This window comes from Pseudoduganella sp. R-31 (assembly GCF_049913235.1).
GTDB lineage: Bacteria > Pseudomonadota > Gammaproteobacteria > Burkholderiales > Burkholderiaceae_D > Rugamonas.
The window spans coordinates 5,158,629-5,216,299 of the sequence record NZ_CP183986.1; the positions used below are offsets into that span (position 1 = coordinate 5,158,629).

The 57,671-nt window shown below is 61.5% G+C and carries 48 protein-coding genes and 1 tRNA gene (2 of these 49 cut by a window edge); 20 read left to right on the forward strand and 29 right to left on the reverse strand.

Going from position 1 to position 57,671, the window contains the following annotated elements:
* Positions 1–282: the 3' portion of a VOC family protein gene (locus ACN9MY_RS23480; RefSeq protein ID WP_426163220.1), read on the forward strand. Its footprint begins 72 nt before the window's first position; the window shows 282 of its 354 coding nt (coding positions 73–354); the start codon falls outside the window, past its left edge; it ends in the stop codon at positions 280–282.
* On the opposite strand, the gene ACN9MY_RS23485 is transcribed toward ACN9MY_RS23480, so the two are convergent.
* The 4 genes from ACN9MY_RS23485 to ACN9MY_RS23500 all read right to left on the reverse strand — a co-directional run bounded on the left by ACN9MY_RS23485 (position 279) and on the right by ACN9MY_RS23500 (position 4,107).
* Complete coding sequence (locus tag ACN9MY_RS23485) at positions 279–1,019, reverse strand: metallophosphoesterase family protein (protein WP_426336203.1); 741 nt, start codon at positions 1,017–1,019, stop codon at positions 279–281. The two genes, ACN9MY_RS23480 and ACN9MY_RS23485, sit on opposite strands and share 4 nt — an antisense overlap.
* An 11-nt stretch (positions 1,020–1,030) precedes the next feature.
* Positions 1,031–3,274 carry a LamG-like jellyroll fold domain-containing protein gene (locus ACN9MY_RS23490; protein WP_426163224.1) on the reverse strand — a complete coding sequence of 748 codons (2,244 nt, stop codon included), beginning with the start codon at positions 3,272–3,274 and terminating at the stop codon, positions 1,031–1,033.
* A 129-nt stretch (positions 3,275–3,403) separates the two neighbouring features.
* Positions 3,404–3,559: a hypothetical protein gene (locus ACN9MY_RS23495; RefSeq protein WP_426163226.1), complete on the reverse strand. Its 156-nt coding sequence runs from the start codon at positions 3,557–3,559 to the stop codon at positions 3,404–3,406.
* 143 nt (positions 3,560–3,702) lie between these two features.
* On the reverse strand, positions 3,703–4,107 hold the full coding sequence (locus ACN9MY_RS23500) for a VOC family protein (RefSeq protein ID WP_426163229.1): 405 nt from the start codon (positions 4,105–4,107) through the stop codon (positions 3,703–3,705).
* A gap of 281 nt (positions 4,108–4,388) precedes the next feature.
* Here ACN9MY_RS23500 and ACN9MY_RS23505 point away from each other — a divergent pair, with 281 nt between their 5' ends.
* A complete protein-coding gene (locus tag ACN9MY_RS23505) occupies positions 4,389–4,622 on the forward strand; it encodes a hypothetical protein (RefSeq protein ID WP_426163230.1) in 234 nt (77 codons plus the stop codon).
* 58 nt (positions 4,623–4,680) lie between these two features.
* On the opposite strand, the gene ACN9MY_RS23510 is transcribed toward ACN9MY_RS23505, so the two are convergent.
* The 3 genes from ACN9MY_RS23510 to ACN9MY_RS23520 are packed head-to-tail and all read right to left on the reverse strand — an operon-like array spanning position 4,681 to position 15,778.
* Positions 4,681–5,883 (reverse strand): hypothetical protein, encoded by a 1,203-nt coding sequence (locus ACN9MY_RS23510; protein ID WP_426336204.1) that lies wholly within the window; start codon positions 5,881–5,883, stop codon positions 4,681–4,683.
* A gap of 2 nt (positions 5,884–5,885) precedes the next feature.
* Positions 5,886–14,096 carry a filamentous hemagglutinin N-terminal domain-containing protein gene (locus ACN9MY_RS23515; protein WP_426336205.1) on the reverse strand — a complete coding sequence of 2,737 codons (8,211 nt, stop codon included), beginning with the start codon at positions 14,094–14,096 and terminating at the stop codon, positions 5,886–5,888.
* Positions 14,093–15,778: a ShlB/FhaC/HecB family hemolysin secretion/activation protein gene (locus ACN9MY_RS23520; protein ID WP_426336206.1), complete on the reverse strand. Its 1,686-nt coding sequence runs from the start codon at positions 15,776–15,778 to the stop codon at positions 14,093–14,095. Before ACN9MY_RS23520 ends, ACN9MY_RS23515 begins: the two co-directional genes overlap by 4 nt.
* 127 nt (positions 15,779–15,905) lie before the next feature.
* On the opposite strand from ACN9MY_RS23520, the gene ACN9MY_RS23525 reads away from it, so the two are divergent.
* The gene (locus ACN9MY_RS23525) at positions 15,906–16,580 is read left to right on the forward strand and encodes a response regulator transcription factor (RefSeq protein WP_426163239.1); all 675 of its coding nucleotides are present in this window, start codon (positions 15,906–15,908) and stop codon (positions 16,578–16,580) included.
* Positions 16,580–18,505, forward strand: a complete 1,926-nt coding sequence (locus ACN9MY_RS23530; RefSeq protein WP_426336207.1) for an ATP-binding protein — start codon at positions 16,580–16,582, stop codon at positions 18,503–18,505. The genes ACN9MY_RS23525 and ACN9MY_RS23530 overlap by 1 nt, the downstream gene beginning before the upstream one ends.
* Positions 18,506–18,556: 51 nt before the next feature.
* On the opposite strand, the gene ACN9MY_RS23535 is transcribed toward ACN9MY_RS23530, so the two are convergent.
* Both ACN9MY_RS23535 and ACN9MY_RS23540 read right to left on the reverse strand, forming a co-directional pair.
* A complete protein-coding gene (locus ACN9MY_RS23535) occupies positions 18,557–18,853 on the reverse strand; it encodes a Txe/YoeB family addiction module toxin (protein WP_426336208.1) in 297 nt (98 codons plus the stop codon).
* The gene (locus tag ACN9MY_RS23540; protein WP_426336209.1) at positions 18,831–19,103 is read right to left on the reverse strand and encodes a type II toxin-antitoxin system Phd/YefM family antitoxin; all 273 of its coding nucleotides are present in this window, start codon (positions 19,101–19,103) and stop codon (positions 18,831–18,833) included. The genes ACN9MY_RS23535 and ACN9MY_RS23540 overlap by 23 nt, the downstream gene beginning before the upstream one ends.
* 133 nt (positions 19,104–19,236) lie before the next feature.
* Between ACN9MY_RS23540 and ACN9MY_RS23545 the strand changes: the two genes are divergently transcribed.
* Positions 19,237–20,598, forward strand: a complete 1,362-nt coding sequence (locus tag ACN9MY_RS23545) for a PAAR domain-containing protein (RefSeq protein ID WP_426336210.1) — start codon at positions 19,237–19,239, stop codon at positions 20,596–20,598.
* On the forward strand, positions 20,595–20,819 hold the full coding sequence (locus tag ACN9MY_RS23550) for a hypothetical protein (RefSeq protein ID WP_426336211.1): 225 nt from the start codon (positions 20,595–20,597) through the stop codon (positions 20,817–20,819). Before ACN9MY_RS23545 ends, ACN9MY_RS23550 begins: the two co-directional genes overlap by 4 nt.
* A gap of 77 nt (positions 20,820–20,896) precedes the next feature.
* Here ACN9MY_RS23550 and ACN9MY_RS23555 read toward each other — a convergent pair whose 3' ends face one another.
* Together ACN9MY_RS23555 and ACN9MY_RS23560 are read right to left on the reverse strand one after the other, a co-directional pair.
* Entirely contained in the window at positions 20,897–21,358 is a 462-nt protein-coding gene (locus ACN9MY_RS23555; protein WP_426163252.1) for a RidA family protein, read from the reverse strand.
* Between the two features lie 245 nt (positions 21,359–21,603).
* Positions 21,604–21,680 (reverse strand) — tRNA-Pro (locus tag ACN9MY_RS23560).
* A gap of 64 nt (positions 21,681–21,744) precedes the next feature.
* Here ACN9MY_RS23560 and ACN9MY_RS23565 point away from each other — a divergent pair.
* Entirely contained in the window at positions 21,745–22,581 is an 837-nt protein-coding gene (locus ACN9MY_RS23565; protein WP_426336212.1) for an SIR2 family NAD-dependent protein deacylase, read from the forward strand.
* Positions 22,582–22,644: 63 nt separating this feature from the next.
* Here ACN9MY_RS23565 and ACN9MY_RS23570 read toward each other — a convergent pair whose 3' ends face one another.
* Positions 22,645–23,352, reverse strand: coding sequence for a fumarylacetoacetate hydrolase family protein (locus ACN9MY_RS23570; RefSeq protein ID WP_426163256.1), 708 nt, complete (start codon positions 23,350–23,352; stop codon positions 22,645–22,647).
* Positions 23,353–23,363: 11 nt separating this feature from the next.
* On the reverse strand, positions 23,364–23,969 hold the full coding sequence (locus tag ACN9MY_RS23575) for a TetR/AcrR family transcriptional regulator (RefSeq protein WP_426163258.1): 606 nt from the start codon (positions 23,967–23,969) through the stop codon (positions 23,364–23,366).
* Between the two features lie 93 nt (positions 23,970–24,062).
* Here ACN9MY_RS23575 and ACN9MY_RS23580 point away from each other — a divergent pair, with 93 nt between their 5' ends.
* A complete protein-coding gene (locus tag ACN9MY_RS23580) occupies positions 24,063–24,560 on the forward strand; it encodes a GNAT family N-acetyltransferase (protein ID WP_426163260.1) in 498 nt (165 codons plus the stop codon).
* Positions 24,561–24,567: 7 nt separating this feature from the next.
* Here ACN9MY_RS23580 and ACN9MY_RS23585 read toward each other — a convergent pair whose 3' ends face one another.
* Positions 24,568–25,953 carry an efflux transporter outer membrane subunit gene (locus ACN9MY_RS23585; RefSeq protein WP_426336213.1) on the reverse strand — a complete coding sequence of 462 codons (1,386 nt, stop codon included), beginning with the start codon at positions 25,951–25,953 and terminating at the stop codon, positions 24,568–24,570.
* Between the two features lie 107 nt (positions 25,954–26,060).
* Between ACN9MY_RS23585 and ACN9MY_RS23590 the strand changes: the two genes are divergently transcribed.
* The gene (locus tag ACN9MY_RS23590) at positions 26,061–27,146 is read left to right on the forward strand and encodes an RNA-guided endonuclease InsQ/TnpB family protein (protein WP_426336214.1); all 1,086 of its coding nucleotides are present in this window, start codon (positions 26,061–26,063) and stop codon (positions 27,144–27,146) included.
* Positions 27,147–27,164: 18 nt separating this feature from the next.
* On the opposite strand, the gene ACN9MY_RS23595 is transcribed toward ACN9MY_RS23590, so the two are convergent.
* On the reverse strand, positions 27,165–30,296 hold the full coding sequence (locus ACN9MY_RS23595; protein WP_426336215.1) for an efflux RND transporter permease subunit: 3,132 nt from the start codon (positions 30,294–30,296) through the stop codon (positions 27,165–27,167).
* Positions 30,297–30,311: 15 nt separating this feature from the next.
* Positions 30,312–31,514, reverse strand: a complete 1,203-nt coding sequence (locus ACN9MY_RS23600) for an efflux RND transporter periplasmic adaptor subunit (RefSeq protein WP_426337657.1) — start codon at positions 31,512–31,514, stop codon at positions 30,312–30,314.
* 167 nt (positions 31,515–31,681) lie between these two features.
* Here ACN9MY_RS23600 and ACN9MY_RS23605 point away from each other — a divergent pair, with 167 nt between their 5' ends.
* From ACN9MY_RS23605 to ACN9MY_RS23620, 4 genes are read left to right on the forward strand one after another with little or no spacing between them, the layout of a single operon-like run.
* A complete protein-coding gene (locus tag ACN9MY_RS23605) occupies positions 31,682–34,414 on the forward strand; it encodes a type VI secretion system Vgr family protein (RefSeq protein ID WP_426336216.1) in 2,733 nt (910 codons plus the stop codon).
* A gap of 7 nt (positions 34,415–34,421) precedes the next feature.
* Positions 34,422–36,101 (forward strand): esterase/lipase family protein, encoded by a 1,680-nt coding sequence (locus ACN9MY_RS23610; protein WP_426318782.1) that lies wholly within the window; start codon positions 34,422–34,424, stop codon positions 36,099–36,101.
* The gene (locus ACN9MY_RS23615) at positions 36,091–37,191 is read left to right on the forward strand and encodes a T6SS immunity protein Tli4 family protein (RefSeq protein WP_426163270.1); all 1,101 of its coding nucleotides are present in this window, start codon (positions 36,091–36,093) and stop codon (positions 37,189–37,191) included. Before ACN9MY_RS23610 ends, ACN9MY_RS23615 begins: the two co-directional genes overlap by 11 nt.
* Complete coding sequence (locus ACN9MY_RS23620; RefSeq protein WP_426318783.1) at positions 37,188–37,454, forward strand: PAAR domain-containing protein; 267 nt, start codon at positions 37,188–37,190, stop codon at positions 37,452–37,454. Before ACN9MY_RS23615 ends, ACN9MY_RS23620 begins: the two co-directional genes overlap by 4 nt.
* Positions 37,455–37,736: 282 nt before the next feature.
* On the opposite strand, the gene ACN9MY_RS23625 is transcribed toward ACN9MY_RS23620, so the two are convergent.
* On the reverse strand, positions 37,737–38,618 hold the full coding sequence (locus ACN9MY_RS23625; protein ID WP_426318784.1) for a hypothetical protein: 882 nt from the start codon (positions 38,616–38,618) through the stop codon (positions 37,737–37,739).
* Between ACN9MY_RS23625 and ACN9MY_RS23630 the strand changes: the two genes are divergently transcribed.
* The 3 genes from ACN9MY_RS23630 to ACN9MY_RS23640 all read left to right on the forward strand — a co-directional run bounded on the left by ACN9MY_RS23630 (position 38,599) and on the right by ACN9MY_RS23640 (position 40,503).
* A complete protein-coding gene (locus tag ACN9MY_RS23630) occupies positions 38,599–39,660 on the forward strand; it encodes an SPFH domain-containing protein (RefSeq protein ID WP_426318785.1) in 1,062 nt (353 codons plus the stop codon). The genes ACN9MY_RS23625 and ACN9MY_RS23630 overlap by 20 nt on opposite strands.
* A gap of 24 nt (positions 39,661–39,684) precedes the next feature.
* A complete protein-coding gene (locus ACN9MY_RS23635) occupies positions 39,685–40,125 on the forward strand; it encodes a hypothetical protein (RefSeq protein WP_426336217.1) in 441 nt (146 codons plus the stop codon).
* Between the two features lie 108 nt (positions 40,126–40,233).
* A complete protein-coding gene (locus ACN9MY_RS23640) occupies positions 40,234–40,503 on the forward strand; it encodes a hypothetical protein (RefSeq protein WP_426318787.1) in 270 nt (89 codons plus the stop codon).
* Between the two features lie 45 nt (positions 40,504–40,548).
* Here the strand turns inward: ACN9MY_RS23640 and ACN9MY_RS23645 are convergent, their stop codons facing one another.
* From ACN9MY_RS23645 to ACN9MY_RS23690, 10 genes are all read right to left on the reverse strand, one after another.
* A complete protein-coding gene (locus tag ACN9MY_RS23645) occupies positions 40,549–41,010 on the reverse strand; it encodes a YaiI/YqxD family protein (protein ID WP_426318788.1) in 462 nt (153 codons plus the stop codon).
* Positions 41,011–41,050: 40 nt separating this feature from the next.
* Entirely contained in the window at positions 41,051–42,493 is a 1,443-nt protein-coding gene (locus ACN9MY_RS23650) for a reverse transcriptase family protein (RefSeq protein ID WP_426336218.1), read from the reverse strand.
* 142 nt (positions 42,494–42,635) lie between these two features.
* Positions 42,636–43,355 (reverse strand): hypothetical protein, encoded by a 720-nt coding sequence (locus tag ACN9MY_RS23655; protein WP_426336219.1) that lies wholly within the window; start codon positions 43,353–43,355, stop codon positions 42,636–42,638.
* A gap of 117 nt (positions 43,356–43,472) precedes the next feature.
* The gene (locus ACN9MY_RS23660; RefSeq protein WP_426318791.1) at positions 43,473–45,359 is read right to left on the reverse strand and encodes an MFS transporter; all 1,887 of its coding nucleotides are present in this window, start codon (positions 45,357–45,359) and stop codon (positions 43,473–43,475) included.
* Positions 45,360–45,465: 106 nt separating this feature from the next.
* The gene (locus tag ACN9MY_RS23665) at positions 45,466–46,542 is read right to left on the reverse strand and encodes an AbrB family transcriptional regulator (protein WP_426336220.1); all 1,077 of its coding nucleotides are present in this window, start codon (positions 46,540–46,542) and stop codon (positions 45,466–45,468) included.
* Entirely contained in the window at positions 46,530–47,591 is a 1,062-nt protein-coding gene (locus ACN9MY_RS23670; protein WP_426337658.1) for an ABC transporter ATP-binding protein, read from the reverse strand. Before ACN9MY_RS23670 ends, ACN9MY_RS23665 begins: the two co-directional genes overlap by 13 nt.
* Before the next feature lie 28 nt (positions 47,592–47,619).
* Positions 47,620–49,395: an ABC transporter permease gene (locus ACN9MY_RS23675; protein ID WP_426318793.1), complete on the reverse strand. Its 1,776-nt coding sequence runs from the start codon at positions 49,393–49,395 to the stop codon at positions 47,620–47,622.
* 10 nt (positions 49,396–49,405) lie between these two features.
* Positions 49,406–50,488, reverse strand: a complete 1,083-nt coding sequence (locus tag ACN9MY_RS23680; RefSeq protein ID WP_426318794.1) for an ABC transporter substrate-binding protein — start codon at positions 50,486–50,488, stop codon at positions 49,406–49,408.
* Positions 50,489–50,517: 29 nt separating this feature from the next.
* Positions 50,518–51,462, reverse strand: coding sequence for a Bug family tripartite tricarboxylate transporter substrate binding protein (locus ACN9MY_RS23685; protein ID WP_426318795.1), 945 nt, complete (start codon positions 51,460–51,462; stop codon positions 50,518–50,520).
* Between the two features lie 13 nt (positions 51,463–51,475).
* Positions 51,476–52,549 carry a porin gene (locus ACN9MY_RS23690; protein WP_426318796.1) on the reverse strand — a complete coding sequence of 358 codons (1,074 nt, stop codon included), beginning with the start codon at positions 52,547–52,549 and terminating at the stop codon, positions 51,476–51,478.
* Positions 52,550–52,649: 100 nt separating this feature from the next.
* Between ACN9MY_RS23690 and ACN9MY_RS23695 the strand changes: the two genes are divergently transcribed.
* Both ACN9MY_RS23695 and ACN9MY_RS23700 read left to right on the forward strand, forming a co-directional pair.
* Positions 52,650–53,336 (forward strand): response regulator, encoded by a 687-nt coding sequence (locus ACN9MY_RS23695; RefSeq protein ID WP_426318797.1) that lies wholly within the window; start codon positions 52,650–52,652, stop codon positions 53,334–53,336.
* A complete protein-coding gene (locus ACN9MY_RS23700; RefSeq protein ID WP_426336221.1) occupies positions 53,336–54,775 on the forward strand; it encodes a sensor histidine kinase in 1,440 nt (479 codons plus the stop codon). The genes ACN9MY_RS23695 and ACN9MY_RS23700 overlap by 1 nt, the downstream gene beginning before the upstream one ends.
* Here the strand turns inward: ACN9MY_RS23700 and ACN9MY_RS23705 are convergent.
* Complete coding sequence (locus ACN9MY_RS23705) at positions 54,738–55,997, reverse strand: sensor histidine kinase (RefSeq protein WP_426336222.1); 1,260 nt, start codon at positions 55,995–55,997, stop codon at positions 54,738–54,740. The genes ACN9MY_RS23700 and ACN9MY_RS23705 overlap by 38 nt on opposite strands.
* Entirely contained in the window at positions 55,997–56,635 is a 639-nt protein-coding gene (locus ACN9MY_RS23710) for a response regulator (protein WP_426336223.1), read from the reverse strand. The genes ACN9MY_RS23705 and ACN9MY_RS23710 overlap by 1 nt, the downstream gene beginning before the upstream one ends.
* A 142-nt stretch (positions 56,636–56,777) precedes the next feature.
* Between ACN9MY_RS23710 and ACN9MY_RS23715 the strand changes: the two genes are divergently transcribed.
* On the forward strand, positions 56,778–57,425 hold the full coding sequence (locus tag ACN9MY_RS23715; protein ID WP_426318800.1) for an energy transducer TonB: 648 nt from the start codon (positions 56,778–56,780) through the stop codon (positions 57,423–57,425).
* A 74-nt stretch (positions 57,426–57,499) separates the two neighbouring features.
* A protein-coding gene (locus ACN9MY_RS23720) for a HAMP domain-containing sensor histidine kinase (RefSeq protein WP_426163310.1) crosses the window boundary here: on the forward strand, positions 57,500–57,671 show its start. It continues 1,250 nt past the right edge of the window; the window shows 172 of its 1,422 coding nt (coding positions 1–172); the start codon lies at positions 57,500–57,502; the stop codon falls past the right edge of the window.

The following is a 57,671-nucleotide window of genomic DNA, read 5'->3' on the forward strand; positions in this document are numbered from 1 at the left end:
GGCTTTGAACGTTTGCCAGCGCCGGCCGAAGGCATGGCGATCCTGCGCGGCGAAGGCGGCTTCGCCCTCATCCTGCAACAGGCCGGGAGTGCCGTCTATCCGGCCGGGTTTCATATCGGCTTCCTGCAGTCATCCGACGAGGCAGTGCACGCCGCCTACCGGCGACTGGCCGACGCTGGACTGCCCTTGCCACCTGCCCCGGCGGAGAGTTACGGCTGCCTCTCTTTCTGGTGCCAGGCTCCCGGCGGCATCCTGGTTGAAGTCAGCCACCGCCCAGGCTAAGCAGGCATGCGCCCCGTGCGCAGGGCAAACGCCCAATCGGGCCGCCCGTGGCGCGCGGCAACGTCCGCCGCGGCATGCCAGTCGTAAGCAACGGCGTACTGTTCGACCGACCATGCGCCGCCAGTACGTTCGACAATGGCATAACGCGCATGCGGCGTGCCGTTTTCGGCCTTGTGCGGATAAGGCAGGTCATCGTCGTAAGCCTGCAAGCCGACGCTGCCCGGATTGAGCACCAGGCGCCCGTCTTCGAGCAGCATCGAGCGCGGCACGTGGGTGTGGCCGCACAGGATCAGGGAAGCTTGCGCATCCCCTGCCCGGTCCAGGACCTCGCCATAGCTTGCCGCGCGCTGCCCGGCAGGATCGACGGTTTCCATCCAGTACACCAGGTCCGAAGCGGGCGTGCCATGCACCATCAGGACATCGTCCTGCAAGCGCATGGAGGCCGGCAGCGATGCGATCCACGCACGATGCGAGGGCCCGATGTGATCGTGGGCCCAGCGGTCGGATGCACCCATGCGTGCCGGGTCGCGCTCCAGCACCTGGCGTTCGTGGTTGCCGCGAATGGTGGGCAAGCCCAGCGCCATCAGGCGCTCTGCAGTTTCAGCCGGCAGCAAGGGGCCGGACAGGATATCGCCCAGGTTGACCGTCAGCTCGACATTGCGCCGTGCGATGTCGGCCAATACGGCATCGAGAGCCCACAAGTTCCCATGGATGTCCGACATCACTGCGACTCGCATTGCATATGCTCCTAACTGGCAAGCGCCGCGACCTCCGCTGCGCTGAGAGCGCCATTATAGATCCGGAAATCGTCAATCTTGCCGTTGAAATAAGGATCAGCGGAATACTGCGAGCGGCCCAGCCAGTTCTGCGTTCCCGACCGCATCCGGAATGGCGCATGGGTCATCTGGTTATTCGTCGCGACCGCGCTGCCATTCACGTACAAGGTGCCGGTAGTACCCGATAAAGTCACCGCAACGTGCACCCATTGCCCGGCCGGCAGCGTTGCGGCCGACAGCGACTGGTCGCCCCATCCGTTGGTCAGGTTGATGGTGAATCGCAGGCCGCCGCCGCCAGCCTGTGGCGTCAGGAACATGCATTGCGTCGTGCCGGAGCCGAAATCGAAAATGCGCGTCCAGTTACGCCCGCCATCCCAGTAGACCCAGGCTGCGATGGAGAAGTCGGCCAGGCCATCCATGAGTCCAGCCGGCAGGCTGACGTAGTCATCGACGCCATCGAGTGCCACGGAGTTGGCCTTCTTCCCTGCCGCCCACTGCGCACCGTTCAGCAAGGTGGCATGGCGGCCATTGCCGCTGGTGTCCTGCGCGGTCGTGCCTTGCGCCTCGTTGAAGGCCAACAGGACATGCGGCACCACGGCGGTGATCACTTTCGCTTCGTTCGATACCGCGCTGGCGCCCGCCGGCGACTGCGCAGTGATTACGTAGTAGTAGCTGTTTGGCGCCATCCCGCTGTCGGTATAGGTAAGCAGGCCGGTAATGCCGCTGGCGACAGTGGCATACGGCCCGCCCGGAGCGGTCGCGCGCAACACGGTATAACTGGTGGCGCCAGCTGCGCCCCACCAGGACAGCTCGACCTTGCCGCCGACCAGGCGCGCCGTCAGGCCGCTTGGCGCTCCGCCCGCTGCCTTGGCATCGCGGCTGAACGTAAGGGTGCCGACGCCAAGCTGGTCGCCGTTGTTGCCATCGCCCTCGGCGCGCACCCTGGCCGCCATCTGCGCGGTGAACGGCGCTGCCAAGCCGCGGCGGTTCACGTAGTGGTTGTAGATCATTTCCCAGACCGGACGGATGCTTGGCAGCCCGGCCGGCGAAATGCCCGTGCCGGTGCCCTGCCGGTTGATGTAGGTATCGAACGGCATCGAGGTGTAATAGGGAGTGCCGCTCGCATCGGACAGGTTGGTCTTGGCCACGTATTCAGCCCCCGCCAGGAAGCGGTTGTTGTCGTAGCCGTAGAAATCGTCGCCCTGGTTCCACGCCATTTCGCAGAAGACCCCGGCCAGCCCGATGCCCAGCGTGCAGTGGCCCTGGTCGCGCGAGCTTTCCTGCCATTGGCCAAGGTAGCCCGGGTGGATAAAGGGTACGGCCTGGCTCGATGCGCCATTGCCGCGGCCAGTCCGGTAATACGTAACCGCTTCGTTGTACAGGTCTTCGCGGTCGCACATTACGCCGATGGCCAGGATGGCCGCCAGGTTGCACTGGTCCCAGTTGGCCCAGTAGTTGGTGATTTCCGAGCCATTGTGCCCCGTCAGGAACTGGTGGCTGAGCGGATAGAACACGTTCAGCATCATGTCCTGGAAGCGCTTCAGGTCGGCCGCAGCCCAGCCAGGGTAAGTCCGCATGATTTCAGCGGCATTGGCGAACTGGAAGCCGTAAATGCCGGCAGCCAGGAAGCGGTCGGCATTGCCGGTAATGGTGGTCAGCGTGGACGACCAGGCGTTCAGAAATTCGACAGCCTTGTTGGCGTATGCAACGTCGCCCGACACTTTCCAGCGCACCGCCAGCTGGTAGGTGCGGGCGATGTCGATATACATTTGGGAGAAATTGCTGTCGGTGCCGCCGCGGATGACGGTTTGCAGCGGACGCGGACTGTTGTTCAAGTGGGAGCGACCGGTATTCAACAACGCATTCCAGCCATCCAGCCAGGGTTGGGCTCCCGCCGCCACTTTGGCGCGCATGCGGGCAAAGTCCTCCTCAGTATGCAGCAAGCCGGGGTGAACGAAAGCCCGGCCTGGCGCAGGCTGCGCCGGTGGGGCCGTGTCGGCCGGTTGCGTTGGCTGGGTCGATTGCGCTGGCGGAGCGGGCTGGACAGCCGGTGACGACTGCGCAGGCAGCGCGCCTTCCGCGCCTTGCGAATTGTGCGGCGAAGACCCGCCGGCGTTGCAAGCGCTGAGCGCGAGTGGACCGAGCGCCGCCAGGCTAAGCGAACCGGTGCAAAAAGTCCTGCGAGGAAGGGAAATACCTTTGGTTTGCCTGGTCATAGTTACTTTCGAACGTTTGCGGGCAGGATGCCGCGAGCGGTCGTATGATAACTTACCGTAAGGCAACATTTTTGTTAGCACTTGATGAATTTTGCTTATGCCGACACTGAAAGTTTGATATTTTTGGAATCAGTTGCCGGCCAGGGCGTCTGCTACCTTGTCCATCTGGGAGGCCTTGGCAATGGCGTTGGCCGGCTTCTTCTCATCTTTTTGAGATTCCTTGGCCTGGGCCGGGGGCGGCACCGGCAACGTGGAGGCCACGCGCACCGTATCCATGGCATACATTGATATCCCAAGCCCCACCGTTCCGATCAATAACCAGCGTACCCATGAGGACAACACGATAGCCTCCGGCAAATTTTTCTACTAATGAGTTTAGTGTCGAAATTTGCCGGGATTCTATTCTATTGTCACAAGGGCTGAAGATTTTACTGCTGAGGTTGCTGGGCCATGTAGACCAGCTCCCAGATATGGCCGTCCAGGTCTTCAAAGCCATGGGCGTACATGAAGCCATAGTCTTTCGGTTCACGCGGCGTCTTGCCGCCCGCCGCAACGGCCTTGCGCACCAGGTCGTCGACCTCTTCACGGCTCTCGCAGGACAGGCAGACCAGCACCTCGGTGGCCTCTTTCGCATTGGCGATCGGCTTCGACGTGAAGGTACGGAAAAAGTCCTCGACCAAGAGCATCGCGTAGATGCTGCCGTCGTGGATCACCATGCTGGCGGCGTTTTCGTCGGTGAACTGCGGGTTGAAGGTGTAACCCAGCGCAGCGAAGAAGGCCTTCGACTTTTCCAGGTTCTTGACGGGCAGGTTAACGAAGATTTGCTTGTTCATTTGGGCCTCTCGAAAAAGGGATTTACAGGGTGGTTTGTAAACCTACGACGAGGCAGCGCTCCGGAAATCGACATCCGAGGAAAAAAAAATTTAACGCATCCCAACGAAGTATGCTCCTCGCGAATATAGCACCCAGGTCCCGCCGAGAATTTCGCAAATTGTCACAAACACAAATATTATCAAATAATACAAATATGTGACAAATCGCGTGCTAGATTCATGGTCTCACCTGGAGCACGAGCGCTCCGGGTTTTCAAAATCCCTCAAAGTCAGGAATAAGCATGAATAAAGTAATCTTTGCTGCGGTGTGCGCGATTCTCATGTCCGGTTGCGCTGACATGCCCTCGAAGGAAACCGCTGGGACAGCTGCCAAGGAAGAGACATATACCACGACGGGTTCCCGCATCCCGCGCAAGGTGAGCAGCACCGCACGCGCCGATGCAGCCATCCTGGATAAGGACGAAGTGGAGCGCCAGGTGCAGAGCCAGGGAAGCACCAACACCATGGGCCGCTAATCATCGCAAACAAGCCCGCGAACCTGGGACCAGGCTTGCGGGCTTGTTTGTCGGAACGTTAGTTCTTCACCGCCACGTAGGCAACCCGCAATTTGGCCGGCCCGCTGCCACCAGCCGTTTCCCCCACCGGTCCACGCACCGGAACGCCCAGCAAGCTCACTTCCACCATCGCCTTGTGCACGTCGATTCCGCTGAAAAGCGCCACGCCTTGCTGGCCGATCGGCACCCCCATGGTCGCCGCTTTCGGTCGCCACTTCAACGCGCGGAAGGAATCGGCCAACTTTACGCCGGCCGCAGCCAACCGGTTGCGTTCCGCCGCATCCGGCGACTGGCTCGTGCTCCACAACAAGTTGACCTGGACCAGCTTGCCGCCGGGGCCATCAAAGATATAAGTCACGCCCGCCGGTCCCGGGCCAGGCGACAATTGCGCCAGCGGCAGCACCAGAACCCGCGCACCGCCCGGCAACTTCGCTTGCTGCAGCAGCTTGGCTTGCTCCTTGAAGTCGGCGGCTACCGCCGCCCTCACCTGCTGTTCATCCATGCCAAACCGCGCGCTGCGAAAGCCTTTGATTTCATGCAGCGCATCTTGCGCCGCGTTGACGACGAAAGTCTGGCGCAGCACCGCCGGGCCGGCAGGCGCGGCACGATGCTCCTGGCGTCGCTGAGCGCCAGGTAGCTCGACATCGAACGCGGCGCCCCCGAGGCGGATCTCGACGCCGGCACCGGCCTCATCGCGCCCGGCAAAGACCACCAACTCGCCCGGCGCAACCACCCGGCCGCGTGCGGTCGCGAACACCGGCCACTGGTAGCCAACCTGCTCGCTCGCCAGCGCCGCCGCGGCCGACAGCAGCGGCGCACGCTCCGCTTCAGCAGGATTGCCGGCGATAGCCCAGGTACTGTGCACGCCGACCAGCCGCCGCTCATCGGCGCTGAAAACATAGCTGATGCGCGCCGGCCCCGGCCCGGGCGCCAGCGTTGGCAGCGTCACCTCCAGCGCCAGCGTGCCGGCGGCATCGTCCGCGCCCATCTGAGCCGTCGCCAGGGCACTCGGCCAGGCAGCAGCAATTGCCGCCTTGACCTGCGCGATATCCATGCCCCAGCGCGCGCCATAGGCGCCGGAAATCTTCGCCGGCTCGCCGCGCACCGTCCAGGAATGCGGCTGGCCGCTCAGGGAAACTTCTTCGCGCGGCTGCTGCGCCTGCACGGCCGTTCCGGCGGCGAGGCCCGCCGCGACCAGCGCGGCACACAATGTCTTCTTCATAGTCATTTGTTCCAGGTTGCGTACTTCAATTCGCCGTCCACCACCTTGAGCGTCACGCCCATTTTCGCGGCTTCGTATTTCACATCGAATTGCTGCTGCCAGAAATCGGGCTTGTTGCGCGAGAATTCCACAGCCTTCGCGGGATCGGTCTTCAGCAGGTCGACCATCTTGCTTTGCCATTCCTGCTGGTTCTTGACCATTTGCCCGGTTGATTTCAGCAGTTCTCCATAGCGATACATGAACATATTGTTGTCGCTGCTGCCACGATTGCCGTAGTTCCACTCAGGGTTTTGCGACAGGTAAGCGTAGCGCGCTGCGGGATCATCCTTCAGCGACAGGCCATGCTGGTCGAGGCCTGGCTGCCGCTCAGTATTGCTCACCGTCGGCGCGAAGCCGCTGGCGACAGCGCCAACGTCGATCCCCAGGTTGAACTTGAATTCGATACCGCCGATGCCGATCGCGGCGCCAATGTCCATGCTCAGGTTGATCACGCCGTCCGAATAGCCGGCGCCGATGGAGATATTGCCGCCCACAATGCCAGGCGTATAGAGCGTTGCGCCGCCGCCCACGCTGCCAAGGCCGTATTGCAAGCCGCCGTTGGCGCCGAGGGAGGAACCCACGCCCGCCATGCCGCCCTGCGTCATGGTCAGCACGCCGCCGACCAAGCCGTAGCGGTAATTGGTCTGGGCATAGGCGAAGGTTCCAGTGGTGACGTCCACGTTGCCCGATACGCCGCCGCCCAGGTTGCCGCTGACGCCGGCATTGGCGTACACGCCCACCGTGGCATCCGCCCCAATGGTGACGCCGGTGCGTCCCAGCCGCAGGTTCGCTTCCGCAGCTCCCTGCGCGCCGGCGGTCAGGTCCATTGGGCCGCTGCTGATGGTGATATCGACGTGGCCTTCGGCAGACGTCGAGAGCTTGACGCCAGTGACGCCGAATGAAGCGAGCGCTGTGACGACGCCACTTGCCTCGGCATCGGCCGACACGCCGTTGGATGTGCCAAGGTCGGCGCTGGTCCCTGCGCCAACCGTGGCGCCGGCGCGATTCGGACCGAGTTCCGTATCGGTGACGGTGCCGTCGCCGTCCACCAGGCGGCCAGGATTTGGAGCCGGTGCGTTCTGCTCTCCCCAGGTCTTTTCCAGGTCGGTCTGGTCGCGATCGATGATGGTGGCCGATGGCGGCCGCACCGGCAGGTTCCTGGACTCGACCAGGTTCAAGCCGAAGCTGGCATTGGAATAGACGTCGTAGGTGCCGATCGTGTTCACGCCGCTTGGAACGCCGAACCTGCCATGGGCGACTGGCATCAGGCGGTAATTGCCCGCATTCGCGCCGACCAGCCCTGCTGCTTCGTAGTAATAGCGGCCTTGCGGCAGCACGGTGTCCAGCGGCACCATACCGTTCAATTGCGGCACATAGATCGCGGTAATGGCGTCCACGGACTCGCCATTGGGCATCGGCACGCCGCCGATGGTTTCCAGCTTGATCGTGCCATGCTCGCCGATTTCGCCGTAGCTATCCAGCACGTTGACGCTGCTGCCGGTCGAGTAACGCAGCCACAGGGGCTTGATGGTCAGGGTACCGGGCAGGTTGCCGCTGGTGGCCAGCGTATAGTTTTTCGCGCTGGCGCCAGTCAGTTCGGTGACCACCTGGAAGTAGGTGCCGACCGGGGTCCTGGCATCCACCGTCATCGGCTTGCCCTGCAAGTCCAGCACGATGACCTTGCCATCGAGCTGGTCGCCTGCCAGTGCGCCCGGATAGACTGGCTTGCCAAGGTCAACGCCTTGCACCAGCTGCGAGCAGCTCATGCCATCGCAATCCTTGTAGAAGCCGTACTGGCCGGTGCCGGCAGACACCGTCCAGTTCAGCGCCTTCGGCGCCACACTGAGCTTGCCGCTGCTGCGGCCCGTGAGCACATAGTTGCCGGCTTTGGCGCCAGTCAATTGGATCTGGTAGTTGTAGTCGCCGACATTGACGCGCTGGTCCAGGTACAGGTTACGGTCGGACGCGCTGCCCGGCGTCAGTGCCTGGGTCGTGAGCCCGGCCCCGGACAGCATGAAGGACACGTCGTCGCTTCTGAACAGCACGTCGTTCGCGTTGCCAAATAGGGCCGAAGTGCCATACACAGTGTTCGCCTGCTCCGGCGCATTCAGTGCGATGGCGTGCGGCGTAATCACCAGCTTGCCCGCCACGGAACTGACGTTGTCGATCACGTAATTATTGGCATTGGTGCGGCCCAAGCCTTGCAGCGAAGTGACGCGCGCCTGGTAGGTGCCGGCATCGGTCTGTCGGCCATAGGCGACTTCCTTGCCGCTGGCATCGTAGTAGGACTGCTTGCCAGCCAGCGCTTCGCCGGACAAGACGCCGCTGAAGGTTGGGGCCAGACGGTCCAGCCAGAAGGTGCCGTTGATATCGCCGTACTCTACGCTGGTGCCGGCGCCAATGGCCGACACCTGCCTTTGCGCGATACGGATGGTGCCGATATCCGTTTTCGACAGCGTGTAGTTGCGTGCCAGGTCTGCCGGCAGTCCCACGGTGGAACGGTAAGTGCCCGCGTCAATACGGTCGCCAGGGCCGGCTGTGCCGCCGCTGTTCCACACGTCAAAGGTCCGGCCGACTGCGCCAGGCGTCGGCGATGCCAGCGTGGTGAACATGTTCCACCAGTTCGGCACGTCGCCGGCAATCCAGCCGGTGACGGTGGCGCGCCCCGGATTGCTGCCGTAGACCATGTCGTATGGTCCGCCAAAACTCACGTCCAGGCTGCGCTTGTCAACCTGGAACCGGGCCTCGCTGCTGCTCGGGCCAACCGAGATCACCTTGCCGGTCTGCGAATCGAGCCAACTGGCGCCGGACTGGGTAATGTACTGGTGCTGCGTTCCGGTGCCGGACAGCCCGCTCGGCCGGAACGTATAGGTACCGGCAGGAGTGCGGCTGGCCACCACTTGTGGAATGCCTTTGTCGTCGAGCAGGTCGCCGGTTACCTGCACATTCCTTGGATCGCCATGGAAGCCGTTCAGTGTTGCCTTGGTATCCGGCGCAATGCCGTAGGTCGACTTGCTCAATGATGGGTAGACGACGCTGACCGGTCGCGGTACGACGTCGATCATGCCAAACAGCCCGGTCGGACTTGCGTCCGGAATGTAGTAGTTACGGGCATCCACGCCGCCCAGGGCGCCGCCGACATAGTAAGTGCCCGGGATTGCATCCGCCGGCAGCGATTTCGCCGCGCCGCCCGGCAATTGGAAGTTGGCGTCCAGGTTCATTTTATCGCCCGCCAAGGCCTGGTCCCTCAGGAAGGACAGGTAGGCGCCGCCGGTGCTGCCATAGACCAGGCTCTTGCCCATGTCCAGCCCGCCCCACTGGGTGCGCACGGTAAAGCTGGCATCCACTTTGCGTGGAATGACGGTCAATTCGGCGATAGTGTTGCCGCTGGTGGCGAGGACGTAGTTGCCGGAATCCAGGCCGCGCAAGCCGCCGGGTTTGGTGGCGTAGGTGCCCACGTTCAGGTAGCCGCCGGATGAACGGCTTTCGCCGACCAGCGAACCGACGTTGATGGCCACATTGTCTTCCGGGAAGGCCGGGGTGAAGTCGACGAACACCCACACCGGGCTAGTATCACCGTAGGTACGGGTGGTCCGGTCGTCCGAGAAATAGGTGCGGTAATGCAGCGCCTTGGGCGTAATCGTGATCAGGCCATTCCGCGAGCCGGTATCGGTCACCGCGTAATTTGCCTTGTCACGGCCATTCAAGCCGATGTACGAGAGGATGGGCAACACATAATCACCCACCGGCAGCCTGGCATTGGGGTTGGTCCAGCTGCCAGAGAGCAGCACCGGAAGCGACACGTCGTCGCCATCCAGCACACCGTACAGGGTGTTCTTGAAATCGGCGCCGGTAAACAGGCGCGCGCCATATTCGTAACTTGCGACCGGGCCGCTATAGGTCAGTGTCTTGGGCTGCACGGTCAGCGTAGCGCTGCCATTGGTGGCGCCCACCGTGTAGTTGGCATTCGCCGCTACCTGTGCGCTCACCTGCATGGCGTAGCTGCCTGCCGGAGTGCGTGCTCCCAGCACCACCGGGCTGCCGTTCTGCGAGATGGCCACTTGGGTTTGCACTGCGAAGGAATCGCTGCCCACCAGGCCTTCCACCGTCACCGACGGCACGGCCAGCGTGCCGTACACCGACAAGGCATTGTTGATGATGACGTTCAGTTGCTTGGGCGTGATGACCATCTGGCCGGTCGCGTTGCCGGTGGCCGCAAACACATAGTTGCTTGCTGCCGAACCGCCCAGGCCAGTGACCGCTGCCACGTAGCTGCCGACGCCGGGCAAGGCAATGGGCGCGCCGTTGCCGTCCAGCGCCTGCAGCAACGGCGTGAGCGAATCGCCCGCCGCCACGTTGTTCAGCGTGACCTGGTTCGCAGGCGCGGCACCATACACCGAGCTGCCGTTGCCGACGTTCCAGGTCAGCGAGCGCTTCGCGATGTTCAGCACGCCCGGCGTGTGGCCGCTATCCGCTAGCTTGTAATTGTCCTGCGGAGAGGTTCGGAACAGCACGTTGACTGCGTAGCTGCCGGCCGGGGCGTGGGCATCGATCGTTTGCGAAGCGCCCAGGCCCGCAATCATCGGCACCGTGTTGATGGAGTCGCCCGCCAGCAGGCCGTTGAAGGTAAATGCCGGCAAGGTGCCGCCATCGCCATAGGTCAGGTTCAGCGTGCCGCCGGTATAGGTCAGCTCGCGCGGCACGACGGTAACGAGATTGTTCTGGCCGCCGTTCGGGTCCAGTTCGTAGTTCGCCGCGCCGCCGCCACTCAGGCCGCCCACGCGCACCGAGTAGAAGCCAACGGACGGCTTGCCGGTCGGGCTGGCACTGCCAGTGACGGTGCTGGATGCGATCGATTGAACGGGGCTTACCTGGTCGCCATTGATCACGCCCACCAGCGACGGCGTCGGCAGGTCGCTGCCGTATTGCTGGGTGCTGGCGTTGCCGCTCCAAGTCAATTGCTTGCGCGCGATGCTGAACACGCCGCCGACCTGTGAACCGGCCAGCGTGTAGCTGCCGGCATCGGCGCCACCCAGGCTGGTGATGGTCTGCGCGTACGCGCCCGCATTCGTGGTCGCGCTGGAGTTCGACAGGCGCGCGCCGCCGACATCGAAGCCAACCGGACCCGCCGTGAGATCGTCGCCTGCCAGCACGTTATTGAAGCTCAGGGCGCCTGCGGACGCCGGCGTGCCGTACACCGTCTGGACATTGCCGACCGAGTAGTTCAGCACACGGGGCGAGATCGTGAATGCCCCGGGGTCGTTGCCTTCCGCGGCGATGATGTAGTTGCCTGCGTCGCTGCCGGCCAGGCCAACTGCGGCGTAAGAGTACGAGCCGGCCTTGAGCCGCCCGGCTGGAGCGACGCCCCCGCCCTGCAGGATCGAACCCGCCACCGGGCTCACACTATCGTTGCCGACAATACCGCCCAGCACCACGTACGAACTGGCGCTGTCCGCATCGCCGTACACCTGGTTCGGATAGAAGGCGACGAAGGTCAGCGCTTTGGGCGCCACGGCCAGGGAACCGGCCCAGCTACCCGGCGCCAGCTCGTAATTGCTCGCCGCCGCGCCGGTCAGCCCGATCACCTGGTAGGCATGCGCCCCTGCCCGCGTGGTCGCACTGAAGGCGTAGCCGTTGCCCACGGCGGACAGTGCCTGCTGCCCGCCGCCGTCGATGGTAGCGAGCGGCGCCAGCACGTCGTTGTTGACGACGTTGTCCAGCGTAACCACCGGGGCCGCCGTGCCGTACGTGCCCTGGTGGTTGCCCACCACCGGCGTGACGGACCGGCGCGTGATCGTCAACGGCATGCTGACTGGGCTCATGTCGATGAAATAGCTGCCAGCCAGGCCGTTGTTGAATGCCAGGCCCGCGCCGCCGGAAAGGCTGATGGTGCGAGTACCGGCGTTGGCTGTCACGCCGGGACCGCTGGTCGCCAGCGAGCCGCTCGCAAGAATGTCGCCCAGCGCATCGCTTGCAGTGCCGGAAGTGACGTGCAGGAGCTGGATGCCCAGGCCATCGGCGCCCGGATCGGCGTCGCCATACACTTTGCTGACAGCTGCATTGATGCCGTCGCCCAGCGCCAGCCGCGTGGCAGACCCGCCATTCAGCGAACCGATACGCGAGGTGATGCCGTCGGCGACGAACTTGAACTTGCCTTCACCGCGCAGGGCAGCCGTGGTTTCGTTGGTCCAGTCCACATGGCGCCCGCTCAGGGTCACGCTGGATGCGGAGACGCTCAGGTTGCCGGTCAGGCTGATGTCCTCGGCCACGTTGACGTTGTTCGTCAGCGTGATGTACGGCGCGATGCCGCCGCCCCAGCTCGCGCCAGGGGCAATCGTGGCCGACAAGCCATTGCCGGAGTACCCGCCCAGCGTGATGCCGCTGGCTTCGCTGTTGGTGTTGCCGGCGCCGTCGGACAGGTGCAGGGTCAGCTTGCCGTTGCTGTTGATGAAGTTGGCTCCGCCCAGTTCGATCGACGCCGCACCGGCGCCACGCTCGCTGTCGACCACGCCATTCGCTGCGCGGTCATTGGCGGTGATGCTCCAGTCGGCATCGGCGGTACCGAAAATGCCGTTCAGCGAAACCGAGCGCCCCGCCGCCAGCGCCAGCGAACCGGCCGGCGCCGCGCCTGCGCGGGCGACGATGCTGGTAAAGGTATTCCAGGTGATGTCCTGGCTGGCCTTCAGGCTGATGCTGGTGCCGCCGCCGAGCAGCGCAGTAAGGTCGCCCGAATACAGGTGGGTGACGCCACCGGGGTTGTCGCCATAGCCGACGCTGCCGGCCGGGTCGCCCCCGGCATTGTCGTCGACCTGGATGTTCTGCGGATCGAGCAGCAGCTTGCCGCCCTTGCCCAGCGCAATGCGGCCGAGCGCCACGGATTGCACCGTGGACGCGGACGACACTTCCACCGCGCCGGCCGCTGCGGCGCCCCTCGCATCGATACCGCCGCGCATGACGGTCGCCTTGTCGCTCCACACGACTGCGGTGCCGCCCTCGCCTGCCGCGCCGCGAGCCGACACGTCGATGCTGCTCGCCGCATCGATGCTGGTGCGAGCAGCATTGGCCGGCGCCGAGCCGGCGGCAGCCGCGCCAAAGCGCTCCGTGTAGCGCCGCGCATCGTCCGAGCCCGCCTCCTGCTCCCTGCCGCCCTGGAAGGCGCCGCCGATGCGTACCAAGCCGCCGCGCGCATTACCGCTTGCATCCAGCCTGGCGCCGGACAGCGAAACCTCCTGCCCCCCGACGTCGATCCGACCGCCATTGGCCGCGCCAGGCGCTGCCGACGCGTCCAGCGTGCCCGACACCTTGACCGCACCGGCCGCACCACCTTCCAGCACGATCGCACCATCATGGCCCGACACGCTTTGCGCGCGGATGGTGCCCGGCATGTTCACCGCCTCGCGCAAGGCTGCGCGGACCGTTTCAGCCTTCAGCATGACGGTGCCGCCAGCAGCGTCGATCACGCCGCTATTGGTGACCAGCGCCTGCCCATCGGCCGTCACCGCATCGGATGGCAGCATCACCTGCAGGTAGCCATCGCCGGACAGGTCCAGCGTGGCCGCCTCGCCAGCGCCCAGCGCGACTTTGCCCAGCGGCGCGCTGATCACACCCTCGTTGCTGACGCTCGATCCCAGCAAGGCCACGTTGCCGCCCGGCCCGGTAATGATCTGTCCCTGGTTGACGACCGCTCCGCCCTTGCCCTTGAAGACATTGCGCCCGGCCATGAAATCGTCTTCCGACATGCCCAGCGTGGAAGCCACAAAGCCGGCGCGCGTATCGACCATGCCGGTCGGCGTAATCGCGATGCCATTCTGGTTGACCAGGAACACCGAGCCATTCGCCTTCAGGCTGCCCGCGATTTCGGAGGACTGGCTGCCCTTGACCACATTCAGCGTCGCCGCGCCGGCGCCCGGCTGTGCGAACGTCACCGTATTGCCCTTGCCGATGCTGAAGGAATTCCAGTTCACCACGGCGCGCTGGCTATCCTGCCGCAGCACCATGCTGTTGGCGTTTGGCGTGGAGATGCTGATTTTGCCGGCGCCCACGACGCCGCCCGATGGCATGGCCTGGCCATAGGCCGGCATTGGCGCCACGACAGGCAAGGTTGCGGCCACCAGCATCGGCCAGGCCATGTCGCGCCGCATGCGCGAACTACGCAGGATCGTCTTATTTCTCAAAATTGCACCTGTGCTTTGAAGAAGGCCTGGGTCTCGTACCGGCCATTAGGGCTCACGCGCCCGCGTCCAAATTCCCCCGACAGGCTGGCGTTGCGCCAGCCGGCCCGCAGGCCAATGCCGTAAGCCTCCGCATGGTCCGCCCGCGCTTGCGCCAGGCGTGTGTGAGGATGGGCATACGCGCCATAGGCATACGGCGCCAGCGACACAGCGCCCGGCAACTGCACCGGCCGCGACACTTCCTGCCGCACGACCCAGCCGCCGTCGTCGGAGAGCTGGCCGGCAGTGAGCGCCGACACGCCGTCCTCGCCATCCATGCCGAAGGTTTCGGCGCTCGGCAACACACCACGCAAGGGCGCTTGCCCGCGCAGCACGCTGCGGCTTTGCATGCCCCAGGGCAGGCCAAGGTCGTAGCTGGCATTGGCCTCCAGCTTGGTGTAGCTTGGGCCGGCGCCGGCACGCGACATCGGCACCTCGCTGGCCGCGATTTCCGCGCGACTGCGGCCGCCGAACTTGCTGGTGCCTTGCGACAGGGTCGCGCCGGCCCGCATCTGGCCTTCGCCCATCTTCCCGCTCCAGTCGGCGCTGAAGCGCAGTACGCGCAAGCGGTCCAGGTCCTGGATGAAATTGAAGTAGGTCAGCGTATCAACCTGGCGGCTGGCCTCCGCCACAGCGGTCAGGGTCAGCTCCTGCTGGCGGCTGACGATGGCCGGATACACCAGCCGCAGTGAAGTGCGCCGCAACTGGCTACGCGACGCCAGCGCAAAGAAGATGGGGCGGGGCTTGCTGTCCGAGACCGTGAATTCAGGATTCAGGCTCAAGCCGTTGGCAGCCAGCGGCAGGATCAAGCCGCTGCCGGCAACGCGGCGCCGCGCGTCGGTTTCGAACGCATGCCACAAGGGATAACCGCCCGACACATACAGGTAGGCCTGTTCGCCCATTCCCAACAACTGGTTGGTGCGCAACTGCGCCGTCATCTGCCAAGGACCGATGCTGTCGGATTGGCGATTGTCGGACGACAGGCTGCCCACCACGCTATCCAGCAAACCTTGCAGCACCAGTACCGTGCCGCCGGGCTCAGAGCCCGCGCCCAGCGCACTGCGCAAGGTCAGGCCATGTACCCGCCCCGCCAGCGTCAAGGCCCTTTCCAGCGCCTCGTCCTTCAGGTGGCGCCGGCCAACCAGCGGTTGCAGGATACGTTCCACCGCCTTGCGCGCTGCGGCCGGCACGGCGTCGAGGTTGAGGCGCTCAATGAAGCCGTCAAGGACCACCAATTGCAGCGCAGCGCCATCCACCAGCGACTGCGGAGGAATCACGACGCGCACCAGCGGATAACCCGCGGCGCGGTACAGGGCCTCGATGTCGTCGGCCAGGGCGTAAAAGTCGGCCACCGCGATGCGCTGGCCGCGCAACGGCGCAACCAGGCGTTCCGTTGCATCGGCAAATTCGGGGAAGCCGCCCTGCACCACCGCATTCCCCAGCGTGACGAACAGCTTATCGGCATTGGGGGGCGGCGCCGAACGGGAAGGCTGCTGCGGCAAAACAACGGCAGGCTTGGGCGGCGCTTCCGGGCGCAAGTCGCGCGGGGTCACCTGGGGCGCTTGCTGTGCCAGCGTCGAGGCGGCCGGCAACAGGCAAAACAAGGTCGCACCCAGCAAGCGGGCGTGCAATGATTCAACAGACATGGATTGTGGGAAAATGTGAAGTGTTACGCGCAGGAATTTGACATTATAATACCTGCAATGGTTTTAACAGTCTGTAGCACAAATGCACTACACGCTGGGTAGCACCGCAGCGCCGTAAAATGCCCGAATGACCGAGATTGAACTCATGGAAACGCCCATCGCCGTCGCCATCGTCGAAGACGACCCTGATTTCAGCAGTGCGCTGCGCCAGGTGGTGCAGGACGCCCCCGACATGCGCCTGGCCGGCCATGCCGCCACCCTCGCAGACGGCCTGGCCATGCTGGCTGGACCTGCCGCCGACGTGCTGCTGGTCGACCTTGGCCTGCCGGATGGTTCAGGGATTGCCGTGATCCGCGCCGCAGCCCAGCGCTGGCCCGGCTGCAACATCATGGTGAGTACCAATTTCGGCGATGAGACCCACGTCATGCGCTCGATCGAAGCCGGGGCCGCGGGCTACCTGCTGAAAGACAGCTCGCCGTCGCGCATGGGCGACGAAATCCGCAGCCTGGCAAGTGGCGGCAGCCCAATCAGCCCCATCATCGCCCGCCAGGTGCTGGCGCGCTTCCGCAGCCCGGCCCCCGCTACCGCAGCCACGGCGGATGACGGCGCATCGCAGCTCTCGCAGCGCGAAAAGGAGGTCCTGGACTACATCACCAAAGGCTTCACCGTACCGGAGATTGCAGGCCTGATGCAGCTCTCGCACTTCACCGTGCGCACCTTCGTGCGTCGCATCTACAGCAAACTCAAGGTAACCTCCAAGGCCGAAGCAATCTACGAGGCCCGCAACCAGGGCCTGGTCTGATGAACACCAAAACCGCACGCCTTGCCGGCGGCCTGCTGGCAATCCTGTCCTGCGCCGTGCTGGTTGCTGCCGCCCTGCTCTACCTGGGCGGCGGCCATGCTGGCGATACACGCATCCACCTCACCCGCGCCAGCTGGCTGCAGCAAGAGGCAGAAGCCTTCACCACTCCACCGCAGTCCGTATCGAGCGCATTCCTGGCTGGAGAATGGCAAAGCGTAGAACTGCCTTTCCGCCCCCGCATTGCACTGCTGCGCCAGGCCGCATCCGGCCGCGCAGACGAACAGGCGCAGCATGTGAGGGTCAGTTGGATCAGGGTCGACGTGACAGGGCCGCAGCAAGGAGCGGAGGCCCTCGCTATCTACGGCGCCCGTATCAAGACCGACGGCACGGTGGCTGTCTACATCAATGGCCGCCTCGCGCATCGCTCGCAGCAGAACGGTCCGCTGTACAACAGCACTCGCACCCCGCTCTGGATTACGCTGGAACCCGGCCAGGCGCCGGTAAAGGAAGTCCTGCTGCGGCTCGAACACACGCCGCGTTCGCAAGTTGCCCTCTCTTCGCTCTGGCTCGGGCCAGCAGATGTGCTGCGACCGGCCTTCCTGGTTCGCGAATGGGTACAAAAAGAGCTGCCTGCATTATTGAGTTCCGCCTTCATGGCGGTTGGCCTGTTCGCGCTGTTCGTCTGGTTCCGCCGGCCGCAGGACATCGCCTACCTGCTGTTCTTCAACCTCTCCGCCACCTGCTTCCTGCGCGGCCTGCATTTCTATGTGTCCCTGCCCATCGCCAACAACTGGTTCGCCTGGCTGACCGTCAATTCCCTGTTCTGGCTCGTGCTGGCGGTGCATTTCTTTCTGCGCCAATTACACCACCGGCCGCTGAAATGGCTGACCCGCAGCCTGGTTGGCATCACCGCGTTGATCGGCGTGCTCACCACGCCGGTGCTGGCAGTGCTGCCGAATATGCCGACCGTCACGCCGATGATCTATCCGGTAGCAGCCCTGATGTGCCTTATCGCCAGCTTTGTCGCCGGCTTCCTCTCCTGGAAGCACTCCAGCGAAGGCCGGCTGGTAGTGGTTGGCCTGCTGCTGTGCATCGGCATGGGGATGACCGACTGGCTGCTGCAAAATAACTTCATCAGCGTGGAAGGCTTTTACATGGGCGCCTACATGCCGGCGGTCTGTTTCGCTACGTTCGGCGTGCTGCTGTACCGGCGCTACGTATCGGCCATCGCCGAAGTGGAACAAGCAAACGTGCGTCTGGCCGAGCGCCTGAAAGCACGCGAAGCGGAACTGGAAGCGAGCCATCGCCGGCTGCGCGAAAGTGAACTGCGCCAGACCATCAGCGACGAACGCCAGCGCCTGATGCAGGACATGCACGACGGCCTCGGTTCATCGCTGATCGGCGCCATCCGTTCCGTCGAACATGGCAAGATTAGCGGCGACCGCGTCGCACAGATCCTGAAGGATTGCTTGGACGATCTCAAACTCACCATCGACTCGATGGAACCGGTCGATGCAGACTTGCTGTTGTTGCTGGCCACCCTGCGCTTCCGCCTTGAACCGCGTCTTGAAGGCTCGGGCGTGCGCTTGATATGGGAAGTACGGGAAGTGCCCACATTGGAATGGCTGACGCCTTCCAGCGCCTTGCACATCCTGCGCATTGTGCAGGAAAGCATAGCCAACATCCTGCGCCACACACGGGCGACCGAAATCCGCGTAGCGACCAGTGCGCATGAGGAAGGCATCCAAATTTCAATTGCCGACAATGGCGCAGGCTTCGACCTTGCCGCCGCACTTGCCAGCGGCTCGGGGCGCGGCCTGCAAAACCAGCAACGCCGCGCAGCAGCATTGAATGGCAGCGTAGTGTGGGACTCGAGAGCCGCGGGCACGACCTTCACCCTCTTGTTGCCGCTACAGGCGAATTAAACGTCAGTTCGTGTTCGGATACCCATGCCATTTCCCTCAGCTTAGCAAAGCCTAGTAATGGTAACGGCACGCGACAATGTACACACTGGTGCCTTCGACTGCATATACCAGACGGTGTTCACGGTCAATTCGGCGCGACCATAATCCCGTCAGGTTCCCCTTCAGCGGTTCGGGCTTGCCAATTCCCTCGAATGGGTCAGAAATGCAGGCATCAGTAAGAGTGTTGATCTTTACCGCCAGCTTAGGGTTCTCCTGTTGCCAGTGGAGGTAGTCATCCCAGGCGTGTTCGGTAAATGCGACTGCGGATTTCTTGGCTTGATCTTTGTTACTTGCCTTTTTGTCCTTCATTCCGGATAAGCTCCCGTTTTCGCACCTTACCGGACTTCAACTGTTCGAATGATTCCAATAACCGGCTGGCGTTCTTCTGAGACCGAAGGAGGTACAGCGTCTCCTCGATGCTATTAAAGTCCGCCAAAGACAGCATCACGACCGGCTCACCGTTTTGACGGGTGATAACCGTTGGGCTGTGGTCATTGCATACATCATCCATCACAGCTTTCAGCCCGGCTCGCGCTTCGCTAAAAGTTAAGATGTTCATGCCATTTCACCCTCCTCGCTCGACGGCTCTTAAGCGTCAAGCCTCTCCTGGTAAATAAAAATCTCGATTTCCGGCAACCTGCCGGCCCGAAAACATTGTACTTAAATCGGTACAACAAGTATACGTTGTACCGATGTCCGTACCATATTTGAGCCTCATCCCAACTGTGCGGCACTCGCAATATTTTTTTGATAATGTTGCCGGCTTTTCACAGCTTACGTTGGATATGGCACAAGCCGCTCGTTTGTACGATCCCATTGGGCACAGTCCCACAATGAGCTGGCTGCTGACAGGCTTGCTGGCAGGTGCTGCAATTGCCGTGGCAGCAGTCGCCATCGTCGGCACCGGCGGTTTAGCTGCTGCCGCCGTTGTGGGCGGAATGGCCGCCGCAGGCGCTGGCGTGGGCGAGATGATGAGCACAATGAGCTGGGCGCCCAAAGAAGTGGTCGGCAAAATCATGCGCGCAGGCTCCGCCAATGTTTTCACCAACCGGCGACCAGCCGCCCGCGCCCACCTTGACTACGCCAAGTGCGAAAAACACACCGATAACGAAGTCATTGCCACCGGCAGCGGAACGGTTTTCATCAACGGCATGCCCGCCGCGCGGGAGTCCGACAAAACCAGCTGCAGTGCCGAAATCACCGAGGGTTCGAAGAACGTCAATATCGGCGGCGAGACGGTGCAGACCGACGAAATGCATGCAGAAGACCTGGTACCGACCTGGGTGCACGTCGGGCTGTTCGTCGTTGGCGCGGGGGCTGCGGTGGTATTGGGCGGGCCATTGCTGGCAGCTGGCGGCCTGGTTGGCGGACTTGCCGGCGGTTTTGGCGGCGGTTGGCTGGGCGGGAAAATCTTCGGCGAAGGCTCGGACGGTCAAAAGTGGTCGATGCTGGCCGGCAGCGTGTTGGGTGGAATCTTCGGTGCCAAAGGCGCTACCTGGGCTGGTGGCAAATTTACTTCGCCAAAAGCGCCGCCGAGTTCCGAACTTCTTAACCAGGCGGGCGGCAAGGCCAGCGGCGGCAAGTTCCCCAAGAGCGAAGGTCTCGGCACCCACACCACCATGGCAGAATTGAAGGCGACCGGCCACCTGCCTGGCGAACACGGAGTAATCGTCACGGACAAAACCATTCGTTTCGGCGATGTATACGAACTTGGCACGCTGGGTGGCCGCAAAGTTGAATTTGCGCTGGTGAGCGAGCGCATAAACGGCAAACTTGTGAAAACGCTTTATAGCGGCGATGCGTGGAGCAGCCCGGTACCAAAGAATGGACGGTTGATCGGCCACGTGCACCCTAACGAGATCAGCACGCAAAAGTGGCCGTCGCCGGCGGACATGGACATGATCAACGGCCGCTATTTTAAAGAGCTCCAGGTCAATCCCGATGCCCGCCCCGTGCCGACCAGGATATTCTGGGGGCCTGGCGATGCGGACAATACGGTGTACTATCCGGGCTTCTATAAAGACCCGGTTCCCACGGTTGGAAACAAACGATGAACGAAATGGAATTGAAAGAGCGCGTAACGGAATTTCTCTTCGGCCGCGGCCAGACGCTCGATAGCTACTACATCGAGGTGACGCCCTATTCCGAGATGCTGTGCTACGTGAACGAAGAAGGCCGCGAGTTCGACTTGCCGATCAATGACGAGGAGCTGGCGCAAGCGGTCTTGCTGCGGCTACGAGAAATGGGCGTACGCATCGCCAAATACGGACCGTGACGCGAACCGTCCGGCCACGCCGCAGCTGCCAGGCAGGGATTTCGGCAACAGAGACGCGACCGATTGAATTGCGTTGCTTACTCGTCGGCGCCATCTGGCAGAACGGCACGGAAAGTTATCTCAATTAGTTGCGGTGGAAACGCAAGGCGGCTGACGCCAATGAGATTGCTCGCGCATTGCGGAAGATCGATGCCATACATCTCTTTCCGCACCTTTCCCGCCACTGCGAACGCAGCATCTACATCCAGAACATAGAGCGTCTCTTCAACAACATTGTCCAGCGTAGCGCCGAATTCAGCCAACAGGGCGATTGCGTTCAAGTAGGTCTGCCGCATCTGTTGCTCCATACCTGAGAAATCGGTCGGCCTTCCGCTGGAATCAAGCGTTGCGGGTGCAACCAGAACGCCCTGGCTGTCATGACCGAGTTGGCCGGACACATATATCACGTCCTTTACTTTGACGGCCTGGCTGTAGCCGTAGATGCCTTCCCAGGCAACGCCGTGATTGGCGAATGTTTTCTTGAGGGTTTTACTCATCATGCTCCCATGGTTTCGTTTCGGTTTCGAATGCCCGGAGGTTATTTGCACGAGCAAACGGGCCAATTTTCACAAAACGAACCTGTTTCCGCATCCCTAAAAAGAGTTACGGGATGTCGCGCTCCGCTAGCGCGTGAGAGTCAGCTACGATGCCAAAAAGGGGGCGAGGCCAAAGTTGAAGGGCCGTAAGGACATCGCGGATACGAAAAAGGCCAACCGCGATGGTTGGCCTAAGTCATTGATTCTGTTGGTCGGGGCGAGAAGATTCGAACTTCCGACCCCCTGCACCCCATGCAGGTACGCTACCAGGCTGCGCTACGCCCCGACTCGAGCCACGGATTATATCAGAGCAATTTGTGGTTTTGTCAAAGTTACCTCAAACTATACGAATGACGATCGAAAGACAGCTGGCTGCGCGAGCGGCCGAACTCATTGCGCAAGCCGATGGACTGGTCATTGCTGCCGGCGCCGGTATTGGCGTGGACTCGGGTTTGCCGGATTTTCGTGGCAATGAGGGATTCTGGAAGGCCTACCCTGCCCTGGGTCTGGCGCGAATGGAATTTACCAGCGTGGCGTCGCCGCGCACTTTCCGTGACGACCCGGCCTTGGCCTGGGGCTTTTACGGCCATCGCCTGAAGCTTTATCGTGAGACGGCGCCGCATGAAGGGTTCGCGCTGCTGAAGGCTTGGGGTGAGGCGATGGAACATGGCAGCTTTGTCTTCACCAGCAATGTGGATGGCCAGTTCCAGAAGGCCGGGTTTGATCCGCGCGCCATTTATGAGTGCCATGGGTCGATCCATCATTTGCAATGCCTGGAGCCTTGCTGCAGCGAGATCTGGCCGGCGGACGATTTCGTGCCGGATGTGGATGCCGATGCCTGCCGGCTGCGCAATGAGGCGCCTCGCTGCCCGGATTGCGGCGGGTTGGCGCGGCCGAATATCCTGATGTTTGGCGATTGGGGCTGGGTCGAGCGGCGTAGCGGGATGCAGGCGGCGCGGCTGGAGGCTTGGTTGGAGAAGGTGCGGCGGCCCTTGGTCATTGAGTTGGGGGCGGGAACGGCGATCCCTTCGGTGCGGCATTTTGGCCATGGCGTGGTGCAGCGTGGCGGGCGGATGGTGCGGATCAATCCGCGCGAGTTTGCGGTGAGTGGCGCGGCGGATGTGGGGATCGCGGCGGGGGCGTTGGAGGGGTTGCGGGCGATTGGCCGCGAAATTCAAAACCGGTAAACCGGGGTCAGACGGGACGGCCATCCGGCGAGGGTCTGACCCCGACTGCTCAGGTTTCTCGGCTTAGATGAACTTTACTGACAGGCTGGAGAGGCCTTCGATGCTGCCTGTCAGCGATTGGCCGCGTGTGACGGCGCCGACGCCTTCCGGGGTGCCGGTGAAAATCAGGTCGCCGGGTTCGAGGCGGAATAGCGTGGAGAGGTTGGCGATGGTTTCAGGTACCGACCAGATCATGTGGTCGGTGCTGCTGGACTGCTTGACCGTGCCGTCAAGCGCCAGCGCGATGGCGGCGCTTTCGACGCCCGCCACATCGGTTGCGCGGCGCAATTCGCCCACTGGCGCGGAATAGTCGAAGGCTTTGCCTATCTCCCACGGACGGCCGGCATCTTTCATTTTTCCTTGCAGGTCGCGGCGCGTCATGTCCAGGCCGACGGCGTAGCCGAAAATGTGCTTTGGCGCGTCGGCTACGGAGATATCGCTGCCGCCGGCGCCGATGGCCACCACCAGTTCGCACTCGTAGTGGTAATTGCTGGTTTGCGGAGGGTATGACAATTCGACTACCGTGCCCGGCGCCACAGGCACCACGGCCGCAGCATCACCGGGTTTGCAGAAGAAGAACGGCGGTTCGCGGTCCGGGTCTGAGCCCATTTCGCGCGCGTGGCCGGCGTAATTGCGGCCCACGCAGTAGACGCGGCGTACCGGGAAGCGCTCGTCGGAACCGGCGATATGAAGCGCCGCAACCTGGTGCGGCGGGAATACGTAATTGGCCATTGCTTGAATCCTCAGGTGAAAAGGAGCGCGCGCAAGGCGACGCGGAACGATACTACCAGCTCGGGGACCGGCAACTCGGGATAATTCAGCACGCGTAGCTGCAAGCCTTGGTACAGGCAGATCACGGCCTGCATGCGGCCTTCGACGGTGGCGTCATCGGCAGCCAGGCCATGCTTTGCGCGGCCGGCTTTGAGCATGGCCAGGAAGCGCTCGCACATGCGGCGGTCCGCCCCCTGGCTCAACGCGGCGATGGCGGGGTTGCGCGCACTTTCGGCGGCGATTTCCAGCGGCAGCGCCCAGTAGTCGGGGTCGAGGTTGTCGCGAATGCTCTGGTCGACGTCGTCGATGATCGCTTGCAGCGGGTCGGGCTGGCTGCCGATGTCGCTGATGATGCCCATCACGCGCGTTTCGTTTTCTTCAACGAAGGCGGCAATGATGGCGTCCTTGCTGGCGAAATAGTTATAGATATGGCCGGCGCTCATGCCGGCCGCTTTGGAAATCTCGGACATGCTCGCGCCGTGGAATCCGCTGCGGCGGAAACAGGTGGCGGCGGCGTCCAGTACCTGGCGGCGGCGGTTGGCGGCGCGCTCTGGGTCAATGTGGCGTTTTTCAGTCATAAGGCGTAACAATGGCCAAGGGAATGAACTTTGTCAAATTACAACGTGCTATGATGGAAAGGCAGTTACTTCATTCTTAAAGGAAAGAGTGATATGCCTTCCCGTACCTCTCGCTCGATTGAGATGCGGCCCGCCGAAGCGGGCGACCTGGCCTTCATGCAGCAGCTTTATTCCAGCACGCGCAGCGCTGAAGTTCGGATGGGGGCCTGTGACCTTGCCACCGAAACCCTGCTGCAAGGCTTGCAGTTCAAGGCGCAGCAAACCTGGTATGAAACCCAATACCCCAATGCCGACCTGGCCTTGATCATGGATCGCGAACGCCCGATCGGGCGCCTGTACGTCGATTACGGCCCGGACGAATTGCGCATCCTCGATATTTGCCTGCTGCCCGAATACCGCAACCGCGGCATCGGGCTTGGATTGCTGCGCAGCCTGCAGGCCCAGGGCGAGCGCCTGCGCCTGCCGGTGCGGCTCAACCTGGTGCTTGGCAGCCCGGCGCAGCGCCTGCTGCTGCGCTGCGGTTTCGACATACTGGCGGCGGACGGCAACTACAACATCATGGAGTGGATGCCGCCGGCCGGTATCGACTAGGCGCTGATCAGGCCCAGCCTCCAAGCACCTTGTACAGAGTGACCTGGTTGGTCGCCTTGGCCAGACGCACGCTGATCAGGCTTTGCTGCGCGGCGTACAAGGCACGCTGCGACACCAGGGCATTCAGGTAAGACTCCGCCCCTTTCTGGTAACGCGCTTCGTGGATACGGTAGCTGCGGCTTGCCGCTTCGGTCAGCGCTGCCTGCGATTCCACCCGCTCGTCCAGCGTGCCGCGCTGAGCCAGCGCGTCGGCTACTTCGCGGAAGGCCGACTGGATCGCCTTTTCGTAGCGTGCCACGGCGATGCCGTTGTCCGCCTTGGCGATATCCACCCTTGCCTTGTTGGCGCCGCTGTCAAAGAGTGGCAGCGTCAGTTGCGGCAGGAAGGTCCAGGCTCCGGTGCCCGCCTTGAACAAATTACCCAGGCTGCTGCTTGCGCTGCCTGCCGTCCCGGTCAGCGTAATGCTCGGGAAGAAGGCTGCACGCGCCACGCCGATATTGGCGTTGGCTGCCTTCAGCGAGGCTTCCGCTTCCAGCACGTCCGGACGTTGCAGCAGCACGGAGGACGGCACGCCTTCAGGTAGTTCGGCCAGCGTGGTCACCGACGTCGGCAAAGCTTGCGGAAGCAGGCTTGCCGGCACTTGGGTACCGACCAGCAGGGCCAGCGCGTTCTCGCCGGCCGCTACCTGGGCGGTGTACAGGGCCATGTCGTTGCGCGCGGCTTCGACACTGGTTTGTGCTTCGTACATGTCAAGACCAGAGGTGGCGCCAGATTCGAAGCGGCGCTTGCTCAGCTCATATGTGATCTGCTGGCTTTTCAGCGTGTCCTGCGCCAGCAGCAGGCGCTCCTTGTCGGCAGCCAGGCCAAGCCAGGTGGTGGCCACTTCGGCCACCAGGCTAAGACGCTGGGCGCGTTGCGCTTCCTGCGTGCCGAGGTAGGCCTGCAGGCCAGCTTCCGACGTGTTGCGCAGCTTGCCGAACAGGTCCAGCTCGTAGGCTGGAATTGCCAGGCCGCCGGTGTATTGGCGGTTGATGTCGCCGCCCGGCGCACGGGAGGCGCTCTGGCCTACCTGCGCATTCACCTTGGGCAGTTGAGCGGAACGGTCGATGCCGTACTGCGCCCTCGCCTTCTCGATGTTCAGCGCCGACACGCGCAGGTCGCGGTTGTTCTTCAGCGCCAGCTCAACGACTTCGCGCAGTTGCTGGTCGCCGATGAAGTCCTGCCAGGCGATTTCGCTGGCTGGCTTGGCATCGGCCGCTGTCTTTGCAGGCTTGTAGGCCTCGCCCTGCGGCCAGGCCGCAGCTACCGGCGAGTCCGGGCGTTGGTAAGTCGGCGCCAGGCTGCAGCCGGCCAGCAGGGCTGCCGCTGCAAGGGTCAGAATGGTCTTGTTCATCAGATTTGCTCCGGGAAACCCCGTCCTTCAGGGCGGGGAGTGAAAGGAGCCGGCCGCAACGCGGCCGTTCTCCTTGAGATTTGTGAAATACTGTATAAAATTACAGTATGATTCTCGTCTACCGTTTCCGTGTGAAATCGAAAAACGGGCTGCTTGATCTGCAGGCCCGTAAGGTGAATTTCGTCTGGAACTACTGCAATGACCGGCAGAAAGATGCCTTGCGGTTTGAGCGCCCTTGGCTGACCGGCTTTGACTTGAACAAGCTGACTACCGGCAGCAGCAAGGAATTGGAACTGCACTCCGGTGTGATCAATGCCGTATGCGAACAGTTCGCCAAATCGCGTGCCCAACACCGTCGTCCTTATCTGCGTTACCGCGGTCGGAAGTCTTTGGGATGGATTCCTTTCAAAGGACGCGACCTGCATCGGGAAGGCAACGCCTTTCGTTTTGCTGGCAATACGTTCCGCGCGTTTTACTCGCGCCCGCTTCCTGAAGGGAAGATCAAGGACGGCAGTTGCTTTGCGCAAGACGAATTGCGCAGCAATTCGGGCCCCGTGAAAAGCTTTGCCAGTCGTGGTAACTGGTTCCTCAACATTGTGATCGAGGTTGCCGAGCCGCCGGTCCGGCCACTCGACCACGGTGTCGGTATCGATCTTGGCTTGAAGGATCTCGCTACACCGTCCGAGGGAGAAAAGATTCCGGCGCCGGGCTTTTATCGTGAGGCCGAAGCGGCGTTGGCGGTAGCGCAGCGAGCCCACAAGCGGCGCCGCATCAAAGCCATCCAGGCGCGCACGGCGCGGCGACGGCTGGACTTCTTGCATAAAAGTTCGGTGGAGCTTGCCCGCGTCTTCGACCATATTGCTGTTGGCAATGTCAATGCCAGTGGACTCGCCCAAACCAGCCTGGCGAAGTCCGTGCTTGATGCAGGCTGGTCGTCCTTCCGTAAGATGCTGGCGTACAAGGCCATAAGGCATGGCGCGCGGTACGTGGAAGTGGACGAACGCTTTACCACCCAGACCTGCTCGAATTGTGGCGCATTGCCCGATTCGAGGCCGAGAGGTATCGCAGGCCTTGGAATAAGAGAGTGGGAATGCAGCGAATGCGGTGTGGTACATGATCGTGATCGTAATGCTGCGTTAAGCATTCTCCGTCGCGGACGTGCGACGCTGGAAGCAGGAATCCCCGTCCTTTAGGACGGGGGGGACGTCAAATCAATGCGCCTCCGAAGCGAGGGTGGCCGGTGCGGCGGAAGCCTTGCGGCTTACCCATGCGCGCACCACCACGAAGAACACCGGCACGAAGAAGATGCCGAGGAAAGTAGCCGTCAGCATGCCGCCCAGCACGCCCACGCCGATGGCGTTCTGGCTGCCGGAGCCCGCGCCGCTCGAAATGGCCAGCGGCAGCACGCCAAGGCCGAAGGCGATGGACGTCATCAGGATCGGACGCAGGCGCAGCTTGACTGCCTGCAGCGTGGCTTCACGCAGTTCGATGCCCTTTTCCTGCAGTTCCTTGGCAAATTCCACGATCAGGATCGCGTTCTTCGCCGACAGGCCGACCACGGTCAGCAAGCCGACCTGGAAATACACGTCGTTCGACAGGTGGAAGCCCCAGGTCGCCAGCACGGTACCGATCACGCCCAGCGGCACCACCAGCAGCACCGAGAACGGCACCGACCAGCTTTCATACAGCGCGGCCAGGCACAGGAACACGATCAGCACGGAGATGGTGTACAGCACCGTGGTCTGCGAGCCGGAATCGCGTTCTTCGACCGACAGGCCGGTCCACTCGAAGCCGATACCGGCCGGCAGCTGCGCCACCAGCTTTTCCATTTCAGCCATCGCCACGCCGGAGCTGACGCCTGGCGCCGGCATGCCCTGCACGTTCATCGACGAGACGCCGTTATAACGTTCCAGTCGCGGCGAAGCGTAAATCCAGCGGCCGGTGGCGAAGGCGGAGAACGGCACCATCTCGCCTTGCGCGTTGCGCACAAACCATTTGTTCAGGTCTTCCGGCGACATGCGCGATTCCGGCGAACCTTGCAGGTAAACGCGCTTGACGCGGCCACGGTCGACGAAGTCGTTCACGTACGACGAACCCCAGCCTACGCTCAGCACCTTGTTCACGTCGGCCACGGTCAGGCCCAGCGCGGTAGCTTTCTGCTGGTCGATATCGAGCTTGAATTGCGGCGTATCTTCCTGGCCGTTCGGACGCACCGCCATCAGCAGCGGGTTCTTGGCGGCCATGCCGAGCAGCTGGTTACGCGCAGCCATCAATGCTTCGTGTCCAAGGCCCCCTTGGTCCTGCAATTGCAAATCGAAGCCGCTGGCATTACCCAGTTCCATTACGGCTGGCGGAGCAAAGGCAAACACCATGGCTTCGCGGATTTGCGAGAAGGCGCCCATGGCACGGCCAGCCACAGCTTTCACGCTCAGGTCCGGGCTCTTGCGCTCGGACCAGTCTTTCAGCCGCACGAAGGCCAGGCCGGCGTTCTGGCCGTTACCGGCAAACGAGAAGCCCGCCACGGTGAACACGGATGCCACGGAGGCCTTTTCATCCTCCATGAAATGGTGCTCCAGCTTTTCCAGCACTTTCAGGGTGCGTTGCTGGGTGGCGCCGGTTGGCAGCTGCACCATCGAGAACAGGATGCCCTGGTCTTCTTCCGGCAGGAAGGAAGTCGGCAAGCGCATGAACGACACTGCCAGCACGGCCAGCAACGCACCGTACACCACCAGCGAACGACCGCTGCGGTTGATCATCTTGCCGACCCAGCCCTGGTACTTGGTGCTGCTGCGGTCGAAACTGCGGTTGAACCAGCCGAAGAAGCCCTTTTCAGACACGTGTGCGCCAGGTTTCAGGAAGGTCGCGCACAGCGCAGGCGTGAACACCATGGCCACCAGCACCGAAAGCACCATCGCGGAAACGATGGTCACCGAGAACTGGCGATAAATTACGCCGGTCGAACCGCCGAAGAAGGCCATCGGCACGAACACGGCGGACAGCACCATGGCAATACCTACCAGCGCGCCGGAGATCTGGCCCATCGATTTCCTGGTCGCCTCTTTAGGCGACAGGCCCTCCTCCGTCATCACGCGCTCGACGTTCTCCACCACCACGATGGCATCGTCCACCAGCAGGCCAATAGCCAGCACCATCGCGAACATGGTCAGCGTGTTGATCGAATAGCCCAGAGAGAACAGCACGGCGAAGGTACCCAGCAGCACGACCGGAACGGCCAGCGTAGGAATCAGGGTGGCGCGGAAATTCTGCAGGAACAGGTACATCACGATGAACACCAGGATCACCGCTTCCACCAAGGTCTTGACCACTTCTTCGATGGACAGCTTGACGAAAGGCGTGGTGTCGAATGCCACCACGGCCTTCATCCCTTGCGGGAACTGCTTGCCCATTACTTCGATCTTCTTCTTCACCAGATCGGCGGTGTCCAGCGCGTTGGCGCCGGTCGCCAGCTTGATCGCCACGCCCACCGCAGGTGCGCCGTTGTAGCGCGCCACGGTGTTGTAGTTTTCGTTGCCCAGCTCAATGCGAGCCACGTCGCGCAGGTGCACGGTGGCGCCGCTGGCCGTGGTCTTTAACAGGATGGCGCCGAATTGCTCCGGCGTTTGCAAACGGCTCTGGGCCGTCACCGTGGCGTTCAACTGCTGGTCCGGCACGGCTGGCGCGCCGCCCAGTTCACCGGCGGACACTTCCGCGTTTTGCGCCTGGATGGCCGCGCTCACGTCAGCAGGCGTGAGCTGGAAGCCCTGCAGCTTTTGCGGGTCCAGCCAGATGCGCATCGCGTACTGGGAGCCGAACAGTGTCACATCGCCCACGCCCTGCACTCGGCTCAGGGGATCGATCACGTTGGCAGCCACGTAGTCGCCCAGATCGGAATTCTTCATTTTGCCGTCTTCGGAAATGAAGCCGAGCACCATCATGAAGTTGCGGGTTGCTTTCGACACCACCAGGCCTTGCTGGGTAACAGCGCTAGGCAGCAGCGGCGTAGCCAGCTGCAGCTTGTTCTGTACCTGCACCTGGGCGATGTCCGGGTTGGTGCCGCTGTTGAAGGTCAGCGTGATATTGATGCCGCCGGTCGAATCGCTGTTCGACGACATGTAGCGCAAGCCGTCGATACCCTTCATCTTCTGTTCGATGATCTGGGTCACGGCGTCTTCCACCGTCTTGGCCGATGCGCCCGGATAGGAACCGGTGATCGAGATCGATGGCGGCGCAATGCTTGGATACTGCGCAATGGGCAGGCCCTTGATCGCCATCACACCCGCCAGCATCACAACGATGGCGAGCACCCAGGCGAAAATGGGCCGGTCGATAAAGAAACGAGACATGATGAAAACCTCCGCTTAGCGCACCGCGACAGCAGGCTTGTCGGCAGCCGCAGTCGTGGCGGTACCGGAGGTGTTCTTTGCCACCACGGCGCTCGTCGCATGCGCCTCGCCACCAGGCTTCACTTTCTGCAGGCCTTCGACGATGACGCGATCGCCGGCAACCAGGCCGGATTTCACCAGCCATTTATCGCCGATGGTGCCGCCGGTTTGCAGCACGCGCTGTTCAACCTTGCCTTCCTTGTTCAGTACCAAGGCCGTAGCTTCGCCTTTCGGGTTGCGGGTCACGCCCATTAGCGGCACGGCGATGGCTTGCTCGCTGACGCCCGTTTCCAGCACGGCACGCACGAACATGCCAGGCAGCAGGTCATGCTTCGGATTAGGGAACAATGCGCGCAGGGTCACGTTGCCGGTGCCCGGATCAACACTGACGTCGGAAAACTGCAGCTTGCCCGGCAGCGCGTACTTGCTGCCATCTGCAAGCAGCAGCGTCACCGCCGCCTGGCCGTCGCCTTTCTTGAGCGAGCCGCTTTCCATTTCGCGCTTCAGGCGCAGCAGTTCCTCACTGGACTGAGTCACGTCAACATAGATCGGGTCCAATTGCTGCACGGTGGTCAGCGCAGTGGCCTGGCCGGCAGTTACCAGCGCCCCCGGCGTCACATTGGAGCGGCTGATGCGGCCGGAGATCGGCGATGCCACCTTGGTGTAATCCACGTTGATGCGGGCCGAATCGACGGCGGCTTGTGCCGCCTCCACTTCGGCCTTGGCCTGTTCGTGGGCGGCGACGGCATCGTCGTAATCCTGGCGGCTCACGCCTTCGATTGCCACCAGCTCCTTATAACGGGCGACTTTCGGCGTGGCGGCAGCCAGGTTGGCTTTGGCCTTGGCCAGGTTGGCCTTGGCGGAATTGAAGGCAGCTTCATAGATTGCGGCATCGATCTGGTAAAGCTGGACGCCGGCCTTGACGTCGGCGCCTTCAGTGAACAGGCGCTTCTGGATCAGGCCACCCACCTGTGGCCGCACCTCAGCGACTTGGTAGGCAGCGGTGCGGCCCGGCAGCTCGGTGCTCATGGCCAGCGCTTGCGGCGCCACGGTGAAGACCGCGACTTCCGGCGCCTGCTGGGCGCCCCCTTGGGCTGGACCCGCCTGTTTGCCGCCGCATCCAGCGACCATTGCGGCTACTGCGGCAGCAGCACCCAGCAGCATGAAATTCTTTTGCATGTTTTTCATCTTTTTTCCCGAAAGACTTAGAATGAACGATCATTCTAACACAAATCAAAAAATTGACCAGCGGGTCAGTAATTAGCACTTTGCCGAAGATCAATGTCGACATCTTTTACGCGTGCAAACATGAGCTACCGCATTGACCAAGCCATGGGAGCAAAAAAGTGGACAACGCCCTGCTCAGCTTCTTCCGGCAAGACAAAGACCTGCTTTCAGACGATCGCCCCCTTCGCCTACGCCTCGCCCACAGCACGCAGATGCTGGAAGATGTCCTGCTGCCGCAATGCATAGACGGCAGCGAGTCTATTTGCGGGGGCCTTGAATACTGCATCTTCTGCGTCTCCCTCGATGCCTATATCCCGTTGAAAGAACTGATCGCTCTACCCGTGGCGGTAGACATCGTCACCGATCGTGGAGACTTGCGCAGCATTTGCGGCATCGTCACGGAAGCGCGCGCCGGAGACAGCGACGGCGGACTGGCCAGCTATCAGATTGTGCTGCGCGATGCGTTATCCATCATGGAAAAACGCACCAACACCCGCGTGTTCCGCAACAAGAACGAAGTGGAAATCGTGCAGCACATTCTCGACGAATGGATCCATACCAATCCAATCATAGGCACCTGCTTCAGGTATGAACTGGACGAAATTCTCGCGAATGCCAATTACCCGCAGCGTGAATTCACCATGCAATACAACGAGCCGGATGCCGCGTTCATACGGCGCATGCTCAAGCGGCGCGGTGTGGCATGGTTCTTCCGTCCGGACCAAGGAAACCATCCGTCCCATACGATGGTGTTATTCAATGACTCTAACGGCCTCCAGCCGAATAGCGCCGGCGTCGTTCGCTATCACCGCGATGCCGCAACCGAAGATCGCGACACGATCACGTCTTGGTGCGCAAGCCGCACCCTGCAACCATCCAAAGTCACGCGCTACAGTTGGGACTATAAGCAGCCTGGTAATGCGGATTATCAGACGGCCACAGCCGACAGCAACATGAAGCATGGGGAGACAGCGTACGAATTGTCCGCTACGCTGGACGACTATCAGGTGCTGTCACCGCATGCGGGTAGCGACTACGACGACCTCTGCCAGCTAGGCCAGTTGGCAATCGACCGCCACGATTATGAATCCAAATGCTTCCGCGGTGCAGGCAGCGTCCGCGACCTTTGCGCGGGCGAATACTTTGCCTTGGAAGGGCATCCTGAGATAGATGCGCACTCCGGTCCTGATTGCGAATTTGTGATTACGTCCTTACATCTCGCAATTTCGAACAACCTGTCGCAAGGGTTGACAGAGCGGATGCAACGCCTGCTTTCTCGCAACCAGTGGATGCAACGCGTAAATTGCCAAGACCCTGGCGACGAACAGTCCAACACTCACATCAGGGTCAGTTTCGACGCAGTCCGGCGCGGCATCCCTATCGTTCCATCGTACGACGCGCGTACTGAACTCCCCAACATACCAATTCAGAGCGCCGTTGTCGTCGGGCGAGACGGCGAAGAGGTCCATTGCGATGAACTGGGCCGGGTAAAGGTACGGTTCCGCACAACGAGAACTGCTGATCATCAGCATGCACAAGGTGCAGGTGCTGCGGAGACCGATATGGACTCCGCCTGGGTACGCGTCGCCAGCAGTTGGGCTGGCAACGGGCCAGGTTCTCAACTCCAATGCGGCTATCTAGGGCTTCCCAGGGTTGGCACCGAAGTACTGGTCGCTTTCATTGGCGCTGATCCGGATAAGCCGGTCATAGTTGGGCAGCTGTTCAATCAACGGGGGCTGCCGCCCGCCATGAGTCGCGCAGACGGCCTGCCGACAAATCGATACATGTCTGGCATCCGCAGCCGCGAGATTTTCGGAAGCAGGGGGAGCCAGCTTCGTTTCGATGACACCGCAAATGAAATCAGCGCGCAACTGGCAAGCGACCATGGCGGCAGCCAATTGAATCTGGGCTTCCTTACGTCCGACAGGGCTGGCGGGTCTGGTGACCCGCGTGGCGAAGGCGCTGAACTAAGGAGCGAACAGGCTATTTCCATCCGGGGCGAAGCGGGGGTTTTGATTGCCGCCAATCGCTTCACTGGTCCAAAAAAAGAACTCCTGGACAGAGAGCATCTTCAAGGAATAGCCATCCTTGCCAAAAATGTTTCGTCTCACCTTACATCAGTTGCCGACGCACATTCTGAAGATCATGGCGATAACGCTTCGCTCAATGCCTTAACCGACAAGCTGGAGAGTTGGAAAGCGAACGGAGGCGCGCCGCTGGTGGCGATATCCGGTGCAGAGGGAATCATCGCCGGCAGCTCGGAAGCAATAGCACTCGCTGCTCAAACCGACCTGTTTGCCAACAGCGTCGGAAACACCAACATTGGTGCTGGTGGAAGCCTCTTTGCCAGGGCCGCCAAGGGGATCAATGTGCTGGCATGCAAACTCGGAATGAAGCTGATCGCAGCAAGCGGCGACATAAAAATCGAATCGCACGATGGCAGCATCGTGATCGCATCTTCCAAGGCCATCAAGCTGGTCGCAAATGATGGAATTGAATTGCACTCTCCGAAGATCAAGATGGTCGCTCAGGGAACCCAGATCGATTGCGATGGCGGGAAGATTATCCAGCAAAGTACCGGCGCGCATACGATCAAGTCCTCGAAATTCGAACACCTCAACGGCGGCGATGGAAGTCCCGAGAGCAAGCAGGTCCCCTCTGCCGAGTCCGAGCACGACCAGCAAGTTGTGATTACCGACCTCCGATCTGCCCGCCCACTCGCGGAAAGGCGGTACCGAATCGAGCTCGAAGACGGCAAGGTAATTGAAGGAAGGACTGACGCGAGTGGGTTAACGGAACGGTTCTCCACGAAGACCGCGTTCGCGAAATACTCGATCGAACTTCTCGACTAGGTGAAGTATGTCAATCCAACTGCCCATTCGCCCCGAAACCGGCGGCACCAAGTCCGAAGGCTTTTGCACTCCCAAGGAGGACAAACGCCCACAGCGTTTCGTTGTTCCGCCCAAGAAGGTCATACCCATCGTCTTTCTACCTGGGATCATGGGATCAAACCTGCGCATGTCGCAGCCGAGGCAGTGGACGCTCAAGAAAAAGAACAACATTGCATGGCGGCCGGACAGGAAAGGCGAGGCACTTGATCTTATGTCGGTAACGCCGGCGTATCGCCAACTAGCGCTGGATCCAGATGCGACAGAGGTTGATACATATGACAATGGCCGAAGCCCAACGGGCACGCGAAAGGAAACGTCCGATGACAGGCATGCCATTGGCGGACTTGATGTTGACCTTCCCTTTACGCCGAACTCCCCTCTTCTTACTGATGATCCAGCTACAGTCATACCAAGGAGATCAAAGAGGGACAAAGCAAAGCGTCGCGGATGGCAGGAAATTCTATATTCAAGCTATCGCATTCTTCTGGAACAGTGTGAATCGAAGTTGAACGCTCCAGACATCGACGATGCCTGGAAAGACATCGCTACCCAATCTCCTCGGAATTGGCAAGCCACCGATACACCTGTTATCCCTCCGCTAAGCATGAGCGATATCAAAGACGCTCTCTCGTCGGCCTGGTTCCCTGTTCATGCAATGGGGTACAACTGGCTAGAATCTAACGCGATCTCTGCCACGAAAATCGCTGCACGCATAAATGCACTGATTGCCGAATATTCCTCTAATGGCTTCCACTGCGAGAAAGTCATTGTCGTCACACACTCCATGGGAGGACTGGTCGCGCGTGCTTTGGTGCATCCCGAAATTGGAGGTGCCATGGAAAAAATCCAGGGCATCGTGCATGGGGTGATGCCTTCCCGTGGCGCACCTGCCGCTTACCGGCGAATGCGTTGTGGCTTTGAAGAGGGCCTGGTCGGATGGGCCCCTGCCCCAAAAGTCCTTGGTAACTTTGGACCAGAGGTCACTGCAGTCCTTGGCAACTCACAGGGAGGATTGCAGCTCTTGCCGAGTGCAGCATATGGAAATGGCTGGTTAGAAATACGTCAGGGGAATAACTTGATAAGGCGCCTACCTACCTATGGAAACCCTTACAACGAAATATATAAATTGCGCACCGAGTGGTACCGACTCATTCGGGAGGAATGGCTCAATCCAGCAAAAATACAAGGTGTCAGCATAAGCAGGACATTTCGGTATCTAGGGCTTGCACAAAGATTCCACGAAATGATCGCGGATTTTTTCCACCCCAATACCTACGCACACTATGGATCTGACGTCGACCGCAACTCATGGGAAACCATCGGATGGAATGTGGGGGAAGGCCAGCTTTATCTTGGCTGGGAAAATCTCGCCATTACTGAAGACAATCAGCAAGGCAAATTCAAGGTCCAGACCGCGCAAGACAAACGTTCGATAAAAATCTCTCTAGGCCCGTCCGTAGGAGCCGGTGATCAAACAGTGCCACTGCGGTCTTCAGATCATCAACGCCAGAGCGGCAAGGTGAAAGGGATATTTCGACAATCCGGGTATGAACATCAAGATAGCTATAAGGATGAAGCTGCGCTTCGATCTACTTTGTACTCGCTTGTGAAGATCATTCAAACGATGAGGTGGAACGATGTCTCATAAATTTTCTGACGTGATTCTGAGCGCACTGATCGGGATTCTGGCTGCAGCCCCTATTCAGGCAACCGGTGCCGATAAAACCTCCGGAGTTAAAATGAAAACCAAACATGATCAAATCTCAAGATGGTTCGAAAAGACAAAGACCTATTGCATCGGGCGCTTTCTCATTGATGTTCCAGCCCAAGCGGAGGTGGTATATGGCCCGGCCTACCTCGGCGCTGACATCGCCGTTATTCCTTCTGGCGTTGCAAAGCTCGACTCAATTTTAAAAGCAGATCAAGCGGAAACATCCGAGAAGAAGAAACTCACGAGTACAGTGTTGGGTGATGCCGGGCCAATGCTCGGTAAGATCATCGATGGGGCAGTTCCAGGCCAAAAGATTGTCTTCGCGATGAGAGGATCAAATGAAGATGAGTACGAGCTTCGTTCCTATACCCCAATCGGTCACGACTTGTTCCTTGCGTGGGGTTTCGCTTATAAAAAGACTGATGATTACCAAGAACTATTGGCTCATCTAAACGCAATAAGCAGAAGGGTCCACCAACGAGCTGACGACGAAATTCCTACCTCTCCAGGAATGTGCATCGACGGTGCCCTCATCGCTCCTCTCGATGAATTTAACACCGAGCGCGTAACACTTGGCGTCAGGCTGAATGACGTCCATTTTTCGATCGATATGACCGCCAAATCCGATCTGGTGGAGTCTGATGGACTGGAGTGGCGCATTGTAGGCGCCGAGCAAGAAGCCAAGAAGCGAGGCGGCGCAGATTGGTATTCCAGGATCAAATTCTTCAGGCGCGGCAATCGAACTATTGGAGGCTGGACAGGCTTCGAGGTCGCGGCGTGGAAACCCGCCCAGAAAGACGAACATCAGTCACATGAATTTGCATTCGTCAGCCACGGCGAACCAATGAATCCGATGTTGCCAGTGCTGGACCTGGCGCTACATTCTGGCGTTGATGGAGACACTCAAGGAGCCAAAACGCCGAGCATCAGCGATGCGGAGGCTATTGCGTTGTGGGACCGCCTGATCGGTTCAATTCGAGAACGCCCCACAGTGCCTAAAACCAAAAGTACAAACACCGCGAAATGAAAAACGTCATCCGAGTTGGCGATCCAACCTCTCATGGCGGGAAGGTGGTCGCCACAAGTGCCCCGCAATTTCGTGTCAGCGGAAAGCCAGTCGCCCTGGTAGGTGATCGATGTACATGCCCGATCACTGGCCACCAGAACTGCGTCATCGTCAGCGGCAACAGCGGCCATCTAGTCAACGGTAAAGCTGTCGCCTACGAGGGCGACAAGACGAGCTGTGGCGCGACACTGCTTTCGACAGCAACAAGCTTCGCCTCAACCTGATTAGAGAAAAAGCTCTAATCGCAGTGCAGCATCTTTAATTTTTATCAAGGTGTGCCAGAATGATTTCACGCACTCATTGAAGAGCAATAACAAAAAATCGTGTTCGACCTCGTGTCACCAGTGCTCAACGCGCAACCGCAGTTCCTCCCGCTGGCTTATGCCAACCACCCTGCCCCTTTGTCCATCACGGCCCCGCCGCGACGCTGACTTTACGCGCGCCTACATGCGTCGCCGTGACGCATTCGTGTTCCCTGCTTTATCCACAACCGAAAGGTATGTATGTCAAGCCAGCTGTTTGGCCTCATCGTTGTAACAGCGATTCTGTTTGCTGCATTGCTGTTGTTGTTGATTTCCGGCGTCATCAAGTACATCTCGAACGACCGTATCGGGGTTGTTGAAAAACTCTGGAACCCGTCCGGCTCCGTGCAAAGCGGGCTGCTCGCACTGAATGGCGAAGCAGGCCTGCAGCCAGAACTCCGCCGCGGCGGTTTCCACTTCTTCGCGCCGTTCCAGTACCGTGTCCACATTCACCCAATGGTGTCCGTCACCCAAGGCACCATCGGCTACGTCTTCGCACGTGACGGTATCGACCTGCCCGCCGGCCAGACCCTGGCAGACAACTCCGGCATCGACGACTTCCGCGACGTGCGCGCTTTCCTCAATAACGGCGGGCAGAAAGGCCCGCAGCGCAAGATCCTGCGCGAAGGTACGCACATCATCAACCCAGCCCTGTTCGTAGTGATGACCGGTGAAGCGACGTACTCGATGTCGCTCGACGCCAAGGAAAAAATCTACTACGAACAAATGCGCGGCCTGCTCGACGACCGCAACGGGTTTACGCCTGTCGTCATCAAGGAAACCACCGGCTCGCACGATTCCGACCAGCTGGCCGTGGTCACCGTGCAGGATGGTCCTGGCCTGCTCAAGGACGAACTGCTGGCGCCGGATGTGGGCGATACCCACAACTCCTACCAGGAACCTGAGAAGTTCATCGCCGCCGGTGGTCGCCGTGGCCGCCAGGAACGCTTGCTGGTGGAAGGTACCTACTTCATCAACCGCCTGTTCGCGACGGTGGAGTTCATCAAGAAGACCGTGATTCCGGTCGGCTTCGTCGGCGTGGTGGTATCTTACACGGGACGCAAGGGTGCTGATTTGGTCCGGCACCGAATACTCGCACGGCGAGCTGGTGGAAAGCGGCTGCCGCGGTGTGTGGCGCGACCCGCTCATGCCGGGCAAATATGCCTTCAACACTTACGCCGGCAAGATCGAGCTGGTACCGACCACGAACTTTGTGCTGATGTGGAAGTCGGGCGAAAGCGGTTCCAGCTTCGACAAGAACCTGAGAGAAATTACCTTGATCACCAAGGATGCCTTCGAGCCTCAGCTACCGCTGTCGGTCGTGGTGCACATCGACTATCGGAAGGCGCCGATGGCGGTACAGCGCTTCGGCAACGTGGCGCAACTGGTGGAACAGACGCTGGACCCGATGGTGTCCTCCTACTTCAAGAACGTCTCGCAGACCAAGGCCTTCATTGAACTGATCCAGTCGCGCAGCGAGTTGCAGCACAACGCTTCGGAAGACATGAGGCAACGCTTCCAGGCGTACTCGCTGGAGTTCCAGGAGGTCTTGATCGGCACGCCGAAGCCGCAGCAAGGCGACTACAAGATCGAGAACATCATGGCCCAGCTGCGCGACCGCCAGATTGCCCGCGAACAGGTAGAAACGTTCGCGCAGAAGCAGATCGCCGCCGACAAGGAACGCGAGCTGAATGAAGCAGAACAGCGCGCCGCCAAGCAGAAAGAGCTGACCGGCTCGCTTGTCGACATCTCGATCAAGGAGAACCAGGGCGCCGCGAACGTGAAGGCCGCCGAGAAGCGCCGCCAGGAGATCGAAGCGCTGGCGCAGGGCGAACGCTTCAAGCAGGAGATGGAGGGTTCGGGCCGCGCATCCGCGATCCGCTCGGTGGGTGAAGCGGAAGCCGCCGCGATCCAGGCCAAATCCGAGGCAATGCAAGGCGAAGGCGCCGACAAGCAGCTGATGCAGACCGTGATGCTGCGCCTGGCCGAAGCGTTCGAGGCGTCCAGGATTCCGCTGGTGCCGCAGATCCAGATGGGTGGCGGCGACAACAACGCCTTCAGCACCCTGCTTGGCTTGATGAGCGCCATCAAGGCAGGCGAGCTGACCGCAACCACTGAGAAGGAATAATCTTCGACGCGGGCCGGTACGAGAATGCCGGCCCGCTTTCTCATGCCCACTTACATGAAACAGCTACCTCAAACTACACTCGTACCGGAACTGAAGGCCTGCAGTTCATTGCAGGACGTCTGCGGTTTCCTCGATAAGTCACGCGGCGCCCGCTCCCACGTATGGGTTTGTGCGGCACAATACGCAATGGCCCTTGCGGCGCGCAGTGCAGTTGGCGCGACGAGGGATTTCGACGCCGCACTATCGGTCGCGAACAGCCTGGCACGCGCCAAATCAGAAATCGACATCGTATGCTGGCACTCGCAGCGGGTGATAGCGGAGACCGAATTTATCCTGCGTGCCGCCCAGGACTTCCTCGATGAAAATACGATTCCATGCAATGAGTGGCCATTCCCCCAGGAGATTTGCGATGAAGTGGAACACGTCGTGGCGCAGCGCGCGCCGGGAAATCACGCGCTCAAGTAGGAGCGATCAAGATCTCGGCCAGCTTTGGATCTTATGATGTCACGGAGAATGCGTTAACGAGCCACTTGGCCAAGCGCGTAGAATTGCGCCTTTTGATTGGAGAGCGATGTGAAGAAAACAGACTTGGCAAAGAACGACGCGAAAAAGCTGATGGGCAAGATGGTCGCACCGGGCGCGACTTCGTTCGGCACCACGGCCAGCCCTGCCGTCGACAAGCGCGAACAGCGCAAACGCGATCAGGCTCTTGGCCTGGTACCGTTTGCAGTCAAGCTGAATAGCGACCTGGTGAAGCGTTTGCACGACCTGGCCAACGACCGTGGGCTCGACTTGAATACTGTCGTTGCCGATGTCCTTAACAAAGGGCTCGACGCAAAGTGAGCCGAGCAAGTGCAGCTCCAGCCGGACTTTGACCGTGATCGGGACTTACGCAGGTCGGCCTTGCCTTCTGCGCGCCAATTCTCGATCCAGCGAGTTGGCAAAGTTCTGACGGTCGCCTTGACTGAAGGCCGAAGGTCCGCCAGTGTCGACGCCCGCACCGCGCAGTTCTTCCATGAATGCCCGCATCGTCAATTGCTGCGCGATGGTGTCTTTGGTGTACCACTCGCCACGTGGATTGAGCGGCAGGCCGCCCTTCTCCAGCACCTGGGCGGCCAGGGGTATATCGGCAGTGACGACGATATCGCCAGCGCTGACGCGTTCGACGATCTCCGCATCGGCGGCATCCGCGCCTGCCGGCACTTGCAATGCGCGGATAAAACGGGACCCCGGCACGCGGATTAACTGGTTGGCCACCAGCGTGACCTCGATCTGCGTGCGGTCCGCTACGCGGAACAGAATGTCCTTGATCACTGCGGGACAGGCGTCCGCATCTACCCAAATGTGCATGAATTACATCGAATCCGATAAAAAGAATCAGACATTGTAATCAAGTTGGCCAAACTATATTCTCAAATAGGCGCTGAAGCTTGGCTGCACGATCAGAATTTACCATCGCCACATAAGAAATCCTGCCTGCCAGGTAGGACTGAAAGTTGGGATGGTTCTGCCGGTTCTGCGATGCGGGACCATGACGCATGCAATTCGTCAGCACCGCCTTGAGCCTGTCGTACTCGTCGCGCGCAATGTTCGGATGTGCGTTGATGACGATGCCCGTCACCTGCTGCCGCGTCCCTTCGCGCATCAACCGCGTTTTGCGGGTGTTCACGCGAAAGCCCTCTTCCAATGCAATTGCAGCAGCCTGGATATGGAAACGCTCGCCGGACCGCGCGAACTCCTCGCCACCGGAAAAAGCAAGGTCGTCGGCGTAGCGGCTATACGACGCTCCCATCGACCGCGCCAGCGATTCAAGCCGAATGTCGAGACGGTATGCGCAAAGGTTTGCCAGTGCAGGCGAGCACGGCGAACCCTGCGGCAAATGCGGCGATTTCAATGCCTGGCGCTCGGACCAGGCCAGCGAGCCTCCTGCCTGCTTGTCGAGGAACAGGCCATGGGGCGCACGGTTGACGCAGATGCGCGCGAGCGTGCCGGCGACGCTCTCCGGGTAGCCCAGCTTTTCAAACAGCGCCTGGACGCGCGAGTGCTGGATGCTCGGGAAGAAATCCTTCAGGTCCATGCGGATGACCGCATGCTGGCCTGCATGACGGGCGGCGTGCGTGACGCAGGAGCGTCCGCGCCGGAAGCCATGTGCCGATGGATGCGGCGGCACCAGGTCCAGTATCCGGCGCAGGATTGTCTGCTGGATGCGGCGTAGCCGCTCCTTGGGAATTTCGATCAACCGCTGGCCGCCACTACGCTTTGGCACCCAACGGTAGTGATAATGCTGCAGGCGCGATTGCTCGTCGCGCGCGATGCGCCACTGGTCGGCAAACCAGCGCAGTGCGCCGACGGGCTCATTCAGCAAGGCGGCCAGGTCGCCAACCGTTTGCAGTTCCGGTGGCGCGAGTGCGGCGAGCCACGCCGGCTTTGGGGGACGTCTCGGCTGGTCAATGCAATAGCGCCGCACGGCCGGCAGCTCGATGAATGGCGGTGCGCTGTCTCCGGCCTCGTCATCTTCATCAAGGTCCACGCATCCGCGCCCAAGAAGCTCCAGCAGGATTTCTGCCAGCTCGTGCCGGCTGAAGTAATGGAAGTTCTCTCCGGTTCGGAGCGCGAGCGCCATGCAGATGCCGGGCGCCCACGGCTGCGACGCAGCGAACACACGGGTGCATGCGGCGACCAGGTTCTCTGGGCTGCCGTCCGTGGCCAGCATCGTGTCGGCCAGAGCCAGCGCAGTGAGTTTTTCGATATCCATGAAATTGAAGGAGCGGAGAGCCGTCAACGAGTCTCGTGATGCGTGAGCGCTCTTGCGCGCAAGCGCAATGCGGCTCATGCGGCGAAATGCAGAACATTAAACATCCCGCGGGGTAACCCCGCAGAGGCTGTCCCTGCACGAAGCATGGACATGCCGGCTTGACGGTTCCGCCCCGCCGACACAGTAGGTTACTTTTGCTGGCAGGTCAACACTGCCGCGCTTACAGCGTCGCCGGAATGGCGTCGAGCTGGATACTCTGCAGGAACACCTGCGAGTAGGCCTCAAAGCCCGAATCGATGCCCAGGAGGATCCATACCGCGCCATTCGCATCGGTCGTCACCTTCTGCGCCTTGTCGTTCTTCAGCGTTTTGCTGGCATAGGACACCGCGGTCCCGCAAGCCTGGCCGTTGGCGATATTGCCGATCACTTGCGCCTCCTTGCCGCCTTCGGCCTGGTTGCCGCGATCGATATTCATGCGGATCGCGTTGTTGACCGTGACTGCCTTTGGCTCGATGGCCGTGGCGCCCGCATAGACCCACACCGCTTCGCCCGGCGCCCCGCCCACGCCCATGCATCCTGTCTGCGCATTGCTGGCAAATTTGAGCGAGAAGTTGATGTTGTAGGTGGTGTTCTTGGCCAGGCCGGAGAACTGCTTCTTCACAAACAGGAACAGGTCGTCGCTACGATTGGTGCCGCCAACCAGGTAACCCTTGCCGGTCAGCGGAGCTGGCAGCGTGCGCTGCTCGAAGACGACATTGGTCGGCGCAGTCTCCGGCGTATAGTCCGAGGAACTCCCGGTCCAGCCAGTAACGCCATCCTTGTCGAAGTCCACCGATGCCGAGACCTGTTTAGGACGATTGTCAGTCTCGTTGCCGCCACCGCAAGCAGCCAGCAGGGACAGCATGGCGACGGAGATGCCGGTTCTCAGGATTGTTTTCATTGACTGCCCTTCTCACAAAAGTTTTGGAAAACCAATTGTAAAAAGGACCAAAGGCGCCGGGATGGCGCCTTTGTATGTAGAGGTATGTAGCCCGCTTAGACCATTAACGACATTTTTCTACTTCCAGTCGCCCCTCAGTTCTGCTACCTGGCGATACAGCAGTTCCGGACTCACTTCGGTCGGTTCGACCGGCTGGCCGACTGCCAGCGAGAGCTGCGAACGGAAGCCCTTGCGGAAGGCGCGCTCCAGCAAGCCATCCTTGCTGCGGCTAAGCAGGTGGCCCCACAGGCCGCGCAGCGCCATCGGAATCACCGGCACCTTGGTGCGCTCGATGATCTTGCTGATGCCGCCTTTGAACTCATTCATCTCGCCAGTACTGGTCAGCTTGCCTTCAGGGAAAATGCAAACCAGTTCGCCTTCATGCAGCGCTTGCGCGATGTCGACAAAGGCTTTTTCCATCAGCCATGGGTCTTCCTTGGCAGGTGCAATTGGAATCGCCTTGGCAGTACGGAAGATCCAGCCGAAGAATGGGGTCTTGAAGATGCGGTGGTCCATCACGAAGCGGATCGGGCGCGGGCTGGCGGCCACGATCACGATCGCATCAACGTAGCTCACGTGGTTGCAGACCAGGACGGCGCCGCCTTCTTCCGGGATGCGGTCGGCATCGATAGTCTTCACATTGTGCACGGTATGGATCAGGAGCCACGCCAGGAAGCGCATCAGGAACTCGGGCACCAGGGAGAAGATGTACGCCGCCACAATGGCGTTCATGATCGCGGTGGCGAGGAACACCTGCGGAATCGTGAAGCCCTGGCCCAGCAGCACGATTGCCACGCCGGTCGCCACCACCATGAACAGCGCGTTCATGATGTTCATGCCGGCGATAGTGCGCGACAGGTGTTGCGGGTCCGCGCGCAGCTGGATCAGTGCGAACAATGGGACGATAAAGAAGCCGCCGAACACGCCGATCATCACCACGTCGAAGATGATGCGCCATGCGCCGGGCAGCATGACCATGGCGTAGGCATTGACTTCGCCTGGTGCGCTGTAGCCCTGGCTGGCCAGGTACAGGTCGATGCCGAACACCGACAGGCCGATGGAACCGAACGGCACCAGGCCGATTTCCACTTTGCGGCCGGAGAGCTTTTCGCACAGCAGCGAGCCGGCGCCGATCCCCAGCGAGAACATGGTCAACAACAGCACGAAGACGCTGTTGTCGCCTTTCAGGTAGTCCTTGGCATAGACCGGGAACTGGGCCAGCACGATCGCGCCATAGAACCAGAACCAGGAGTTGCCCAGCATGGACAGGAAGACGGAACGGTTGCCGGCCGAGAAGCGCAGGTTGCGGATCGATTCGGTGAAGGGATTCCAGTTCACTTTCAGGTCGGGCTGCGGCGCTGGCGTTTTCGGGATGCCGTGCGCAGTGACCAGGCCTGCGACCGCGAAAAATACCGTGGCGGCAGCGAGCCAGGTGATGCCGCCGGGCTTGTGATTGACGATGATGGCGCCGAATACCTGGCCAAGCAGGATGCCGACGAAGGTGCCCATTTCAACGATGCCGTTGCCGCCGGTGAGTTCTTCCGGCTTCAGGTGCTGCGGCATGTAGGCGTATTTGACGGGGCCGAACAGTGTCGAGTGCATGCCCATGCCGAAGACGGCGACCAACAGCAACGCCAGCGTGTGGGTGAACCAGCCGACGGCCGCAACGGCCATGATGCCAATTTCCAGCCACTTGATGAAGCGCGCCAGCTTGCCCTTCTCTACTTTCTCGGCAATCTGGCCGGAAGTGGCGGAGAACAGCACGTATGGCAGGATGAACAGGCCGGGCACCAGGTTGGTGATCAGCGACGGGTCAAGGGTGGTCCAGCTTGACGCTTCGAACGCCAGCGCCACCACGAGCGCGGTTTTGAACAGGTTGTCGTTAAACGCGCCGAGGAATTGGGTCCAGAAAAACGGCGCGAAGCGGCGTTGTTTCAGGAGATCGAACTGGCTGGGATGGCTCATGTTGCGTCACGGGAATAGTGAAAATATCGACAACATACAGCACATTGCCCAAGCTCTCAACCCGACTTGTCAAAGTATCGAAATTTAATACTTTTCGACAGCAGCGTCACATGCGTAGCAGTCGGCGAAATGCCGGGCCGACGGCCAATACTAGCACCACCATCCGGCATACGTGGAAGGCCGTTACCACCGGCACTTCAACGTGCAATGCGCGTGCGGTGAGCGCCATTTCCGCGATCCCGCCGGGTGATGTCGCCAACAAGGCTGTTGCTGGATGCAGGCCGCCGAATTTCGCCAGCACCAGGCCGAAAAGCGCTGCCAGTCCCAGCGCCGTTGCCGTGCAGGCGGCCACGGCCGCCATGAAGCGCGGCGCAGTGTGCAGGAAGCCTGGCGTGAAGCGGGTGCCAAGCGACAGGCCGATGCAAAGCTGGCCGGTGCGCACCATCCATTCAGGCACGGCGCCGACTGGCACTTGCGCCGCCGCCAGCAGCCCGGCGCCGAACAGGGGGCCGAGTACCCAGGCGTTCGGCACGCCGCGCTTCCATAGCAGCCATCCCATGGCACATGTGACCCCGGCCAGCAGGCCGAATGCCAGCAATGCTTCCGCCGCGCCGGGCGGCAGCGCCGCAACTGCCCTCGCTGGCGCAAGTGACGCGCCGGCCGGCAGCGGCGGCATGCCATGCCCGCTCCAGTAACGCAGCACGAATGGCAGGAAGCTGACCACGAACATCAGCCGCACGCCCTGCGCCGCCGCCACATGCTGCGCCACAGCGCCATGCCGCTCGCCCTGCACGGCCATCTCGGAGGCGCCGCCAAGCGCCATGGAGAAGAACGCCGTGGCAGCGCTGACGTCCGCCAGCCGTTTGAGCAGCCAGGCGCACAGGCATCCCAACGCCAGCGCAAACGCGACAGCCAACGCAATATAGCCGGCACGCGCGGCCACCACCGCCAACACTGCGGGCGTAAAGTACAGGCCAAGCACCGTGCCGATTGCCCACTGCCCCGCCGCGCGTGCGGGAACCGGGCAGCACAGGTCGGCGCCGGCGATGCGCAGCGCCGCACTGGCGAACAATGGCCCGATCAGCCAGGGCAGCGGAGTATCGAGCCACCTGCAAAAAAAAGCGGCCAGCAAGCCGGCCGCCAAAGCTTGGAGGAAGCAACGGTGGCGGGTCAGAAGACCCACAGCTTGTCGGCCGGCAGTTGCAGCCAGTACTGGCCGTCCTGCAGGCGGTATTTCGAATGAGCGCGCACGCTGATGTCGCCGCGCTTGAACAGGCACTCCCAGCGATCACCAAGGTACATGCAGGTGACCAGCGCGAGCTGCAGCGAGTTCTCCACCTCGCTGCTGTTCACGCGCACTTCTTCAACCCGAATCAGCGGAGCGATCGTTTCGCCGCCCTTGCCGCGCGCAGTCGCCTGCAGCCTGGTGCCGGCTACCTCGATCACCACGCAGTCGCCATCGCGCGAAACCAGGTTGCCAGGCAAGCGGTTGTTACTGCCCATGAATTCAGCCGTGAACAAGGTCTCCGGCGTTTCGTACATTGTCTGCGGCGTGCCCTGTTGTTCGATCTTGCCGTTATTGAGCAGCAGGATGCGGTCGGAAATCGCCATCGCCTCATCCTGGTCGTGGGTCACCATCAGCGCCGACAGGCCAAGACGCACGATCAGTTCGCGCAGGAAGGCGCGCGCCTCCTCGCGCAGTTTCGCGTCCAGGTTGGACAGCGGCTCGTCCAGCAGGATCACCGGCGGGTTGTATACCAGCGCACGGGCAATCGCCACGCGCTGCTGCTGGCCGCCCGACAACTGGTGCGGGAAGCGCTCGCCCAGGTGGCCCAGGCCCAGCTGTTTCAGCACCTCGCCCACGCGGCGGCCGATTTCTTCCTTGTTCATCTTGCGCAGCTTCAGGCCGTAGGCCACGTTCTCCGCCACGGTCTTGTGCGGCCACAGCGCATAGGACTGGAACACCAGGCCCAGGTTGCGCTGTTCGGCCGGCATTTCATAACCCTTGCTGCCGTCGAACACGCGGCGCTCGCCGATGTCGATGGAACCCAGGCGCGGGCTTTCCAGGCCGGCCACGGCGCGCAGCAGTGTGGTCTTGCCGCTGCCCGATGGGCCCAGCAGCGCCACCACTTCGCCTTTTTGCAGGTGCATCGACACGCCTTTCAGGATCGGGTTGGCGTGGGCGCCGGTACCGTAGTCCAGGTGCAGGTCTTCGACGGACAGTTCGTTCATTTTCAGGTCTCGTTTCATGATCTATGTCTCAGTTATGCAGCTTGACGCCGAAGCGCAGCGCGATACCCAGGCCGATGCCGACCAGGGTGATGTTGATGAAGGAAAGTGCAGCCACCAGGTCGGTCGAACCACCCGCCCACAGCGACACGATCAGCGCGCCAATCACTTCGGTACCCGGCGACAGCAGGTACACGCCTGTCGAATACTCACGTTCGAAGATCAGGAAAATCATCAGCCACGCACCCAGCAAGCCGTACTTGATCAGCGGCAGGGTCACGTCGCGGGTTACCTGGCCGCGGCGGGCGCCGACAGCGCGCGCAGCTTCTTCCAGTTCAGGGCCGACCTGCAGCAGCGCAGTGGAAATCAGGCGCATGCCGTAAGCCATCCACACTACCGAGTACGCCAGCCACACCGCGAAGATGGTGGTACGCAGGCTGCGCAGCGCAGGGATCGCGTTTTCCACCAGCCAGACCGCCAGGCCGTTTTCAGAGCCTTTGAGCATGCCGTCCAGCCAGCTCGGCACGAACAGGAACACCCACAGGAAAGCCAGGCCAGCCAGCAGGCCGGGGACGGCACGCGGCACCAGCACGCTGTAGTCGAGGATACGGGTCAGCAGGTCCGGCTTGCGGTGCATGGCCAGCGCGATGAAGCTGTAGCAGAAGATCGCGAGGCCGCCGCCGATCACGCCGATCAGCACCGTGTTGATGATGCCGCGGATCAGCGCATGCTGTTCGAAGATGTCGCGGAAGTGCTGCAGCGTCAACACGTCGGCCAGCTTCACGCCCTCGCCCCAGTACTGCACGAAGGAGCGCAGCGCAATGCCGGACAGCGGCATCACAATGGTGAACAGCAGCCATGCGCCCAGCAGTGCAAACGCCAGCCACTTCCAGCGGCCCAGCGGCAGCGCCTTGCTGCGCGCGCCCTTGCCCTTGATCGACACGTATTTGTTGGCCGATTTCAGCAGCCAGCGCTGGATCATCACCAGCGGCATGGTCACCGCCACCAGGCACACGGCCACGGCAGCCATCAAATGGTAGGACGGAGTGCCCAGCTTGTTGGTCAGCTTGTACAGGTAGGTCGGCAGCACCAGGTGGCCTTCCGGGTCGCCCAGCACCAGCACCAGACCGAACACTTCGAAGCCGAGAAAGAACACCAGCACGCCCGCGTAGGCCAGGGCCGGCATGATCATCGGCAGCGACACGTTGAACATCACCTGCAGCGGCGAGGCGCCGGCCACGCGGGCTGCTTCTTCCACGTCCGAACCGAGGCTTTTCAGCGCCGAGGACGCATACAGGTAGACATGCGGCACGTGGGTCAAGCCGGCGATGATCACAATGCTGGTGAAGGAATACACATTCCAGGGAATGAAGCCGATCAGGTCCTTCACCCAGGTGGAGTAGAAGCCAACAGGTCCCATCGACACCACATAGCCGAAGCCCATCACCATCGGCGAGACGAAGATCGGCACCAGCAGCAGCGGGGAAATCCAGCCGCGACCCGGCAGGTCGGTGCGCACCATCAGGAAAGCCAGCATGCCGCCCAAAGGCACGGCGATGGCGGCCAGGCCTGCCGCCAGCAGCAAGCCATTCTTGAATGCCACGGCAAAGTCCGGGTCATCGAAGATGAAGCGGAAGGCATCCAGTCCGACTTCCTTGCCGGGCATGAAGAACGGCGCCGACAGGAAGCTCTGGTAAAAGATCAGGATCAGCGGCAGGAAGATGGCGGTGCAGGTCAGCACTGCCACAATCCCGCGCGGCCAGTTGATGCCGGCGCGGCCACTTCCCTGCAAAGTCGCGGTGGTCATTTACAACTCCTTATTTCTTGCCAGCGGTTTCTTTCCACTGCTTCAGGAAGGCCATGCGTTTCTGCGGGCCGAGGAACTGCAGCAGGATCGGGTGCACCGGCACCGGTTTGATCTTGTCCTGGCCGATTTGCTTGACCAGGTCGGACGAAGTGGTTTCACCGGTCACGTCGGCACGGATCGCGAACAGCTTTGATTCGTTGGCGATGATGGTCTGGCCGCGGTGCGACAGGGTGTAGTCCAGCCACAGCTTGGCGGCGTTGACGTTCTTCGCGCCCTTGTTGATGAACATTACGCGCGACATCACCAGGGTATAGTCCTTGGGCAGTTGCACGCCGATCGAAGGGTCGGTCTTGGCGCGCACCAGTGCGTAAGAGCCCAGCACGTTGTAGCCAATCAGGTTTTCGCCGGAGGAGATGCGCTCCATCATGGTGCCGGTGGAAGACTGCACGCGCACCTTGGCTTCGCCGAAGGCGTTTTCCAGTTCCAGGAATTTCGGGTATTCCTTGGCGTCCTGGCTCATGAACATGAAGCCGACACCGGATTTCTCGATGTCGTAGGTGGTGACCTTGTCCTTGAACTTCGGCTGCTGGATCAGTTTCACGAAGTCGGCGTGGGTCTGCGGTACCTCTTTTGCATCGACCAGGCGCTTGTTGTAGACGATGGCGGCCGGCTCGAAGGTCGTGCCGTAAGCCTGGTCATCCCACACAGCCCAGCCGGGAATCTTGGACGCTTCCACCGATTTGTATTTCAGCGCGTAGCCGTCGGAGGCCAGGCGCATCTGCAGGTCCATGGCGGACGACCACATCACGTCGGCGGTGTTGCCGCCCGCTGCCATTTCGGAGATGAAGCGGTTGTACACCTCGGTCGAGTTCATGTCGTTGTATTCGACGGTGATGCCAGGGTACAGGGCATTGAAGTCGCGGATCAGAGGCTGTGCAGCCTTGCTGTCAGTGGCGCCGTACACCACCAGCTTGCCCTCTTTTTTCGCCGCATCGATGACTTTCTGGTAATCGGCAGGATAGCCTGCCGGCGATTGTGCGAATGCGGTGCACGCGAACAGGCCCGCGGCGGCCACCAGGGTCGTCTTGATCATTTGTGTCTCCTAGAATTTTTGAGGGATGTTTAGCGCACCAGGCCTAGATGGCTGGCGCGTTTGCCGTAATCGTCCACGGCCTTATGCACATACTCGTTGAGTGCCTGTCCTGTCAGGCTGAAGGGATATAGTCCCGCTTCCGTTCGCAGCTTCGCGAATTCCGGCGTCGCCATGAGGTGCTCGAAGGTTTTCACCCATTGCTGGTAGTCGGCGTCGGCAACCTGCGGCCCCATCCACACGCCGCGAATGACCGGCCAGACGATGTTGTAGCCTTGCTCGCGAGCGGTCGGCACCGCAGCGAGCTTGCCTGGCAAACGCTCTTCCGACATCACGGCCAGCACGCGGATCGTGTTGCCGGCCAGGTTGGCTTCGGAAGCATCGCCCGACACCACCTGCACGTAGTTGGCCTGCATGGCAGTGAAGGACTCGCCGCCGCCTTCCAGTGCCACGAAACGCAGCACTTTCGGGTCCAGGCCTGCCTGGCGCACCAGCAAGGCCACCTTCAGCCAGTCCTGGCTGCCGATGGTGCCGCTGACGCCGATCAGCACTTTGGAAGGGTCGCGCTTCAATGCCGCCACCAGGTCGGCCAGCGACTTGTACGGCGAATCGGAGCGCACCGCGATCATGCCGTAGTCCGCCCCCAAGGCCGCCACCCAGCGCACGTCGTCCGCAGTGGCTTTGCCGAACTTGCCCTGCGCGAGATTCAGCAGTGAACCGCCGGAAAACGCCACCAGGGTGTTCGGTTCGGCGCGGCGCTGCGATACCAGCGAGTGCCATGCCACGGCACCGATCCCGCCCGGGCGATACACGAGCTTCATGGGCTGGCCGCCCGGCACCGTCGCCAGGCCCTTCTGGGCCAGCTTGCACGTCAGGTCCATCGCACCGCCCGGCTTGGACGGCACGATGCATTCCGCAGCGTGCACCCGCCCTGCCAGCAGCAGGACAGCAGCGAAGATGGAAAACAGGATCTTCATGGCTTCATTATGATCAGAAGCGGTGCTGGATGCCAACCATTACGCCGTGCTGGCTGTCGCCAAAGCCGGCATCGTCGCGCGACAGGCCGACCAGCTGGTCATGCTTGCCTTTGGTGTAACCGACAGTCGCATACAGGTCGGTGCGCTTGGACGCCGCGTAGCGATAGCGCAGCACATACATGGTCGGGTCGGCGTCCTTGCCGGCGGCCAGGTTGCGCTGGTCGACGTGGTAGACAGCACCGGTGATGGTGACGTTTGGCTGCGGCTTGTATGCCACACCAGCCCACAGCGTGTTGCCTTTTACATCAGCCGTGGCGGCCTTGCCGGACACCAGCTTGTAGGTCCGGCCGCCGAGCCAGAACTTGAAATCGCCCGTGGCGTAGTAGCCGCCCAGGTGGTAGGCGGTGGTCTCGTCACGGTTGCCGGTAGCGACTACGTTGTTGCCGTTGATGCGCTCCGCGGTGAACATCGCGCCCAACGACTCGGACTGGTAGCTGACCGCGCCTGCATACTTGGCGCTGTCGGCCGAACTGGCGTCGGCGCCCTGCTGCTCGCCCATGCCGTAGCTGAAGCCATAGTTCCAGTCGCCGGTCTTGCCGGAGTATTTGATCAGGTTATCGAAGCCGGTGGTCATGCCGTACTTGCTTGGCAGGGTGGCGCTGCCGCCGGTCGCCCAGGAATAGTAAGGCGCAAAGCCCATCGGATCGAAGCGGATGACGGTGTCGTACACGCTGGTGAAGGAGCGGCCCAGCACCACGCGGCCCCAGTTGCCCTCAAGGCCGACGTTGGCCTGGCGCTTGAACAGGTTGCCGTCCTGCGCGCCGGTATCCATCAGGATGCCGCTTTCGAGCTGGTACACGGCTTTCAGGCCGCCGCCCAGGTCTTCGCTGCCTTTGATGCCCCAGCGCGAAGTATTCATGCCGCCGGAGCTGACGTGGGTGACGCTGCCGCCGCCGGCCTGGGCATTGTTGGTAATGTCGACTCCCATGTCGAGCAAGCCGTAGACCTGCACATTGGATTGGGCGTGGGCGGAAGTATAGGCGGCAAACATCATTGCGACGGCCGCCGCCATCGAAGTTCTTTTCACAGTCAGTCTCCTGGGTTTATAGTTATTTCAGTCATGCCTCGCTCTGGCACGGTTCAACTATAAAATCGCCAACCTTTCAAACGCCTTTCAGGCAAATGCCATGCGAATATTGTTAGTGGAAGACCACACCGAATTACAACACTGGCTTTCCAAAGCCCTGCGTGATGCCAACCTTTCAGTCGAATGCGCCGATAACGGCGCCGACGCCGACTCCCTGCTCCTGACCCAGGAATATGCCCTGGTGATCCTCGATTTGACCCTGCCCCGCATGGACGGGCTGGAAGTATTGAAACGCCTGCGCGCGCGCGGCGGCAAGACGCCTGTATTGATCCTGACCGCGCGCGGCGGCCTGGAAGACCGCGTGCAGGGCCTGAACCTTGGCGCCGACGATTACCTTGCCAAACCTTTCGAACTCGCGGAACTGGAAGCGCGCGTCAAGGCTTTGCTGCGCCGCAGCGTGGGCAATGAATCGCTGGTGTATGAATGCGGCGCGCTGCGCTTCGATACGGTCAGCCGCATGTTTTCCTATTTCGGCGAAAACCTGCAGCTCACGCCGCGCGAACATGCCGTGCTGGAAGCGCTGATCACCAAAGGCGGCAAGCCGGTAGCAAAAGAAAGACTGTTCGACCAGGTGTTCTCGCTGGCCGATGACGCCAATCTCGATGCCATCGAACTGTATATCCACCGCGTACGCAAGAAGCTTGACCGCAAGGAGCCCGGCGCCGCGGCCATCACTACCCTGCGCGGCATCGGCTACCTGCTGCAGCCGGCCGAAGCGAAGCCCTGATGAAGGCCATGCTCGCCATGGGCAGCCTGCGCGGCCAGCTGCTGCGCTGGCTTCTGCTGCCATTGGTCCTGCTGGAGATCATCAACACCATTTCCGTCTACTACAACGCGGTGGACGCGGCCGACATGGCGTACGACCGCTCGCTGCTGGCCTCCACCCGCGCGCTGGCGGAACGCGTGTCGGTCGAAGGCGGCAAGGTGGTGGCCGACGTGCCCTACGTCGCGCTGGACAGTTTTGAGACCGACACGCTGGGCCGCATCTACTACAAAGTCACCGGCATCAATGGCGAAACGGTGTCCGGCTACGACGACCTGCCGAAGGTTCCGCCGAATGTGCCGCGCTCCGAGAACTATCCTGCACTGGTGCGCTTCTATCACGCCAACTATAACGGCCAGCCAATCCGCATAGCGGCCCTGCTGCAGCCGGTGTACGACGACAATATGCGCGGCATCGCACTGATCCAGGTCGGGGAAACGCTCGACGCGCGCAATGGCCTGACGCTGAAAATCCTGTATGACACCATCGCCTGGCAGGCGAGCGTGGTGCTGCTGGCGGGCCTGCTTGTGTGGTTTGCAGTCAAGCTGGTGCTGCGGCCGTTGATGCAGTTAAAGCATGAAGTCGAATCGCGCGACGTATCCGACCTGTCCGACCTTGATCCGGCATTGGTGCACAAGGAAGTGCGGCCCCTGGTGCAGGCCATGAACGCATCCACCACCCGCATCGCCGGCCTGATCGCCAGCCAACGCCGCTTCATCGCCGACGCTTCGCACCAGTTGCGCACCCCGCTGACGGTACTGAAAACCCAGGCAGAACTGGCGCAGCGCGAGCTGGAACGGGCTGCGTCAGCCTCGCCGGAGCTGCGCAATGTGGTTGCCAGTATGGCCGCCACCACCGACTCCACGGTGCACCTGGCTAATCGCCTGTTGATGCTGGCACGCATCGAGCATAGCGAGAATCGGGAACCGGTACCGGTGCCATTACGCGAGACGGTACAGCAAGTCGCGCTGGAATTGGCTCTATCCGCCGTGAACCGCGGCATCGACCTTTCGCTGGAGGGCGACGGTGAAGCCAGCGTCAACGGCCAGGCTTTGCTGCTGCACGAGCTGGTGTCAAACCTGGTCGACAACGCCCTGCACTACACGCCACGCGGCGGCAGCGTGGTGCTGCGCGTAATGCCTGGTGAAACGCTGGTCGTTCTGGAAGTTGAGGACAGCGGGCCCGGTATTCCGCCTGAAGATCGCGACCGCGTGTTCTCGCCCTTCTATCGCGCCGCTTCAACCATGCAGGCCAATCCGGGAGGCTCTGGCCTGGGCCTGGCCATTGTGCGCGACATCGCCGTCCTGCACCACGCCGAGCTTGAACTCGACCAAGGCTCGGGCGGGCGTGGGCTGCTGGTGCGCGTCAAGTTCCCGCGCGCCATGCCTCCACCGGCAGCATGATATTGATGCGGGTGCCGGACAAGCAATCCATAGCAAAGGTGCCGCCCAGCGCCTGCACCCGCTCCCGCATGCCCGCCAGCCCGACGCCTGCAGCAGTGCGCGCCGGATCGAAGCCTACGCCATCGTCCGCCACCGCGATCTGCAAGGCCTCGCCGTGCCGCGCGACTTCCACATTGGCCGTGCCGGCGCGAGCGTGCTTCACGATGTTGGACAGCGCCTCCTGCACGATACGGTAGGCCGAAATCGCGGCATCGCCATCCAGACCGGCGAAATCGCCTTCGGTGCGCAGCGAGAAGCGGCAGGCCGGGTGGCTGCTGCCGACTTGCCGCACCATTTCTTCCAGCGCTCCTTGCAGGCCAAGCATGTCCAGCATTTCCGGACGCAAGCGGCGCACCAGCGTTCTGCCACTGTTGTACAAGCCCAGCGCCAGCTTCGTGATCGCCTGCGCCTTGTCGCGAATCTGCATCGCCGCGTCGGCCGGCGGCAGCGCGCCCGCCAGGCCGGCGATCTGCTGCGCCTCCAGCCGCACCGCGATGAGCGTCGCGTTCAATTCGTCGTGGATCTCCAGTGCAATGGCCTTGCGTTCGTCTTCGACTGCCGTGGTCACGCGTTGCAACAGGCGACGCTTCTCCGCATCAGCCGCGCGCACGGCTTGCATGGACGCCTGCAGCGATGCGGCAAAGCCGCTGGTCATCTGCCACGCCAACCCTGCGCAGACAAGCAAACCCGCCAGCGCCACCGCCAGTTCAAGCTGGAAACGCGAGCGAGCCTTGCGCAGCATGACAGTTGGCGACATGCGCACCTGTACATAGCCCATGTTGCCGACATTGCGGTTGCCGCCGCCAGTCACGTAAAGCAAACGCTTGTGCACCGCGGCTTCGTAATAGCGCGCCTCGGGCACCCCATCGCCGCGCGCGGTGACGTCCAACAGGGGCTTGCGGTCCGCATCGAGCAAGGTCACGCGATGGATCGCGCTGTCGGTCTGCAGCATGCCGTCGATCGTCGCGCGCAGCTCATCGAACTGCCCATGTACCAGGCTGATTTCACTGCTCGTCACCAGTGCTGTGGCCAGCAACTGCCCGCGCTCCGCAAGCTCGGCATGCACCTCGGATTGACGCGATTGATAGCTGTACCAGGTAAGTGTAACGAACAGCGCCAGCACCGGCAGCAAGGTAATCGCCAGCAGCCGCCCGCGGGTGCCGACGCGCCATGTGGCCCGCATCAGGCTTGCAGTACGCCGTGGCGCACGGCCAGGCGGGTGATATCGGCCGCGCGCTCAACACCCAGCTTGTCCTTGATGGCCTGGCTGGAGTTGCTGATCGTCTTGCTGGAGACGCCGAGCTTTTCGGCGATTTCGGCGTTGGTCAGGCCTTCCGCCATCAGCTTGAAGATTTCAAGCGAACGTTCATCCAGCAGCGCCTGCGGCGATTGCTCGCCCAGCACCGACAGGCTGGCCAGGCGTTCCGCGATGGCCGGCATGAAATACAGCTCCCCTTGCGCAGCACGCTGCACGGCGGTGAAAAGTTCGGCCGGATCGCAATCCTTGGTGACCAAGGCCCGCGCACCAATGCGGTAGGCCTCCTTGACCAGCGCATCCTGGTCGAACTGGGTCAGGAAGATGATGTGCGCCTTGGGCGCCGCTGCCAGGATCTGGCGCGCCGCGTCCAGGCCCGTCATTTGCTCGCCGAAGCGCATATCGAGGATAGCAACGTCGGGTACCAGTGTCTGGTAAGCCTCAACGGCTTCAGCTGGCGTCCGGGCCCGACCGACAACTTCCACGCCGAAACCCGCAAGCGCCATCGCAAATCCGCCCATCACGACCGGGTGATCATCTGCCAGCAGTACTTTGATCTTATTCATAGCATTCCTCATTTCCAGATGATGGAAGGATATCACGCCAAAGGGTAGCAATAAAAATTGCTTGCTTATTTCCACGTGATAGAAGAATATCTTGCCATGGACTGGCAATTCTGCCTACCAACAAGAAGAAAGGAGCATTTCCATGAACTTCGATACCTCTCGCAAGAACTACTCTGGCCTGGCTTTCGTCGCCGTACTGCACCTTGTTGCCGCCGGCATCGCCCTGAAGCACTCAACGATCCTGATCACCCGCAGCGAGCCGACCGTGATCGTCGATGTGCCGCCGCTGGAGCGCCAGGATCCTGAGCCGCAACGCTCCAAGGAATTCGAGGTCCAGGAAAAGGCAGCGCCGGTGATCGCCCCGCCACCGCCGGACGGCATCAAGATCGAGGTTCTCGAACACACCATCACGACATCCCCGCCGGAGACTGCACATGGCCACAGCGAACCAGGGGGCGGCGGTGGCGGCACCGGCGGTGGCAGCGTCGAAGCTGTGCGCCACGAGCCAGTGAACGTTGCGGCGGTGATCGATGCGGCCAATTGCGCGAAACCCACCTACCCCGCCGGTGCCTTGCGCAACGGCGACGAAGGCACGGTCACCCTGGCCTTCCTGATCGGCAAGGACGGTCAGGTGGCCAGCGCCAAGATCGAACGCACCAGCGGCCACCGCGACCTGGATCGCGCCGCGCTGCAAGGCCTCTCGCTGTGCGCCTTCAAGCCCGGCACCGTAGACGGCGTGGCACAGGAATCGTGGGCTCGCATGCAATATGCCTGGCGTCTCGACGAGTGAGCAATAGAACGCGGCCGTAAAGCGAATTCCCCTATCATGCGCCGGTTAACCATGTGGTTCCCGGCGCATGCTCTATGTTCATCAAGCTTTCTTTCCGCCAATTACTTCTGGGCGTCTTCTTGCTGATCGCCCTGCTGCTCAGCGCGACCTCGATCCAGGCTTTGCTCACGCTGGACCGGCTGGCCACTGAAAGCCGCGAAGTCGGCCAGCACGCCGTCGTGCTGACCGCGAACGTGCAGCGCCTGG

Bases quoted from the DNA above. Each gene is read 5' to 3' on its own strand.
- ACN9MY_RS23485 (WP_426336203.1), bottom strand. From the start codon at position 1,019: ATGCGAGTCGCAGTGATGTCGGACATCCATGGGAACTTGTGGGCTCTC.
- ACN9MY_RS23490 (WP_426163224.1), bottom strand. From the start codon at position 3,274: ATGACCAGGCAAACCAAAGGTATTTCCCTTCCTCGCAGGACTTTTTGC.
- ACN9MY_RS23495 (WP_426163226.1), bottom strand. From the start codon at position 3,559: ATGTATGCCATGGATACGGTGCGCGTGGCCTCCACGTTGCCGGTGCCG.
- ACN9MY_RS23500 (WP_426163229.1), bottom strand. From the start codon at position 4,107: ATGAACAAGCAAATCTTCGTTAACCTGCCCGTCAAGAACCTGGAAAAG.
- ACN9MY_RS23505 (WP_426163230.1), top strand. From the start codon at position 4,389: ATGAATAAAGTAATCTTTGCTGCGGTGTGCGCGATTCTCATGTCCGGT.
- ACN9MY_RS23510 (WP_426336204.1), bottom strand. From the start codon at position 5,883: ATGAAGAAGACATTGTGTGCCGCGCTGGTCGCGGCGGGCCTCGCCGCC.
- ACN9MY_RS23520 (WP_426336206.1), bottom strand. From the start codon at position 15,778: ATGTCTGTTGAATCATTGCACGCCCGCTTGCTGGGTGCGACCTTGTTT.
- ACN9MY_RS23525 (WP_426163239.1), top strand. From the start codon at position 15,906: ATGACCGAGATTGAACTCATGGAAACGCCCATCGCCGTCGCCATCGTC.
- ACN9MY_RS23530 (WP_426336207.1), top strand. From the start codon at position 16,580: ATGAACACCAAAACCGCACGCCTTGCCGGCGGCCTGCTGGCAATCCTG.
- ACN9MY_RS23535 (WP_426336208.1), bottom strand. From the start codon at position 18,853: ATGAAGGACAAAAAGGCAAGTAACAAAGATCAAGCCAAGAAATCCGCA.
- ACN9MY_RS23540 (WP_426336209.1), bottom strand. From the start codon at position 19,103: ATGAACATCTTAACTTTTAGCGAAGCGCGAGCCGGGCTGAAAGCTGTG.
- ACN9MY_RS23545 (WP_426336210.1), top strand. From the start codon at position 19,237: ATGTCCGTACCATATTTGAGCCTCATCCCAACTGTGCGGCACTCGCAA.
- ACN9MY_RS23550 (WP_426336211.1), top strand. From the start codon at position 20,595: ATGAACGAAATGGAATTGAAAGAGCGCGTAACGGAATTTCTCTTCGGC.
- ACN9MY_RS23555 (WP_426163252.1), bottom strand. From the start codon at position 21,358: ATGATGAGTAAAACCCTCAAGAAAACATTCGCCAATCACGGCGTTGCC.
- ACN9MY_RS23565 (WP_426336212.1), top strand. From the start codon at position 21,745: ATGACGATCGAAAGACAGCTGGCTGCGCGAGCGGCCGAACTCATTGCG.
- ACN9MY_RS23570 (WP_426163256.1), bottom strand. From the start codon at position 23,352: ATGGCCAATTACGTATTCCCGCCGCACCAGGTTGCGGCGCTTCATATC.
- ACN9MY_RS23575 (WP_426163258.1), bottom strand. From the start codon at position 23,969: ATGACTGAAAAACGCCACATTGACCCAGAGCGCGCCGCCAACCGCCGC.
- ACN9MY_RS23580 (WP_426163260.1), top strand. From the start codon at position 24,063: ATGCCTTCCCGTACCTCTCGCTCGATTGAGATGCGGCCCGCCGAAGCG.
- ACN9MY_RS23585 (WP_426336213.1), bottom strand. From the start codon at position 25,953: ATGAACAAGACCATTCTGACCCTTGCAGCGGCAGCCCTGCTGGCCGGC.
- ACN9MY_RS23590 (WP_426336214.1), top strand. From the start codon at position 26,061: ATGATTCTCGTCTACCGTTTCCGTGTGAAATCGAAAAACGGGCTGCTT.
- ACN9MY_RS23595 (WP_426336215.1), bottom strand. From the start codon at position 30,296: ATGTCTCGTTTCTTTATCGACCGGCCCATTTTCGCCTGGGTGCTCGCC.
- ACN9MY_RS23600 (WP_426337657.1), bottom strand. From the start codon at position 31,514: ATGCAAAAGAATTTCATGCTGCTGGGTGCTGCTGCCGCAGTAGCCGCA.
- ACN9MY_RS23610 (WP_426318782.1), top strand. From the start codon at position 34,422: ATGTCAATCCAACTGCCCATTCGCCCCGAAACCGGCGGCACCAAGTCC.
- ACN9MY_RS23615 (WP_426163270.1), top strand. From the start codon at position 36,091: ATGTCTCATAAATTTTCTGACGTGATTCTGAGCGCACTGATCGGGATT.
- ACN9MY_RS23620 (WP_426318783.1), top strand. From the start codon at position 37,188: ATGAAAAACGTCATCCGAGTTGGCGATCCAACCTCTCATGGCGGGAAG.
- ACN9MY_RS23635 (WP_426336217.1), top strand. From the start codon at position 39,685: ATGCCGGCCCGCTTTCTCATGCCCACTTACATGAAACAGCTACCTCAA.
- ACN9MY_RS23645 (WP_426318788.1), bottom strand. From the start codon at position 41,010: ATGCACATTTGGGTAGATGCGGACGCCTGTCCCGCAGTGATCAAGGAC.
- ACN9MY_RS23650 (WP_426336218.1), bottom strand. From the start codon at position 42,493: ATGAGCCGCATTGCGCTTGCGCGCAAGAGCGCTCACGCATCACGAGAC.
- ACN9MY_RS23655 (WP_426336219.1), bottom strand. From the start codon at position 43,355: ATGAAAACAATCCTGAGAACCGGCATCTCCGTCGCCATGCTGTCCCTG.
- ACN9MY_RS23660 (WP_426318791.1), bottom strand. From the start codon at position 45,359: ATGAGCCATCCCAGCCAGTTCGATCTCCTGAAACAACGCCGCTTCGCG.
- ACN9MY_RS23670 (WP_426337658.1), bottom strand. From the start codon at position 47,591: ATGAACGAACTGTCCGTCGAAGACCTGCACCTGGACTACGGTACCGGC.
- ACN9MY_RS23675 (WP_426318793.1), bottom strand. From the start codon at position 49,395: ATGACCACCGCGACTTTGCAGGGAAGTGGCCGCGCCGGCATCAACTGG.
- ACN9MY_RS23680 (WP_426318794.1), bottom strand. From the start codon at position 50,488: ATGATCAAGACGACCCTGGTGGCCGCCGCGGGCCTGTTCGCGTGCACC.
- ACN9MY_RS23685 (WP_426318795.1), bottom strand. From the start codon at position 51,462: ATGAAGATCCTGTTTTCCATCTTCGCTGCTGTCCTGCTGCTGGCAGGG.
- ACN9MY_RS23695 (WP_426318797.1), top strand. From the start codon at position 52,650: ATGCGAATATTGTTAGTGGAAGACCACACCGAATTACAACACTGGCTT.
- ACN9MY_RS23700 (WP_426336221.1), top strand. From the start codon at position 53,336: ATGAAGGCCATGCTCGCCATGGGCAGCCTGCGCGGCCAGCTGCTGCGC.
- ACN9MY_RS23705 (WP_426336222.1), bottom strand. From the start codon at position 55,997: ATGCGGGCCACATGGCGCGTCGGCACCCGCGGGCGGCTGCTGGCGATT.
- ACN9MY_RS23710 (WP_426336223.1), bottom strand. From the start codon at position 56,635: ATGAATAAGATCAAAGTACTGCTGGCAGATGATCACCCGGTCGTGATG.
- ACN9MY_RS23715 (WP_426318800.1), top strand. From the start codon at position 56,778: ATGAACTTCGATACCTCTCGCAAGAACTACTCTGGCCTGGCTTTCGTC.